Raw genomic sequence first — 56,467 nt, forward strand, 5'->3', positions numbered from 1 at the left:
TCGAACAGCTCGATGTTGCAGGCACGTCCGCCGCCAAGACGCGGATAGTCGCTGATGACGAGGCCCGGCGTCGTCGCCTGCACGAGGAACAGGCCGATCCGCCCCGACGGCCCTCGGTGATCATGGATGTGCGCGGAGACGATGATCTGGTCGGCGGCATGTCCGTCGAGCACGGCGACCTTGCTGCCGGCAAGGCGCCAGCCTTGCGCTGTCTTGTTGGCGCTGGTCGTGACCTTGGCAAGATCGAACCGGGCCGCGCGCTCGGAATGCGCAAAGGCAAGCTTCAGTGATCCGTCCGCCACCTTGGGCAGGCTTGCCTGCCTCTGCTCGATGGTGCCGCATCTGGCGATCAGCGCCGCGCCTAGCACCGCGGTTGCGACATAAGGCTCCGACACCAGCCCGCGACCGAAGGCTTCCATCAAGATGCCGATCTCGACCGCGCCGCCGCCGAGCCCGCCGAACTCCTCGGGAAGCGGCAGCGCCAGCCAGCCGAGCTCGGCGAATTGCTTCCACACCGACGGGCTGAAGCCGAGCGGGTCGTTCGCCATCTTGCGGCGGTGATCGGCATCGTAGCTCTCGGCCACGAAGCGGTCCGCGCTTTCGCGCAGCAATCTTTGCTCGTCACTCAGATTGAGGTCCATCGCGTCTACTCCGCGGCCGCCGGCGGCTTGCGCACGGAGGGATGCAGTCCGGAGGGATCGACGATCATGCCGAACTCCTGGAGATTATGGGCGTGGCAGAGCTGGTGCAGTGCGAAAGCCTGGTCGATCGCGGCCGGCTGGCCCATCACGTCGACCGAACGGTTCACCGCTTCCTTGGTCAGCTTCAACGCGAAGGACGGTTTTGCCGCGATCCGGCGCGCCAGCTCCAGCACGCGCGAAGACAATTCCGCGCGCGGCACGACCTGGTTGACCATGCCAAGCTGGTGCGCCTCCTGCGCGCTCCAGCTGTCGGCCGTGAACAGGAACTCCTTGGCCTTGCGCGGGCCGAGTTCCCAGGGGTGCACGAACCATTCGACGCCGCAGACGCCCATGGTGACGACGGGGTCGCAGAACTGCGCATCGTCGCTGGCGACGATGAGGTCGCAGGCCCAGGCCAGCATCAGCCCGCCGGCGATGCACTTGCCATGCACCTCGGCGATGACAGGCTTGGCGAGGTTGCGCCAGCGCCGCGTGATCTGGAGATATATTTCCTGCTCGCGCGCGAAGCGGCCGTGGGCGCCGGCTTCGGCGAAACCGCCCCAATGTCCGATCGGCGGAAAATCGACGCCTGCGGCATTCTTGCCGCCCGCGCGCAGGTCATGGCCGGATGAGAAGTGCGGCCCATTGCCGGCGAGGATGATCACCTTGACCGCATCGTCCTGCACCGCCGCGTCGAAAGCGGCATTGAGGTCGTAGGTCATTTGCAGGTTCTGCGCGTTGCGCGCCTCGGGCCGGTTCATCACGACCCGGGTGATCGCCGGATCCGGCCTCTCCACGAGGATGGTCTCGAACGAGGACATGGCGTCTCCTCCGGCGTTTCCGCTTTTGTTTTGCCGGAGTTGACTATGTCGGCCTCGGATAGGCAAGAGGCTTGCGTCAGCCGGCTGCTTTTCGAGCGCTCTGGCGTCTCGCGTGCTCGATCTGGTAGTTTGCGCCGGATTCCACCGGGAGAAATTTGATGCGCAAGATCCTGACCGTGCTGGCGGCGCTGGCCTCGCTGAGCCTGACCAATTGCGGCTACAACGCGATCCAGAGTGAGGACGAGCAGATCAAGGCCGCCTGGTCCGAGGTCGTGAACCAGTATCAGCGCCGCGCCGATCTCGTGCCCAATCTCGTCAACTCGGTGAAGGGTTTTGCCCAGCAAGAAAAGGACGTGCTGCTCGGTGTCACCAACGCCCGGGCCAAGGTCGGCAGCATCCAGGCGACCCCCGAGGTGCTGAACGATCCCGCCGCCTTCCAGAAATTCCAGGCCGCCCAGGGCGAGCTCTCCAGCGCATTGTCGCGGCTGCTGGTCGTCACCGAGAACTATCCGCAGCTGAAGTCCGATGCCTTGTTCAAGGACCTGATGTCGCAGCTCGAAGGCACCGAGAACCGCATCACCGTGGCGCGCAACCGCTACATCAAGTCGGTGCAGGACTATAACGTCACCATCCGCTCGTTCCCGAGCAACCTCACCGCCATGATGTTCGGCTACAAGGAGAAGCCGAACTTCTCGGTCGAGAACGAGAAGGCGATCTCGACCGCGCCGAAGGTGGACTTCAACCCGGCCCCGGCGCCATCGAAGTAAGCGCGTTCGCCTCTCATGCGCGCCCCACACACTGCTGTCATTCCCCGCGAAGGCGGGGAATCCAGTACGCCGCGGCTTCTCGGTTCAGGCACGGCTGCCTCTGGAGTACTGGATCGCCCGCTTTCGCGGGCGATGACGGCAGGTTTGTTGCGGGCGATAGCGGTCATCGCACTCTTCCTTGCCTTCGCGCTCCCCACCCACGCCGACGTCGCCGTCCCCCAGCTCACCGGCCGCGTGGTCGATCAAACCGGCACGCTCTCCAGCAGCGACGTCGCCACGCTGTCGCAGAAGCTGCAGGACTTCGAGAGCCGCAAGGGCAGCCAGATCGCGGTCCTGATCGTGCCGACCACCCAGCCGGAGACGATCGAGCAGTTCTCGATCCGTGTCGCGGAGGCCTGGAAGATCGGCCGCAAGAAGGTCGACGACGGCGCGATCCTCGTCGTCGCCAAGAACGACCGGCGCTTGCGTATCGAGGTCGGCTATGGCCTCGAAGGTGCGCTGACCGACGTCACGTCAAGGCGCATCATCGACGAGGTCATCACACCGAAATTCAGGACAGGCGATTTTGCCGGCGGCATCTCCGACGGCGTCGATCGGATGATCCGGGTGGTTGACGGCGAGCCGCTGCCGGTTCCCTCGCCGACCGTCCATTTCGGCAATCTGGACGACCTTGCGCCTCTTTTCATCGTGACGCTGTTCGTCTCGATCGGTGTCGGCGGGTTCTTCCGGGCCGTGCTGGGCCGGCTGCTCGGATCATTGACGACCGGAGGCATCATTGCCGCGCTGACCTGGCTCATTCTCGGCTCCGCCGCGCTCGCCGCGGCCCTCGGAGTCCTCGGCTTCATCATCGGATTTGTCGCCGATCTGTTTTCGGCGATGACGCCGGGCACGGGCCGCTCGCGCGGCAGCTCGTGGTCGAGCGGCTCTTCGGGCGGATGGAGCAGCGGATCGTCGAGTAGCGGCGGCTTCAGCGGCGGCGGGGGCAGTTTCGGCGGCGGCGGCGCCTCGGGGAGCTGGTAGCGATCATGGGCATCAAGCGCATTGCCAGGCATCTCGTGCAGCATCATTGGCGGGCGAAGCAGATTTTCCCGCAAGCCGTGCTCGATCGCATCGAGCAGGCGGTCAAGCGCGGCGAGGCCACCCATTCCGGTCAGGTCCGCTTCGTCGTCGAAGGCGCGCTTGACGGAGCGCCGCTGTTCCGTAACCAGCCGGCGCGCGAGCGCGCACTCGACGTGTTCTCGCACTTGCGTATCTGGGATACCGCGCACAACAACGGTGTCCTGATCTATCTGCTGCTCGCCGACCGTGACGTCGAGATCGTCGCCGATCGCGGCATCGATGCGAAGGTCGGTGCTGAAGGGTGGGAGAGCATCTGCCGCGCAATGGAGGCCGAGTTCAGGTCGGGCCGGTTCGAGCGCGGCGTGATCGGCGGCATCGAGGCGGTGTCGCGCGAGCTGGCCCGGCATTTCCCGCCGCAGGGCCCGCCATCGAACGAGCTGCCGGATGCGCCGGTGGTGATGTGACGGATAGTGATGTGAACAGAGCGGGCGCCGCTCACTCCGTCATTGCGAGGAGCCCTTGCGACGAAGCAATCCAGACTGCTGCTGCGGAAAGACTCTGGATTGCTTCGCTCCGCTCGCAATGACGATGTGGATGCGACGTGCTCAACTCTCTGACCGTCACCCTGAGGCGCTCGCCTCTTCCGCGAGGCTCGAAGGGCGACGGCCCGGCTGCGGCAGCTGGGCCGTTCATCCTTCGAGGCTCCGCGCGCACTGCTTCGCAGCACACGCCTCGCGCCTCCAGCGACAACGGCTTCGCCGTTGCGCGGGCATGACGGGTTGGGAGTTGCGCCGTGCTTCGTACATTCCGCCGCCGTTCATCTTCCCCCGGTTACAAATTGTTTCACACCCGCCACGCCGGTTCCATTTTCCCGGCCCAATTCGGCCCCGGATCAATTCCTAAAGTTTCGGTAAGCGGGTCCGAAGGTAAGGATTTCGCAAGCAATGAAAGTTACCAAAAGGTCAATCCAGACTGGAGTATTTGAGCCGTGAGCGAACCAATGCCCGACCAGGCTGCCCAGGATTCCGGTGCTGCCGACGCAGCGCCGCCGGCCCTCGCGGTTGCCGCCGGTATCGACGCCCCCTCGATCGCCCCCGACCACGAGGCGCCGCCCAAGCCGGATCCGGTCAAGGCGGATGCTCCCAAAGTCGAGCCGCCGCGGATCGACGTGCCGAAACTCGAAGCGAAAGCCGAACCCAAAGCCGAACCCGAGCCAAAGCCGGGCAAGCTGATCGTCATGGCGCCCTCGGACCGGTCCTGGGACCGCGAGGACTTCGCCCCCCATGTGAAGGCGGACGAGCCGCGCGAGACCGGAGGCAAGCGCCGCTTGTCTGCGATGGCCGCGGTGGTGGCGATCGCCGCCAGCGTCGGCGCGATCAGCGGGGCGCTTGCGACCGCCGGCATGATGCGTTTCGCCGCCCCGGCCCAGGCGCCGGTGCAGGTCGCCGACACCAGCGCGCTGGATGCTTCGGTCGCCCGGATCGATGCCGACCTTGTCGCGCTGAAGGCCAATGTCGAGCAGAGCTCGAAAACCGGCGTCAGCCAGTTCAACCGGACCAACGACCGCCTCGACAAGCTCGAGAAGGCGCAGGCCGAGCCGCTGGCCAAGATCGCAAAACTGTCCGAGACCGTCGATAAGCTCCGCGCCACGCCGGCCGCAGCGTCCGCGCAGGCTGCAGCAGCTCCCGCCAGGGAGACCACCGGCTCGATCGCGCCGACCCAGGTTGCGACCGCCGCAGCGGCACCGGCGCCTGCCGCGCCCAAGACCGAGGTCGGGCGTCTGCCGACGATCGAAGGCTGGAGGCTGCGCAATGCCGGCAATGGCGGCGCGCTGATCGAGGGCCGCGACGGGCTGTACGAGGTCTACCCCGGCGATCCCATCCCCGGCGTCGGCCGCGTCGATGCGATCCGTCGTCAGGACGGCCGCTGGGTGGTCGTCACCAGCAGGGGCCTGATCGTGTCGCGCTGAGCGCCCGCTATCGACTTTTAAAGAGGCGCTTCACCACCATGTGAGGCGCCTTTTTACTTGAATAGGCGTCCCTGCGCGGTGTTACCTGAGGCATGAGCCGCGCGTTGCGAATTCTCGTTGCTGCCGCCGCATTGTTGGGCGGCGTCGCTTCGCTATTCGCGGCGGAGACCACAGCGCTGACGCGCGGCACTGCGATCACCGATCCCGATCTCCTGCGCAAGCTCGACCAGAACAATACGCTGACGATCTCGCGTCTGCTCTCGCCGGAGCGGAGCGCGGACGCCCCGCTCACGACCGACCTGATGTTCGCGTCGCTGCCACAGCTGAAAGAGATTCCGCCCGCGATCGATGCGGAATTCGACCGCTATATCGCTCGGTACAAGGCGGCATATCCGACCGAAGCCATCGGCGTCGGCGAGGGCTTCGACGTGCAATTGTTCGACCGCGCCAATCTGAAATCGCGCGACACGCGTTTCGTGCTGGCCGGGATCGTGAACCGAATGGACCGCGCCTATGTGTCGGAAGAGTCCTGCGGCGAGATCCGGCTGATCTACCGTCTTGCCCGTTTCGACAGCAGGCCCGATGGCGGCAAGACCGCAACGCGCCTGCCGATGACGCTCAACCTCGTGATGAAGGCACGCGATCCGCGTCAGACCGATGCGAACGGCAGGCCGGTCACCTGCGCCGAGGTTGCCCGGCGCTGGCTCGACAATGGCGATTGGCAAGGGTTGATCGGCAGTCGTATCCAATCTTACGACGCCATGCTCGACCGCATCGAGACCAACATCCAGGTCTCGGTGGCGCCGAAATCGGCGCTGCACGATTTCCGCTCCGACTATCTGCTCAAGGTGTTCAAGTACGACGCTGCCACCAAGACGTTCGAGGAATCGCCGCTGGAGAACCAGATCGACCGCGACAGGATCCTCGCCGACGATGCGCTCCGGCGCGACTTCAAGGCCTGGCTGCTCGCGCCCGATCATCTGCGCGAGTTCGATCGCGGCACCGTGCTGATCCCGGAGAAATTCCTCGCCAGGGCCGCGGTGGTGCCGACTCCCGCCGGCCTCGATGCCTCGGCGCTGCAGCCCGAGTTCGGCATGATGCAAGGAGAGGGACAAGCGGAAGGCAAAGGCGATCCCGTTTTCACTGACAATGACGTGGTTAGCGCGTTGAAGCAGGCGGCGGCACGCGGCGCCGACATGCAGAATGTCCGCTCGGTCGCCGGTTTCCAGCGCCGTCTCAACGACGTCACCTGCGCCGGCTGCCACCAGACCCGCGGCATCGGCGGCTTTCATTTCCCTGGCGTCGATTGGCTTGCGGACAACCCGTCCAATTCCGCCATCGTGCCGGCCTCGCCGCATTTCTTCGGCGACCAGCTCCGCCGCCGCGACATTCTGACCGCGTTTGCCTCCGGCAAACGACCTGATTTCTCACGCGGATTTGCCAGCCGGCCGCAGACCCGCGGAGGTAAGGAACTCGCCGGCACCGAATATCAGGACGGCTGGGGCGCGCATTGTTCCCTGCAGGATGCGGGATCGGGAACGCCGGACAGGAGTTTTACGTCATGGAGCTGTGCTAACGGTCTTACCTGTCAGGCTGCCGCGGCCTCGCGCCGCATCGGCATGTGCTTCATCAAGACGCGTTAGCGCGCAAGATAAAGCCAACAAGCGATTTGGATGATCCATGACGAATACCGGCGAAGCCAACAAGGAGCGCAATCGCGAGATTGCGCGCAATGAGGAAGCCAAGCAGGTCGCCGGCAGCACCCGCGTCAGCATCTGGGCCATCGCGACGGCCGTCATCATCGGCGGGATTTTGTTTACGCTTGGCTGGCTGGCGCTTCGCTAGGTGGCGCCTCACTTCGCGTAGTTCGTCATCCGCTTGCCCGGCAGCAGCTCATAGGCCGGCTTCCAGCCGGGCAGCGCGGCCATGCGGCCGAGCCAGGCGTGGATGGCGGGATGGCTCGCCGCGAAATCGAAGCCGTGCTCGTCGCTCGGATAGTGCAGATAGGCCATCATCGAGATGTCGGCGACCGTCGGCCTCGCCCCGATCGCGAAGTCATTGTGCTGGAGATGCCCGTCGAGGATGCCGAGGAAGTCCTCGAGCCGCCGGCGAAAATACTTCAGCACCTGCAGATCGTTCTTCTCGGTGAAGGCGCGCATGAAGCGGTAGGTCGCCATGTAGCCGGTGAGCTTGTGGTTGTCCCAGAACAGCCAGCGCAGCAGCTCGAACCTCTCGTCCTCCGTCTCGGCGCCGAAACGGCCGTATTGCTCGGCCAGTTTCAGCAGCAGCGGTGCGGTCTGTGTCATCTTTACGCCGTCGATCTCGAGCACCGGGATCTCGCCCATTTCGTTCACGGCCTGGCGCCATTCCGCCGTGCGCGTGACGCCGCCGGCGAAATCGGTCCACACGGGCTCGAACGTCTCGCCGCAGAGCGTCAGCATCAGCGCCAGCTTGTAGCTGTTGCCTGACTCGGGGAAATAGTGAAGGCGATAGCTGGGCATTGAATACTCCTTGCCTTCGGGGGCTCGAACAACGAGAGTACGTATGATCCGGATAGCAGAACATTTGTTCTGCCGTGCGTCAAGAGCTGGATGCTGGGGGCCGCATGAGCAAGGAATCAAAGACAGGGTCGGGCGAGCGCGAGCGGTCCCTGATGCAGGCGACGCTGCGCATCATTGGGCGACATGGGCTTGACGGCGTGACCCACCGGGCGGTCGCCGCCGAGGCCAAGGTCTCGCTCGGCGCGGTCACGCATCATTTCGGAACCCGTGATGCGCTGGTCGAGGCGGCCCTGCAGTTCGCTTTGGCGCGCGAAATCGGCAGGCTGCGTGCGTTGGCTCTCAGCCTTCAGGACAAGGCGTTCGAGGTGGAGGCCTGGATCGAGGCGCTGGTCGATTTCTACGTCCGCGAGATCAGCACAGAAGCCGAGACGCATATCGCCTGCTATGAGGCCTTCCTGGCCGCCGCGAGGCAAGAGCACTATCGGCCCGTGGTCGCCGAGTGGTTCGACACGTGGCGGCAGAGTGCGGAGCTTGCGCTGAAAGCTGCGAAGTCACGAAACCCACGCCGCCACGCCGAGTTGTTCGTCTCGGCGCTGATTGGCTTGCTCTTTCGCCAGCTCGCCGCGCCCAGAGCCGGCTTCCGCCGTGAGGCGAAGGCGGAGCTGTTGGAGCTGGTGGGCGGCTTGATCGCGCGGAACTAACGCCGGCGCGCCGGCCTATCCCACCGCCCCGTTCGACCGCAGCTGCTTGATCGCCGCCTCGTCGTATCCCGCTCCGCGCAAAATTTCGTCACTGTGCTCGCCGACGGCGGGCGGCTTGCGCGGCTGCACCTTCTTCGCGCCGTCGATCCAGATCGGGCTGTTGATGGTGAGCATGGTGTCGTTCTCGAACGGCACCAGCACCTCGTTGTCGAGCATCTGCTTGTCGTTCGGGATGTCGTCGAGAATGGCAACGACGCCGAACACGAGGCCGTTTCCGTCGAGGATCTCCCGCCATTCGGCGAGATTCCTGGTCGCGAAAGTGTCGTCCAGAATCCTGATCAGTTCGACCGAGCGGGCGTGACGGTCGGCCTTGGTGGCGAAGCGGGGATCGTTGATCAAATCCTCGCGTCCGAGGCAGCGGGCCAGCGTCGGAAACTGCTTCTCCTCGTTGAGCAGCGACAGGATCAGCCAGCGACCGTCCTTGCACTGATAGTGGTTGGCGACCGCGTTCAGCGCGCGCTCGCGTGGCCGTCGCTCGCCGAACTTGGAGCCGCAGAGCTTTGCCTGCGCCAGCACGCTCGCCGCCCACACCCCGTTCGCCATCAAATTGGAGGCGACGTGCGAGCCCTTGCCGGTCTTCTCGCGCTGGTAGAGCGCGGTGACGATGGCGCCGTAGAACGCCATGGCGCAGGGATGGTCGCCCATGCCGGCGACCGAGCGCGCCGGCGTGGTGTCGGTGTCGGCGCGGACGAGGTCCATCAGGCCGGAGCGGGCCCAATAGGCGTTGCTGTCGAAACCGGGCTTGTTGGCTTCCTCGCCCTTCTCGCCATAGCCGGTGAAGGACGCATAGATCAGCCGGTCGTTGAGATGGGCGAGATGGTCGTAGGTGATGCCGAGCTTGGCGCGCACCGGCGGCGGCATGTTGGTGATGAAGACGTCGGCCTCTTCCACCAGCTTGTAAAGCACGGCCTGCGCTTCGGGCTTGGATAGATCGAGTGCGATGCTCTTCTTGTTGCGGGCCTCCAGCAGCCAGGCGAAATTGTGTTCGCCGGTCGGATAGCCCGGCAAATTGGGCAGGTTGCGGTAGGGGTCGCCGGCGCCGGGCGGCTCGATCTTGATCACGTCTGCGCCGAAATCCGACAGCACGGTCGCCGCCGCCGGTGCTGCGATGAAGCTGGCGCAGTCCAGAACCTTCAGCCCCGCAAAAATGCCCTTGTCCATCGCGGCGTTGCTCCCTCGCTCTTGTCGTTTCCCGCGCGCTGGAATTGGCGCGGGCCGGTGATGGGAGCATTAGACCGATGTTTCCGCGGGATGCAACGGCGCCGGGCGCAGGGCCTCACTCCTCCCCCGCAAGCAATGCAGCATTGCCGCCGGCTGCTGCGGTGTTGATTGTCACCGTCTGCTCGGTTGCAAAGCGCGCGAGGTAGTTCGGGCCACCGGCCTTCGGGCCGGTTCCGGACAGGCCGTTGCCGCCGAACGGCTGCACGCCAACCACGGCGCCGATCATGTTGCGGTTGACGTAGATGTTGCCGACCTGGGTGCGGTCGATGATCGCCTCGATGGTGTCGTCGATGCGGGAATGGACGCCGAGGGTGAGCCCGTAGCCGGTGCGCTCGATCGCATGCAGGACGCGTTCGAGGTTCTCGGCGCGATAGCGTACGACATGAAGGATCGGGCCAAACACCTCCTCGGTGAGCTGACCGGGCTCCCTGAGCTCGAAGATGTGCGGCGCGACGAAGCAGCCGCCCGGCGCCTGGCCTGCAAAGTGCAGCCGCGCCTCGCGCTTCATCCGCGCGATGTGCGCGTCGAGGCGCTGCTTGGCCTCCTCGTCGATCACCGGCCCGACATGGGTCGCAACGTCGGAGGGATCGCCGATCTTCAACTCGCGCGCGGCGCCCGCGATCATCTCGATCATGCGGTCGGCGACGTCCTCCTGCACGAACAGCAGCCGGAGCGCCGAGCAGCGTTGGCCGGCTGAACGGAAGGCCGAGGTCACGACGTCGTCGGCGACCTGCTCGGGCAGCGCGGTGGCATCCGCGATCATTGCGTTGATGCCGCCGGTCTCCGCGATCAGCGGCACGATCGGCCCGTCCTTGGCGGCGAGAGTCCGGTTGATCAAGCGTGCCACCTCGGTCGAGCCGGTGAAGACCACACCCGCAATGTCAGCGTGCGCGGTCAGCACGGCCCCGATGCGGCCATCGCCGGTGACGAGGTGCAGCGCGCTCTTGGGGACGCCCGCCTCGTGCAGCAGGGCCACGGCCTCGCGCGCGATGCGCGGCGTCTGCTCGGCGGGCTTTGCGACGACGCTGTTGCCGGCCATCAGCGCGGCCGTGACCTGTCCCAGGAAAATCGCCAGCGGAAAATTCCAGGGCGAGATCGCGACGAACACGCCGCGGCCGCGCAAGGTGAGCGCGTTGCTCTCGCCGGTCGGGCCCGGCATGGCAGCCTCGCCCCCGAACAGCTTGCGGCCCTGCGCGGCATAGTAGCGGCAGAAGTCGGCAGCCTCGCGCAGTTCCGACAGCGCGTCGTCAAGCGTCTTGCCGCCCTCGGCTTGCAGCAGCGCGATGAAGTGAGCGCCGCGGCTCTCCAGCAGGTGCGCGGCCTGCTCCAACGCCGCCGCGCGCGCACCCGCCGGCGTGCGGCTCCAGGCGGCAAAGCCGGCGCGTGCCGCGGCGACCGCCGCATTGGCCTGATCCGGCGAGGCATCGGCGATTGCCTCGAGGCGGGCCGTCTCGGCCCTGACGTCGGTCAGCAACCGGTCGAGCGCGGCGCGTTCGCCGAATTCGATGCCGCGCGAATTGCGCCGGTCCGGCGCGAAGAGATCGCAGGGCAATGGGATTTTTGGATGAGCCGCCGCCTGCGGCCGGACGACGGCGTCTGCCGGACGCTGCAACAGCGCAGACACCGGCACGCGATAGTCGGCGGCCTGCGCCACGAAGGACGAGTTCGCGCCGTTCTCGAGCAGCCGCCGCACCAGATAAGCGAGCAGATCACGATGGCTGCCGACCGGCGCATAGGTGCGGTAGGCGATGTCCGGGTGATCTTTTGCCAGCTGCTCGTACAGCGCTTCGCCCATGCCATGCAGGCGCTGGAATTCGAAGCCGCCGCTGCCGGCGGCAAGCTCCAGCACGGTCGCGACCGTCAGCGCGTTGTGGGTGGCGAATTGCGGGAAGATGCGGGGGCGCAAGGCCAGCAGCTTCGTCGCGCAGGCGACGTAGTTCAGATCCGTCATCGCCTTGCGCGTGAACACGGGATAGCCGCCGAGCCCGCGCTCCTGCGCGCGCTTGATCTCCGTGTCCCAATAGGCCCCCTTGACCAGCCGCACCATCAGCTTGCGATCGTGTGCGCGGGCAAGCGCATCGACATAATCGATCACCGCGCCGGCGCGCTTCTGATAGGCCTGGATGGCCAGGCCAAATCCGTCCCAACCCGCTAGCGAGGCATCGGCCAACGTGGCCGCGATCACGTCGAGCGATAGCTCCAGCCGATCGGCCTCTTCCGCGTCGACGGTGAAGTTGAGGTCATGGGCCTTGGCGCGCTGGGCGAGGTCGAGCAGCAGCGGCACCAATTCGGCCATCACGCGGCCGCGGCTGATCGCCTCGAAGCGCGGATGCAGCGCCGAGAGCTTGACCGAGATGCCGGGCCGGTCGGGCAGCGGATGGTTGCCTGCCGCCTTGCCGATCGTTTCAATGGCGCTGGCATAGGCGTCGAAGTAGCGCTTCGCATCCGCGGCCGTGCGCGCGCCTTCGCCGAGCATGTCGAAGGAATAACGCGTCTTCTGGCCGGAGCGCGGCCGGCCCCGCTCCAGCGCCTGCTCGATGGTCTCGCCCAGCACGAAATGATTGCCCATCAATCGCATCGCCTGGCGCGTGGCGGTACGGACGGCCGGTGCGCCGAGCCGCTTCACGAGTCGGCCGATGGTGCCGTCGGGCGTCTCGCCGGGCTGGATCACGCGCGCGGAGAGGCCAAGCGCCCAGGCCGAGGCGTTGACCAGGAACGCGGTGGACTTGGTCTCGTGATGGATGAAGTCGCCTTCGCCGAGCTTGTCCTCGATGAACTGGTCGGCGGTGCGCGCGTCCGGCACGCGCAGCAGCGCCTCGGCCAGCACCATCAGCGCGAGCCCCTCTTTGGTCGAGAGTGCGAACTCCCGCAGCATGTCCTCGACCCCGCCGAGCCGGTCGTCGCGCTTGCGGATCGCCTCGATCAGCCGCGTCGCGGTGCGGTCGATCCGCGCCTCCTGCGGCGGGGACAGCTGCGACGCCGGCAACAGGCGCGCGGCGATCTCGGTGTCGTCGGAGGCGTAAGGAGCGGAGAAGGGAGGCGGGGAGTTCGGCATAACGTGTCCTGTGGCTGAATGACAGGATAAGGCCAACGTTACCGTAGTTCGATAGACAAATTAGCCGGATTGCCTTAGAAAGTGAAGATAATTTCCAGTTTTGTCGGATATAATATGGAACTTGATCGAGTCGACCGCAGAATCCTCTCGATTCTTCAGGAAGATGGGCGCATCGCCAATGTCGAGCTCGCCGAGCGCATCGGGCTGTCGCCAACGTCGATCGGCGAACGGCTGAAGCGCTTGCAGCGCGAGGGTTTTGTCGAAGGCTATGGTGCGCGGCTCAACCCGCACCGGCTCGGACTTGGCCTGTTGGTGTTCGTGGAGGTGCTGCTCGACAAGACCACGCCCGACAATTTCGAGCGCTTTGCACGCGCGGTGAAGCTCGCGCCCGAGGTGCTGGAGTGTCACATGGTTGCCGGCGGCTTCGACTATCTTGTGAAGGCGCGGCTTGCGGACATGGCCGCCTATCGACGCTTTCTCGGCGAGACCCTGCTGTCGATGCCGGGCGTGCGCGAGACGCGGACCTATGCGGTGATGGAGGAGATCAAGCGCGACGCACCGTTGCCGGTAGGCTGACGACATGCCGTCGCGATTGTCATTGCTGTGGCGTGGACAAGCGGTCATCCAAGGAAAAATAACTATCCCCGTGCAATCGCAACGCCTGTCGTCGACTGCACTGGCCGTCCTTCAAAATTTTCTTGGCCCGGCTCCCGGATTGGTCCAGGAGGCAGCAAATGCTGGCGGGCTTATACTTTGAGGTTTTCTGCGGAGGTCTTGCCCCGGTTTGCGATCTCTTCGTATTCCACCGTCTGTCCCTCGTTGAGGGTCGACAGACCGGCTTTCTGCACTGCCGAGATATGCACGAACACATCCTTGCCCCCCGACGCAGGCTGGATAAATCCATAACCCTTCGTCGGGTTGAACCACTTGACCGTACCTTTAGCCATCACGACTTCTCCGCGGGTCTTCCTCCAAGATCGCGAACCGCCAGTCCCCGCCAACCGGCCGGTTCGGTCCTACAGGATACGCGGAATGTGGCAGGCTTGGTAGCTCAAACCACATCGGCATTTCGCTGAATTCCGCTCAACTTCGCGGCGTTTTTGCCGGTTTTGCCCGTTTCGCGGTCAAATGTCCGTACGCATTTCCCCATCCGTCAATACGTCGCAGCCAGATAGTCGACGATCTTGCCGACATCGGCATCGTCGATCGGCGCGCCATAGACCTTGATCATCTTCGTCACCTCGGCCTGCCAGAAGCCCTTCTTGTCCTTCATCGGCGGCTGCGTGGCGATGTAGTCGGACGAGTGGCAGGCGCTGCAATTGCCCTGCACGACCTCGAGATTGGGACCGGGCTTGAAGGCGGCGACCTCGTCGGGAGTCTTGTAATTGACCGGCGCGGCAAGTGCCGAGCCCGCCACGGCGGCAAGGGCGAGCGTGATGGCGAGGAGAACGGTGCGCTGCATGATCATTCTCCTTCAGGCGACCGTCACGCGGACGGTTTCGACGACGTTGCGCAGATAGCCCGCCGGATTCCAGCGCGGCGTGTCCGGCTGGGTCTCGCCGCCATTGCCGGTGGCACGGACCTTGAGCTCGTGGCTGCCGGCGGCGAGCTTCACCGGCAGCTTCCATTCGCGGAAGGCGTATTTGCCGAGGTCCTTGCCGAGCTTTGCGCGGGTCCAGGTCTTGCCGCCGTCGGTGGAGACCTGGACTTCCTTGATGCCCTTGCCGCCGTCGAAGGCGATGCCGCGCAGGGTCGTGGCGCCTGCCTTCAGCTTCGCGCCGTCGGGCACGCTGGTGATGAAGGAGCGGATGGTGAAGCGGTTGATCGGGATGGTCGCCTTCGGCGCGGTGCCCGGTTCGACCGCGTTGTTCGGCGTATCGGGAATGCGATAGGCCGACTTCATCCAGAAGCCGTCATAGACGTTGTCGATGACGGTGATCTCGTTGAGGTGTTTGACCCAGTAGGTGCCGAAATAGCCGGGCACGATCAGGCGCAGCGGGAAGCCGTTGAGGAACGGCAGGTCCTCGCCGTTCATGCCATAGGCCAGCATCACCTCGCCGTCGGTGGCGTGATCGAGATCGAGCGCCTTGACGAAATCGGGCGTCTTGTCGCTGACCGGTCCGTCCATCCCGCCAAACGTCACCTGCTTGGCGCCGCTCTGAACGCCGGCCATCGCCAGCACGGACTTCAGCGGCACGCCGCGCCAGCGCGCACAGCCCATCGCGCCGTTGGCGAGCTGGCCGCCGGCGACGCGCGGCTCGAAGAAACCGCGGCTGTTGCCGGAGCACTGGTTGACGGCGACGAGCTCGGTCGCCTTCATCTTCCTGATGTCCTTCAGCGAAAGTTTCAGCGGCTTGTCGACCTTGCCCTTGACCTCGAGCGTGAACTTGTCGGGGTCGAGATCGTAAGGCAGGTCGGCGAGGTGATAGCGCACGAAGAACGCGTTGTTCGGCGTGATCGGGCCGTCGTTGAACACGGCAAACGGCGTCTCGAGCTGCGGCGGCCGGCTGGTCAGGCCGATCATCGGTCGCTTCTGCGGATATTTCACCAGCGGTCGTTCGCCATTGGCGAAGGGCAGGGTGACGGTGTCGAGCGCCAGCGCCTTGGTGGAGTTCAGTGTAGCCGCAACGGCGGCAAGGCCCGCTCCTTTGAGCAGGTCGCGTCGGTCGAACATTCTGGTCTCCTCCCGGAGCTTTTCGTTGGATCGCGGTCATCACCGCGATCCTGCGCTCATCTGTCGCAACGATTTGAACGAAGTCAATTCGTGCTTTCGCAGCAGGCCCATGCCGCTGCGTTGCAGCAGCCCGGTGTTACGCGGTGCGAGGAGAGAGGGAGCGCACCTTCCGTGTGGCTGCCTTAAGCCGCCACCCGTTCGCCGCGATCCACCAGCGCCGCCAGCTCCCGCGCATCTGCAATCACCCGCACCGCCATCGGCTCGTCGCGGCCGCGGATTGCGGCCTCCTGCTGCGGCAGGGCGTCGTCGGCGAGGTCCGCGGTGCGGAGGATTTCCTCCGAGACGATCGCCTCGCAGGCCAGGGTCTTGGTCATGTCCTGCAGGCGGGCGGCGACGTTGACGGCATCGCCCAGCGCCGTGAAGACGATGTGGTCGCGATAGCCGATGTCGCCGATGATGACCTCGCCGCCGTGGATGCCGATGCCGAAGCGGATCGGCTGGCGAAGATCGTGGCTCAGGAGCTCGTTGAGCTCGTCGATATGCGTGGCGATTCCGGCGGCGGCCTTCAGCGCCTGCCGGCACGCGGTTCGCGGCTCGGCCGACAGCCCGAACAGCGCCAGCATGCCGTCGCCGACGAACTGGTTCGGCAGGCCGCCATTCTCGATGACGGCCTGCGAGACGGCACCGAGGAAGCGGTTGACGATGAAGACCGTGTCGAATGGCAGCCGCTTCTCGGCAAGCTGCGTTGAGCCGCGCATGTCCACGAACAGGCTGACGAGATAGCGCTCCTGGCCGATGCTGGCGGGCGTCGAAGCCTGCGCATTCGCGGAGACTGTGTGCGGTGTGAAGAGCTGGAAGAAGGAGAGGTCGGAGGTCGGCCGCAGCTGGCAGGCGAGCCTGATCGAGGGATCGGAGGTGCCGACGCGGGTGAGCACGAAGGCTTCGCGCGGCGATGGCTCGGGCAGGGCGCCGTGGTCGCCGATGATCCGGATGCGGCAGGTCGAGCAGCGGGCGCGGCCGCCGCAGACGCTGGCATGCGGCACGTTGTGGCGCAGGCTCGCTTCCAGCACGGAGAGGCCTTTTGGCACGCGCACCGTCTTGCCGTTGCCGTAGGACAGCGCGATCATGCCGCCGCGCCGCTCGCGCAAGGCCCGCGCGCCGCGTGCCGCCAGCGCCAAGGCGAGCAATCCGAAATAGCCGATGGTGAGGCCGCCCGCGATGCGGTCGAGTGTGTTGCCTTCAGCGACCGTGCCGACCTGATCGCGGGTGAGGTTCTGGCTACGCCATTCTCCATCCTCGCTCTCGACGGCGACGCTGCGGCCGCCCTGATAGATGCCGAGCAGCGCCAGCGTCGGGATCAGCACGGCGGCCGCGAGCAGATAGGGCGCCGCGCGCGTGAAGAACGGCTTCAGGCGAAGCCAGAAGAAAATGCCGATGCAGCCGTGCACCCATGCAATGAGGAGCAGGATCGTCATCTGCCAAAGCCGGCCCGGCGCTGCGACGAAGAACAGATAGAGCTCCTGCGGATAGAGCTTCTGATGATCGTACAGCGTGTAACCGAGCCGCACCCCGACCACGTGCCCCATGACCAGAGCGGGGATGCTCAGGCCCAGCACCAGCTGGAGCGGCTCGATCGTCCGCCAGCGGAACTGCCGGCGCTGATACAGGGCGTAGATGCCGAGTCCCATATGGGTGAGCGCAGCCGTGTAGAATACGATCGCGACGGGGAGGAACTGCCAGAACAGGGTATGATAGTAGACCCCGGCCTCCATGGCATCCACCGAGATGTTGCCGAGCGCATGGTTGAGGAAATGGCTGACCACATAGGCGAACAGGATGACGCCGCAGATGAGCCGCAGTTGCCGGACGCCGGTGGCGCGGACGAACTCGGGCATGTGTACGGGAGCGGTGGCCATGATTCGCTTGTATCAGTTCACCAAGGAGAACAGCCAGCGTAGCGTTTAATTCCTGATGTGGACAGGCTGCGGGATCACTTGCGCGGCAAGGAGCCACACACACCGCCGTCGTCCCGGACAAGCGCGCCCGCAAGTGCGTGCAGATCCGGGACCATAATCCCAGGGAGCGGTTCAGGGCCGGTTGGTAACTACGAGCCATCGCCAAACTCCGTCCTGTTGCCCTGGGTCCCGGGTCTGCGCTGACGCTTGCCCGGGACGATAGCGGGGGTTTGCGGCGCTACCCCCTGCATTGACTCCCCCTCTCAGGTTGGCGAAAAGCGCGGCCGTGACGACAGCCCCTGACATCTCCGTGCCCCTCCGCGGCGCCGCGCGCCGGCCTCTCGTCTGGGCCGTGCTGATCATCGCCGCGATGACGGTGATGCGCATCGTCTACGCTTCCGCCATCGAGCTGCGCACGGACGAGGCCTATTACTGGACCTGGTCGAAGGAAACGGCGCTCAGCTTTCTCGATCATCCCCCCGGCATCGCCTGGATGATCCGCCTCAGTACCGCGATCTTCGGCGACACCGCGCTCGGCGTCCGCTTCGGCGGCATCGTCGCCATGCTGGTGACACAGCTGCTGCTCGCCGACATCGTCCGCCGCCTCACCCATGATGCGCGCGCGATCATGTTCGCGGTGCTGATGCCGGAGGCCGCGCTCTATTACGGCCTGCTGATGGCCAAGGTCGCGCCCGATGTCGCGATGATTCCGTGTGCGATGGCGATGGTGTGGTCGCTGGTGCGGCTCGCACAGGGCGGCGACGGCCGCTGGTGGCTCGCGGCGGGCCTGTTCGCAGGCCTCTCGATGCTGTCGAAATTCACCGCGATCATGTTCGCGCCGGCGGTTGCCGCCTTCCTGCTGGTGCCGGATTGGCGCTGGCGCTGGCTGCGGAGCCCTTACCCTTACCTCGCCGTGCTGGTTGCGGTCGCCGTGTTCTCGCCGGTGCTGATCTGGAATGCGCAGCACGACTGGGCCTCGTTCCGCTTCCAGGGCGTGCGCGCCACCGCCAACTATGGCATCTCGCTGCGGACGATCGGCGATTACATCGGCCTGCAATTCGGCCTGGTCGGCTTCGTCATGCTGCCGGTGGTTCTGACGGGCCTGGTGCTGACGGCATGGCGCGGCTATCGCACGCGCGAGCCGGTCGCGATCCTGCTGTCGACCGCCGTGCTGGTGCCGTTTCTTTATTTCCTTGCGAAGTCGATGACGCTCCGGGTCGGCGACACCTGGCCGATGTTCATGTGGCCGGTCGGCTTCGCGGCCACCGCGGTGAACCTCGCAACGATGACGAAAGAGGGATGGTCGGCCCGAATGCTCAAATCGTCACTGTTCTGGGCCAGGACTGCAATTGTCTCGGGCGTCGCCTTCGTCGTCATCGTGTTTCTCTATTACGTCGCCGCGCCCTGGAATTTCCTCGGCAAGAGCGATCCGATCGGCGCCGAGGCCGGTTACGAGCAGGTCGCCGCGCGCGCGCAGGCCGCGCTCGACGAGACCGGCGCGACCTGGATCGCGACGACGGACTACCGCACCTACGCCATGATGCGCTGGCTGTTCAGGGGCCGCGTACCCGTGATCGAGATCAACGAGCGCGGCCGCTTCCAGGATTTTCGTGATCCCGGCATGGACAGGATCAGGGGACACGCGGGCATCTATGTCGGACGCACGCCGGATAACCGCGCATCGCTGTGGCAGAACATCCCGGCGAAGCGAGAGCGGCTTGGCGAAGTCGAACGAAGCTGGCGCGGCGTTGTAACGGACACTTATGTGCTCGAAAAGCTCACCGGCTGGACCCCGGAGCTCGCCCCGCCGAAGGACTCGCCGCTGTTCCAGTGGAAAGTGCTGGCGGGCGTTTACCCTCCCCTGGAGGGGGAGGGTCGATCGCGCGCAGCGCGAGCGGGGTGGGGTGATCTCTCCGCTCGGGCACTGTTCGAGGCGGAGAGACTGTCACCCCACCCCGTCTCGCATCGCTGGCGCGCTGCGAGCCGACCCTCCCCCTCCAGGGGAGGGTAAGCCAGAGCCGCTACTCCTCCCCATCCTTCTTCCGCAACAGATCCGTCGCCAAATCCGACAGCTTCGGCGGCGGCAAGGCCGCGAACGGCAGCGGCCTCGTGACGTCGATGGCGGCAAGGCCCAATCGGGCCGTCAGCAATCCATTGAGCACGCCTTCACCCAGTCGCTGCGACAGCTTCGCCGCGATGCCGTGGCCGAGCATTTGCTGCACCAGGCTGTCGCTCGCGGCCATGCCGCCGGTGATGGCGAGATGAGCGATGACGTGGCGGAGCAGGCGGATCATGCCGAGCGCGCCCGGGCGGCCGCCATAGAGATAGGCAAGCTGGCGGATCAGGCGCAGTGCGGCGACGAACACGAACAGCACGTCGATCGCCGCGCGGGGCGAGACCGCTGTGACGATCGAGACTTTTTGCGCGGCCGATGACACCAGCCGCCGCGCTTCCGCATCCAGCGGGGACATCAGTTCGCGCTCGGCGAGCCGGATCATGTCGGCGCCGTCGATGATCTCGCCGGCATGGCTTTCCAGCGTGGCGCGGGCTCGCGCGAGCTGCGGGTTCTGGTGCGCGATCTTCAGCAGGTCCTGCACGATCACGCGGCTCTCGGCGCGATTGTCGCTGGCGAGCACGTCGGCGGCGCGCTGATGCAGCTTCTCGATTGTTGCGAGCCGCGCCAGTCCAAACGCCTCGCGTCCGATCACGACGGCAAGCGCCAGCGCCGTGACGAGCGCGAAGGCAAGCCCGATGAAGCCGAGACTCTCGCTGCGCGCGAACAAATCCTCGATCAGATGGACGACGCCGAGCCCTGCTCCGAGCAGCGTCAACCCGGCGAGGCCGGACCAGAACAGCGCGCCCCAGGGAAAGCGGCGCCGCACGGGAAGTGTGGCCTGAATCGGCACCGGCAGCGTCGATGGATCGCTCTCCGGCGTAATCTGGATCGTGCCGCGACCGAGCCGTCCCGTCTCGTCGGCCTCGGTGACGACGACGCCGGGATCGTCGAGCCGGAACGTCGCCGGCCGCCGCTGCTGGGATCGCTCGGTCATGACAGCTTGTCTCCGATCAGGAACTGCAGGGCACGGTCGAGGCGGATGTGTGGCAGTGCCGGCTCGCCGTCGCCATCGCGTTCGAGCTTGGGCGGGCGGAAGCGCAGGAAGCGGAAGTCGCTTGTCTCGGCCGCCTCCGTCGAGAGCCCGCGGAATGCATCCATGTCGTTGAACAGCGGCTCGGGATCGACGGGCAGATCCCCCGGAAAGGTCGCAACTTCCGTGTTTCCGTCGAAGAACTCGCCGCCGGCGCTTTCGCCCGCGGCCGGCGTTCCCAGGATCGACGGCAATTTGTCGCGTCCACGGGACACCTGCGCCTCGCGCGTGGCGCGGACGGCGGCGAGTGCAACGACGTCGATCGCCGCACCGGTATTTTCCGCGCGCGCGACGGCGCCGGCAACGGCGCGGCGCAACACGGCCTCGAGCCGGTCGTGGCTGGAATGATGCAGATGGTCCGCCTTGGTCGCCGCAAACAGGATGCGGTCGATGCGCGGCCGAAACAGGCTGGAGAGCAAGGTGCTGCGGCCGATGTTGAAGCAACCGAGAATGCCGGCAAGCGCGGCTTCGAGATCGTGCAGCGCCTCGGGGCCCGAGTTGAATGCGGCGAGTGCATCCGCCAGCACGATCTGGCGATCGAGCCGCGCAAAATGATCGCGGAAGAACGGCCGCACCACGACGTCCTTGTAGGCCTCGAAGCGGCGCACCATCATCGCCCACAGCGAGCCGTCGGGCGCCTGTCCGCCAGCGGGCAGATCGAGCGGCGCAAAGGTCAGCGCGGGGGAGCCTGCGAGATTGCCGGGCATCAGGAAGCGGCCGGGCGGCAACAGGCTCATCGCGAAGCGCTCCTCGCGGCACGCGCGCAGATAATCGGTGAAGAGCTTTGCTTCCGTCAGCGTCGCCTGCTCGTCTTCGCGCGCTTCGGGCTTGAGCGTTGCGAGATGCGCGTGCCAGTCCGCCGCGAGATGCGCCCGCGGTGCCTCGCGCGACAGCGCCAGGCTTTCCGCCGACCATTGCTCATAGCTTTTCTGCAGCAGCGGCAGATCGAGCAGCCATTCGCCGGGATAGTCGACGATGTCGAGCGTCAAATTGCGGTCCGCACCGTTCGGGCGCTGGTACTCGATGACGAGCCTGAGCTCGCTGATGTCGACCGTCGAGTTCGGCCAGCGCCGTTCCTCGATCAGCGCGCGCAGGTGGTTCTCATAGGCAAAGCGCGGCACGGCGTCGTCCGGCTGTGGCGCCAGATGCGCCCGCGCGATGCGGCCGGAGGCATAGGCTTCGAACACCGGAAAACGGCCGCCGCGCGTCAGGCCGTGGATCAGGGCGGTGATGAATACGGTCTTACCCGCCCGTGACAGCCCGGTGACACCGAGCCGCACCGTCGGGTTGAAGAAGTGCTCGCCATAGTCGATCAGCGCCCTTGCCGACAGCCGCGCTTCTTCGACCATATCCTGGAAACTGAATGCCATATGAACGTTAGAGGATCCGGGGCGGGAGGAATGTGCGGCCGTTCACAAAAGTGGCAATTGCGTGAGGAAAATCAAGCTCCATACTTCCACCGCCTTTGTCGGCCAGTCAGCCGTTTGAACGACGCGCCGATCCCGAAACACCCATACAAGAGGACGATTGCCTCACGTTAGCGGATTGCCCATGACCGTCTTCCAATTGAAAGAGTTCGCATCCAGCTCCGTCCACGCCGCCGCCGACATGGTCGGCTGGCATTACGACCGCGCCGAGCTGATCGCCGATGGTGTCATCCACGCGATCGGCGTCTTCGCCGGTATCGTCGCCGCGACCGTGCTGGTGGTGCTGACGGCGATCTATGCCGATGCCACCGACATCGTCGGCGTCTCGATCTACGTCGCCGGCCTGCTCTCGATGCTGGTGCTGTCGGCGACCTATAATCTCTGGCCGGTCTCGCCGGCCAAATGGCTGCTGCGCCGGTTCGACCATTCCGCGATCTATCTGCTGATCGCCGCGACCTACACGCCGTTCATCCTGGAGGTGAAGGACAGCGTGTTCGCGCTGGTGCTGCTCGCCGGGGTCTGGTGCGTGGCGATCCTGGGCATCGTGTTGAAGCTTCTCTATCCCGGCCGGTTCGACCGCGTCTCGGTCGGCATCTATCTCGCGATGGGCTGGAGCGGCATGATGCTCTACGACGCCGTGGTCAGGGCGTTGCCCGCGCTGGTGCTGGGCTTCATCGTTGCGGGCGGCCTGCTCTACAGCTTCGGCGTGATCTTCCACGCCTGGCGGCGTCTGCGATTCCAGAATGCGATCTGGCACGGCTTTGTCTTGGCCGGCGCGGCATGCCATTATACCGCGGTGCTCGACCTCGTGTTGAGCTGAACAAGTTTCCGCGAAGCGGTATAAGACGAGAGGAGACGTCGCATGCAGGTGACCGGCAAGGTCGTGGTCGTCACGGGCGGCGCAAATGGCATCGGCAAGGCGCTGTGCGAGGCCTTTCATCATGCGGGCGCAGCCAAGGTCGTGGTCGCGGACATGGACGCCGCCAATGCGCGGGCGGTCGCGGCCATGGTTGATGGCGCCGCCTTCAAATGCGACGTCGCTCAGGAAAAGGACATCGCCCACGTCATCGAGGAAACCGAACGTCAGTTCGGGCCGATCGCGCTGTTCTGCTCCAATGCCGGCATCGGCGGCGGTTTCGATCCGATGTCGGAAAATGCCGGCGGCGCCTCGGATGAACCCTGGCAGCGCAGCTGGGCGATCCACGTCATGGCGCACGTCTACGCGGCGCGGCATCTCGTCCCGCGCATGAGGGCGCGCGGCGGCGGCTATTTCCTCAACACCATCTCGGCCGCAGGCCTGCTGTCGCAGGTCGGCAGCCCCGCTTATTCGACGACCAAGCACGCTGCAGTCGGCTTTGCCGAGAATCTCGCGATCTCGCACAAGGCCCACAACATCAAGGTCTCGATCCTCTGCCCGCAGGGCGTCGACACCAACATGCTGCGCTCGATCCCCAAGGGCCCGCAATCCGGCGACGGCGACCTGACGCCGGAGCAAGTGGCGAAAGACGTGCTCGCCGGCCTCGAGCAGGAGACGTTCCTGATCCTGCCGCACCCGCAGGTGCTCGGCTACATGCGCAAGAAGACCGAGAATTACGACCGCTGGATTGGCGGCATGGCCAAGATCCAGGCCAGGATGCGGGAAGAGTTCGGGAAGTGACCACCGAACCTGATGCTGTCATGCTCCGCGAAAGCGGGGCATCCAGTACGCCGCGGCCTATCGATTGAACCACCGGCGTCTCGGCCCGGTCAAGCCGGGCGATGACACCGCGTGTGGTTACCCTACGACCTCCTCCATCCGGCTTGCCCGCAGCGCCCGCGCATAGAGCATCATGCCTTCGCGCACCTTGCGCTGCTCGGCTTCCGTCAACGCCGCCAGCGCGCCGCGGACCTGTTGTCGGCCGAATGCATGCAGGGCCTCCAGGGTGCGCCGGCCCTTCACCGTCAGCGACAACAGCTTGCTGCGGGCGTCCGTCTCATCCGGCGTCTCCCTGAGCTCGCCGCAGTCGATCAGCTTGCGCACCATGCGGCTGACGCTCGATTTCTCCAGACGCAGGAAATCACCGAGCTCGCCTGACGTCATCGGGCCGCGGATGCCGATCTCCAGGATGGTGTGGACCGCCGAGGGCGGATAGTCCGATGCCGCCACCGTCGCGTCCATGAAGCCGAGCTCGCGCACCATCAGGCGCGACGCGGCGCGGATGTCGTCGATCAGCGAAAGCTCGGCCATCTTGACTCCCGGCATATAGTTGTATCATACAACTATATGGGCGCAACGCCGCGCGCAAGCGTTTTGGAGTGGACGATGAGCGGAACTTTGCCAACCGGGATGCGGATGAGGGGCAAGGTCTGCCTCGTCACGGGCGGCGGCAGCGGCATCGGCCGCGCCACGGCGCTGAGGATGGCGGCCGAGGGAGCCGAAGCGATTTTCGTCGCCGGCCGGCGCGAAGCCGAGATCGACGCCGCCGCCTCGGCGTGCCGCGAGCTCGGTGCGGAGGCCGTCCCCGTCAAGACCGATATCACGAAGGAGGACGACGTCGCGCGGCTGGTGCGCACGGCGGTCGATCGCTGCGGAAGGCTCGACGTCGCCTTCAACAATGCCGGGTTCCAGGAGCGCCGCGCGCCGCTGGAGGAGCAGGGGACGGAGATCTACGACAGCGTGTTCGATACCAATGTCCGCGCGCTGTTCCTGTGCCTGCGCCACCAACTGCCGGCAATGCTGGCGCAGGGCCGCGGCAGCATCGTCGTCAACGCCTCCGTCAGCGGCGTGCGCAATCCCAATCCCGGCTTCTCCCTCTACTCGGCGTCGAAGGCCGCCGCGATCTCGCTGACGCGCTCGGCGGCGATGGAGAACGCCCCGCGCGGCATCCGCATCAACGCCATCGCGCCCGGCCGCGTCGTCACGGACATGATGCTGCGCGCCGGCGTCGGCGACATCGCAACCGTCAGCGCCGGCCTGCCGCTGCGGCGGATGGGAAGCCCGGAAGAGGTGGCGGAAGCCGTGGTGTGGCTGTCATCCGACGCCTCATCCTATGTCGTCGGGCATGTGCTGGCCGCGGACGGCGGATTTTTGGCGTCGTAGTTGTGTTGGTCGCTGGTGCCGCAAGCTCAGTGTCGTCCCCGCGAACGCGGGGACCCATAACCACAGAAAGAAATTTGGCGAAGATTGGTAGTGAATAGTTTTCCGCGGTACTAACGCCGGCGCCTTATCGATAGATCACGCGGTATGGGTCCCTGCGTTCGCAGGGACGACATCCTCAATGCTTCTGCCCGTACAACACCGGCACCGCTGAATCCACGATGACCTCGACGAGGCTCGTGCCTGCATGCGCCATGCCGCGCTTCAGCGCTTCGCCCAGCTCCGCCGCCTTGCTCACCCGCACCGCATGGCAGCCCATGCCTTCGGCGAGCCGCACGAAATCGATCCCCGGCAGCTCCAGCCCGGGCACGTTGCGCACCTGCATCACCTGGCTGAACGAGCGCATCGCGCCGTAGCCGGAATTGTTGATGACGACGACGGTGAGCGGCAGCTTGCGCTGTGCGGCCGTCCACAGCGCCTGGATCGAATACATCGCCGAGCCGTCGCCGATCAGGCAGACGGTGCGGCTGCTCGGCTTGCCGAGCGCCATGCCGACGGCGGCGGGCAGGGAGTAGCCGAGACCGCCGCTCGACATCGTGAAGAAACTGTCCTGGCCGCGCATCGGCATGAACTTCTGCATCGCCGGCCGGTGCGAGGGCACTTCCTCGACCAGTGAGGCGCTGTCGGGCATCGCCTGCGACAGCGCGTGCAGCAGGAATTCGACCGGCAGCGGATCGGCGGCCTGCGGTGCCGGCGGCAGGGTGCGGCCCTTCGGCGCTGCGCGCTTGCTCTCCGGCAGCAACCCGAGCAGCATGGTCAGCGCCGGCTTCATCGTCGCGATGATGCTGGTGCCGACCGGCGTCACCGCGGCGGCATCCGGATCATCGGTGATCTGAAAAATGGTCGCCCCGCCATCGAAGATCGCGGCATGGCCCTCGACATGGAAGGTGAATACCGGCGCGCCGACGACCACGACGAGATCGTGCGCGCGCAGCGCATCGGAGAGCTGCGCCGGCGATGCATGCAGGAAGCCCGCGAATTGCGGATGCCGCTCCGGAAACGAACAGCGCGCAGAGAACGGGCTGACCCAGACGCTGGCTTTCGCTTTCTCGGCGACGCGCACCATCAGGTCGACCGCGCCGGCGCGGTCGACGCCGGGGCCGACGACGAGGGCAGGGTGTTTTGCGGAGCCGAGTGCGGCAACCAGCGCCTTCATCGCGTCAGCCTCCGGACCGATCTCCCGGCTGACCTTGCGCGCTTCGATCGGAGCAGCCGCATGCGCCCAGTCGTCGATCGGGATCGACACGAATGTGGGACCGCACGGCGGCTGCATCGCGGTGTAATAGGCCCGCGCGATCGCGGCCGGCACGTCCTCGGGCCGCGCCGGCTCGACGCTGTATTTGACGTAAGGCCGCGGAAATTCGGAAGCGCGCTCGGCATAGAGGAATGCCTGCAGCGGGAGGATCGAGCGCGCCTGCTGGCCCGCGGTGATCACCAGCGGCGTCTGGTTGCGATGCGCGGTGTAGATGTTGCCGAGCGCGTTGCCGACGCCGGCAGCCGAATGCAGATTGACGAAGCCGGCATTGCGCGTCGCCTGCGCATAGCCGTCGGCCATGCCGACCGCGGAGGCCTCCTGCAGCGCCAGCACGTAGTCGATGTCGTCGGGCCAGTCGGAGAGGAACGGCAGCTCGGTCGAGCCGGGATTGCCGAACACTTTTGTGATGCCGAAGGCCCGCAGCAGGTCGAGCGTTGCCTGTTTCACGGTGACGGACTTGCTGCCGGTCTTGCCGTTCTTGGCCATGGTTTCCGTCCCCTCTTCATTCCTCATCCTGAGGAGCGCGTCTTCGCGCGTCTCGAAGGATGAAGGCCCGGCTGGTGGCCTCGCCCTTCGAGACGCCGCTGCGCGGCTCCTCAGGGTGAGGGTCTAACAACGGTGGCTCACCACACCGCCGTGCCCTTCATCGTCGGCTGCCCCTCTGCGTTCGCGGTCCACAGCTCCATGCCCGCCTCGATCTCGTTGGCATTGACCGAGAACTCGCTGCCCTCGAACAGCGGCTGCAGGCCGCGATAGGTGAACTTCTTCGGCGCCTTGCCGCTGCGAAGCTTCGCCGCCATCTCGACGATCAGCGCCGCCTGCAGCGGGCCGTGGAAGATCAGGCCCGGATAACCCTCGACCTTGGTGACGTAGTCGCGGTCGTAATGGATGCGGTGGCCGTTGAAAGTGAGCGCGGAGTAGCGGAACAGCAGCACGGGATCGGACACACGGATCTCGCGGTGCTGTGCCTTCGGCGGCGGGGGTGGTGCCTTGCCACCAGCAGGCGGGCTGCCGGTCATCTCGCGATAGACGATGTCCTGCCGCTCGCGGATGGCGGTGCCGCGCGGCGAGGAGATGCTGTGCTCGACCGAGACGAAGCACAGCGTGCCGGTCGAGCCTGATTTCACTTGCACGTGGGCGATGCGCGAGGTTCGCGTCGATTCATCGCCGACGCGAAGCGGCTGCAGGAATTCGATCTCGCCGCCGGCCCACATTCGGCGCGGGAGCGGCACCGGCGGCAGGAAGCCGCCGCGGGTCGGGTGCCCGTCGGGCCCGAGCATCGACATCGGGAACACCGGCTGCGCCAGGCACCAATGCACCGTGAATGGCGCAGCGTCGCCCTTCCTGGGCTCGCCGACCTCCTGGAATAGCGTCGCGCGCAGCCCCATCACGAGCTGCGCGGTGACGATGTCGGTCGCCTCCGTGCTGCGGCCGATCCATTGCCTGAGATGGTCGATGTCGAGCTTCTCGGTCATGACGCCTCGCTCTTGTTATGTCCGGGAGTTTGGTTTTTCGCCGATCGCGGGCACCGCGCCATAAGAGCGCGTCTCGCCGACGATGATCGGCGCCGGCGCGGGATAGCTGACGCGGCCGTTCGGCGTGTCGACCTCGATGCGGCGCAGATGCGGATGGCTGGTGAGGTCGGCCATGGTGTTGACCTCGGCAAAGGCGATGTCGGCATCCGACAGCCGCTTCAACAGCTCGTCGCGCGTCATCTTGCCGAAGGCATCCGCCACCGTCGTGTCGGTGAAGTCACGGTTGCGCACGCGCTCGACCATGTTGGCGACGCGCGGATCGGCGGGCAGGTCGGGCTGGTCCAGCACCTTCGCGCAGAGCGTCTTCCACTCGCGCTCGCTCTGGATCGAGATCAGGATGTCCTTGCCGTCCTTCGAGGTGAACACGCCGTAGGGCGCGATCGAGGGATGGCGCAGGCCCATGCGCTTGGGCGGATTGCCGGCCTCGGAATTGAGCAGCGGCACGGTGCACCAGTCCGCCATCACGTCGAACATGGAGATGCGGATATCGGCGCCCTTGCCGGTGCGCCCGCGCGCGATCAGCGCCTCGAGGATCGCCGCATGCGCGGTGGCGCCGGTCGCGACGTCGACGATCGACATGCCGACGCGCGAGGCGCCGTCGGGATTGCCGGTGATCGAAGCAAGCCCGCTCTCGGCCTGGATCAGCAGATCATAGGCCTTGCGGTGCGCATAGGGGCCCTCGTCGCCGTAGCCGGTGATCGTGCACGAGATCAGCTTCGGATAGTCCCTGAGCAAGCGCTCGCGCGAGAAGCCGAGCTTGTCCATCGAGCCGGGCTTGAGGTTCTGGATCAGCACGTCGGCGCTGGCGATCAGCTTCTCCAGCTCGGCGCGGCCTTCGCCGGTCGTGAGATCGACCACCGCCGATTGCTTGCCGCGGTTGAGCCAGACGAAATAGCTGCTCTGGCCCTTGGCGGCCGCGTCATAGCCGCGGGCGAAATCGCCCTCGGGCCGCTCGATCTTGATCACCTCCGCGCCGGCATCCGCCAGCCGCGAGGAGCAGAACGGCGCCGCGACCGCCTGCTCGACCGCAATCACCCTGATCCCGTCAAGTGCTCCCATGCTGGCCGCCTCAGTACGAGCGCGGCATGCCGAGCACGTGCTCGGCGACGAAGGACAGCACGAGATTGGTCGAGATCGGCGCCACCTGATAGAGCCGCGTCTCGCGGAACTTGCGCTCGACGTCGTATTCCTCGGCGAAGCCGAAGCCGCCATGGGTCTGGATGCAGGCATTGGCCGCTTCCCAGGATGCATCCGCCGCAAGCATCTTGGCCATGTTGGCCTCGGCGCCGCAGTCGAGGCCGGCCTCGTATTTGCGCGTGGCTTCCTTCACCATCAGCTCGGCCGCGCGCATCGAGGCGTAAGCCTTGGCGATCGGGAACTGGATGCCCTGGTTCTGGCCGATCGGCCGGCCGAAAACGCTGCGCTCCTTGGCGTAGTTCGTCGCCTTGGCGATGAACCACTTTGCGTCGCCGACGCATTCGGCCGCGATCAGGATGCGCTCGGCATTCATGCCGGAGAGGATGTAGCGGAAGCCCTTGCCTTCCTCGCCGATCAGGTTCTCCGCCGGCACCTTCATGTCGGTGAAGAACACTTCCGTGGTGGCGTGGTTCATCATGGTGCGGATCGGGCGGATCTCGAGACCGTTGTTCTTGGCCTCGCGCATGTCGACGATGAACACCGAAAGGCCGTCCGTGCGCTTCTTGACCTGATCCTTCGGCGTGGTCCGCGCCAGCAAGATCATCAGGTCGGAATGCTCGGCGCGGCTGGTCCAGATCTTCTGGCCGTTGACGATATAGCTGTCGTTGCCGTCTTTGCGCGCGAAGGTCTTCAGCGAGGAGGTGTCGGTGCCGCTGGTCGGCTCGGTGACGCCGAAGGCCTGCAGCCGCAATTCGCCGCTCGCGATCTTCGGCAGATATTTTGCCTTCTGCTCCGCATTGCCATGCCTGAGCACCGTGCCCATCGTGTACATCTGGGCGTGGCAGCCGCCGCCGTTGCAGCCCGCGCGCTGGATCTCCTCGAGGATCGCGGCGGCCGCCGAAAGCTTCAGGCCCGCGCCGCCATATTCCTCGGGGATCAGGACCGAGAGATAGCCGGCCTCAGTCAACGCATCCACGAACGCCTTGGGATAGGCCATCTCGCGATCGAGCTTGCGCCAATATTCGCCGGGAAACTGCGCGCACAGCTTGGCGACGGCCTCGCGAATGTCGGCGTGATCTTCGGTGTGGTGTTCTTGACTCATGGCGTTTCCTGTTCGTAGCGGCAGTTAAGATAACGCCGGCCAATCCCCTGGCGTTGTGAAAACAACGCCAGCCCCCTATGCTCATTTGCTATAGCGTATGGAGTAGCCTTCCAGGATTGGCAAGCATGGATTTCCGGCAGCTCAGGACCTTCAGTTGCGTGGCGGAGCTCGGCAGCCTGTCCAAGGCGTCCGACACGCTGCGCGTGGCGCAGCCGGCGCTCAGCCGGCAGATCAAGCTCCTGGAACACGAGCTGCGCACCGATCTGTTCACCCGCAACGGCCGCGGCATGGTGCTGACCGAGGCCGGCCGCCTCCTGCTGGCGCGCACCTCCGGCATCGTGCGGCAGATCGACCAGATCCGCGACGACATCCAGTCGGCCAAGGGGCCGCCCTCCGGGCAGGTGGTGCTTGGTCTCGTTCCGACCGTCAGCTGCGTGCTGTCGGCGCGCTTTGCACGGCGCTGCGTCGAAAAATTTCCCGGCATCTCGCTGCGCATCGTCGAGAGCTACAGTGGTCATCTCGTCGAATGGCTGCATCGCGGCGAGATGGATCTCGCCATCCTCTATGGCCGCTCGGCCGATCTGCATCTCAATGTGCAGAGCCTGGGGCGCGACAACATCGTCGCGGTCGGCCCGCGCGGCTGTGGGCTGGCGCGCAAGAAGAGCGTCGACATCGGCTGGCTGCTGCGCCAGCGCCTGGTGCTGCCCTCTCATTCCCACGGCCTCCGCGCGCTGATCGAGCATGCGGCGGCCCAGCGCAAGATCAAGCTCAACGTCCAGCTCGAGGCGGATTCCTTCCGCGTGCTGACCAGCCTCGTCGAGGAGGGCCTCGGCTTCGCGCTGCTGCCGCCCTCGTCGGTCCACGGCGAGGTCGCGGACGGGCGGCTTGAAACCGCGCCCGTATCCAGGCCGATGACGCGTGAGCTCATCTTTGCCTCTCCGATCGATCGCCCGGCCTCGACGGCCTCGCTCGCCATCACCGCTCTCCTGCGCGAGGAAGTCGCCGCCTGCCGCAAGGAAGGCGTGTGGGACATCAAATTGAGTTAGATGGCGTGTGGTAGAACAGTCAGGCGCCGTCTTGCCTTCGCATCTGGCGCGACCTGTCATGCCGGAATTTTATAGCCGGGCCAGGGGTACTGCGAATGAGACTCGCATCTGCATCCCGGAACTCGTCATTGCGAGCGCAGCGAAGCAATCCAGAAATCCCTCCGCGGTGACAGCCTGGATTGCTTCGTCGCAAGAGCTCCTCGCAATGACGGAGAAGAGAGCTCAGCCGGGAATCCTCACCGGCAGGGACTCGTATCCCTTGATGAAGCTGGAATAGATCCGCTTGGGCTCGCCGACCACCTCGATGCGGTCGAACCGCTTCAGCATCTCCTCCCAGACGATCCGCAGCTGCAGTTCGGCAAGCCGCATGCCGACGCAGCGGTGGATGCCGAAGCCGAAGGAGAGGTGGGTGCGCGGCCGGGGTCGGTCGATGATGAACTCGTTCGGCTTCTCGAACATCTCGTCGTCGCGGTTGCCCGAGACGTACCACATCACGACGCGGTCGCCCTTCCTGATGTGCTTGCCGCCGATCTCGGTGTCCTGCAACGCGGTGCGCCGCATATGCGCCAGCGGCGTCTGCCAGCGGATCACTTCCGGCACCATGGAATCGATCAGCTCCGGATTGGCGCGGAGCTTGTCGTACTGCTCCGGGTTCTCGTTCAGCGCCAGCACCGAGCCGGTCATGGTGTTGCGCGTGGTGTCGTTGCCGCCGACGATGAGCAGGATGATGTTGCCCATGAGGTTGTCGGGGTCCATGTGGCGCGTGGCCTCGTTGTGCGCCATCAGCGACAGCAGGTCGTTGCGCGGCGCGGAGTTGACGCGCTCGTTCCACAGCTTCGACATGTAGGCGTAGCACTCGTCCATCTCGCGGCGGCGCTCCTCGGCGGAGGCGACGATGCCGCTCTTGGGCAGCGCGGTCGAGACGTCGGACCAGCGCGTCAGCTTGCGCCGCTCTTCCCAGGGGAAGTCGAACAGCGTCGCCAGCATCTGCGTCGTCAGCTCGATCGAGACGCGCTCGACGAAGTTGAAGGTCTCGTTGCGCGGCAGATTGTCCAGTACGGTCTGCGAGCGCTGGCGGATCAATCTCGCCAGCTCGTCCAGATGCTGAGGGGTGAACATCGGCGACACCGTCTTGCGCTGCGCCGAATGCCGGGGCTGGTCCATCGCGATGAAGCTTGGATAGTCGTAGCCTTCCGGCACGTCGCGGATCGAGATGCCGCCGAGCTTCGAATCCGAAGAGAAGATGCCGTGATTGGTGTCGACATGCATGATGTCGTTGTACTTCACCACCGACCAGTACGGCTCGATCGGCGCGTTGGTGCAGTAGTGCACCGGCTCTTCCTTGCGTAGCCGCTCGAACCACGGCCACAGCGTGTCGTCCTGGAACAGCCTGGGCGCGCCGGGGTGGAATTGCGAAAGCGGCGTCGCATAGGCCTCCTCGCGCGCCCTGCGCATGCGTTCGGCCTTGTCCACTTTAACCGGCGCTTGGATGTTCATGGTCGTGACTCCAGTTGGTGTTCCATCCTCTCCCGCAAGCGAGAGCTTTGCTTAATTGGACGCGGGGGAGTGATTGCCGCTGTTGGGCGTTTTTTGCGTAGCGTTGGACGTCGGCGGCATCGAAGGTTTGCGCTTTCGTGGTCGACTGATTGGGTTGGGCGGTCATGCGGCAACTCCCGCAGGAGACAACGCCACCCATCGTTTGAGATTCATTGCCAGGCAGATCAGGCGCAGATGCGTCTGGTTGCGCGCCCAGCCCAGATAGCGGGCGCGCGCCCAGCGGTAGCTGCCCTTGAGGCGCGCGAAGACCTGCTCGACCGGTGCGCGGCGCTTTCCCACGGCACCGTTGAAGCGCTTCTGCCGCGCGGTCAGCGGATGATGCTTGTTGGGCCGGAACATCAGCCGCGGCTTGATGCCTCGCGCGCGCAGGCCGCTACGGCGCTCGTGCTTGTCATAGGCCTGGTCGGCATAGACCGCCTTCTCATCACCACAGACCAACTCGTCGGCGGGCACCGTATCGTTGACCGCAGCATCGGTCAGCTTGCTGCGGCGGATGATTGCCGAGCCCTGGTCGATGCCAACATGGGCCTTGTAGCCGAAGTATCGTTTGCCGCCCTTCTTGGTCCATCGCGCATCCGGATCGCGCTTGCTGTTGACCAGTTTGCTCGGCGCCCGACCGTCCGGGCCGGGGGGCTGCGGCTCCTCTGGTGGCTTCGGCGGCTTCACCGCCGCCGGGATCAGGCTCGCGTCGATTAGTGTACCCCGCCGCACCACCAGCCCATGCGCATCGATCTGGCGCAGGATCTCACCGAACAGCCTCTCGTCCAGGCCGGCCCGCTGCAAACTGTCGCGGAAGCGCCAGATCGTGGCGTGATCGGGTGTCTCATCGCCGAGCACAAAGCCGCAGAAATCGCGGAATGAGGCGCGGTCATCAAGCGCCTCTTCAAGCTCCGGATCGGACAGCCCGTACCATTGCTGCAGCAACAGCGCCTTGAACATCACCAGCCGCGGATAGGCCGGCGCCCCACGCTCCGGTTCCGGCAGACCGCCTAGCACGCCCCCTACCGCTGCCCAATCGACCAAGTCCCCAATCCGTCTCAGCACCGGATTGCCTTTTCCCCGTCGCGACACCAGCGCGTCCGCAAAGCTCGGTTGTCCAACCTGTCGATAGGCCATTCCCGTCCTCCCTCAGCGGTCTAGGGAATCGCAGATTCGCGAATATGCAAAGCTCTCGCAAGCGGGAGAGGATGCGCAGCTTTCTCGCGGACGTCGTTCGAACTCATCTTACTGCGAATTTACGCCGCAATCTTCACCGGCAACGTCTCCAGCCCCTTCACGAAGCTGGAATAGACCCGCCTGGGCTCGCCGACCACATCAATATGGTCGAACCGCTTGAGAATTTCTTCCCAAATAATCTTGAGCTGGAGTTCGGCGAGCCTGAGGCCCACGCAGCGGTGGATGCCGAAGCCGAAGGAGAGGTGCGTGCGCGGGCGGGCGCGGTCGATGATGAAATCGTAGGGCTTTTCGATCACCTCCTCGTCGCGGTTGCCCGAGACGTACCACATCACGACCTTGTCACCCTTCTTGATCTGCTTGCCGCGGAATTCGAAGTCGGAGAGCGCCGTGCGCCGCATATGCGCGAGCGGAGTCTGCCAGCGGATCACCTCGGGCACGAAGCTGTCGAGCAGATCCGGGTTCTCGCGCAGCTTGCGATACTGCTCCGGATGCTGGCTCAGCGCGTAGATCGAGCCCGACATGGTGTTGCGGGTGGTGTCGTTGCCGCCGACGATCAAAAGGATGAGATTGCCGAGGAAGTTCCTGGCGTCCATGTCGCGCGTGGCGGCACTGTGCGCCATCATCGACAAGAGGTCGCTCTTCGGCGGCTGTTCGATGCGCTCCTTCCAGAGGCGGGAGAAATAGGCCGCGCATTCCGTCAGCTCGGCCATCCGCTCGTCCTCGGTGGCGACGAGGCCGTCGGGGCCGGGAATGGTAGTGGCGATGTCCGACCAGCGCGTCAGCTTGCGGCGGTCCTCCCAGGGGAAGTCGAACAGCACCGCCAGCATCTGCGTCGTCAGCTCGATCGAGACGCGGTCGACCCAGTCGAACACCTCGCCGCGGGGAAGGTTGTCCAGGCACTCGGCCGAGCGCTCGCGGATGTTGATCGCGAGATTGTCCAGGTGCGTCGGCGTGAACATCGGCGCCACGGTCTTGCGCTGGGCCGCATGGCGCGGCGGGTCCATCGAGATGAAGCTCTCGCGGCGCAAATCCGGATCGATGTCGCGGATGGTGATGCCGCCGAGCGCGGAGGCCGAGGAGAACACCGCATGGTTGGTCTCGATCTCCATGATGTCGTTGTAGCGCGTCACCGACCAATACGGCCCGAACATCGAGTCCTTGCAGTAGTGCACGGGATCGTCCCGGCGCAGGCGATCGAAATAGGGCCAGAACGTATCCGTCCTGAACAACTCCGGGTCGCCCGGATCGAACTGCTCCAGCGGCAGTGACGTGGCGCGCGCGCGAAGTGCGTCGAGCTTGGTCGCGCTCTCGATGGTCCCGTGCATGACCGTTCTCCCCTGACCTGAACCGCGCGTTCTCGTTGAATTCTGCGCTGCGGTATTTGATTTGCAATTACAGCCGGTTGTCTGCGTCGGAGCAAGGGAGAGTTTTGCCACATCCAACCTTCACGAGAGCGTCGGATGGCCGTCACGCCGCCACGCGAACGTGACCTCCCGCACGCTGCGCGGTGGAGAATCGTGCAAGAACCCTATCGGAATCGAGGTAAATCGAACCGGCCCAGCTTGGGGATTGACTAACCTCTGATCTATAGTTTGACCGCAACAGATCCGCATCCCGAGGTTGCTGCCGTGAACGACATGCAATGGACCCCCATTGGGGCCGAACCCTTACCGCCGCCGCTGCCGCCCACGCGGGTCGATTTCTCCGGCAACCGCTCCGAGTTCCGCAGAATGGTCACCAGGGGTGCCATGCTGGAGCTCGTCACCTTCGGCTTCTACCGGTTCTGGCTGGTCACCGACATTCGCCGCCATCTGTGGGCCAACACTGCGATCGACGGCGATGCGGCCGAATATACCGGGCGGGCCAAGGAGCTTTTGATCGGCTTCCTGGTCGCGCTCGCGATCCTGGTGCCGATCTACCTCGCCTACTTTCTGATCGGCATCGAGTTCGAGCGCTGGCAAGGCTTCGCCTCGTTGCCGCTGTTTATCGGCTTCTACGCCTTCGGCCAGTTCGCGATTTTTCGCGCGCGGCGCTACCGCCTGACGCGCACGGTCTGGCGCGGCGTGCGGTTCTGGATGGACGGCTCGGGCTGGGCCTATTCGCTCCGCGCCATGCTGTGGGGCTTGCTCGTGTTCCTGACGCTCGGCCTGGCGCTGCCATGGCGCGCAGCTGCGCTCGAGCGCTACAAGATGCAGCACACCCATTATGGCGATCTCTCCGGCGACTTCGAAGGCGACGGCTGGACCTTCTTCAAGCGCGGCTGGTGGCTCTGGCTGCTCAGCCCGGTCGCGCTCGTGATCTTCCCGCTGGCGCCATTCCTCTACGCCGAGTTTAGGGCGCGCGAGTGGCGCTGGTGGCTCGACGGCATTCGCATCGGCGGCGTCAGCCTGTCCTCGGATCTGCCTCATGACGCCTTCTACGGCCTGTACTGGAAAGTGGTCGGCTGGTGGACGCTGCTCTCGGCCGCGTTCGGTGCTTACATGATCGGCGGTACCTTGCTCGTCGTCCAGCTCACCGGCGTGCCGGTCGATCAGGTATTCGAGCCCGGCGACGGCGCGAACAGCATCCCGGTGGTGGCAATGATGGTGATCGGCTATTTCGCCGTAGCGCTGGCCATCAACATCGTCATGCGCGTCTATCTCCAGCGCGATCTCTGGGCGAAGGTGCTGGAGACGGTCGAGGTGCACAAGATCGCGGCCGCGGCGAATGTGCAGGGGCGCGGCGAACTCGCCGGCGCGCTCGGCGAAGGGTTTGCCGATGGACTGGATGTTGCAGGATTCTGAACCGTGAGTGACGTGTCCACCGGGGTCCCGCCCGGGTCCTCAAAGCCGACCATCTTCTTCGACGGCGTCTCGAGCCGCAGGCGTCAGGTGATGCTGACGCTCGGTGATGCGCTCGAAATCGCTGAGGACGGCGAAGCACCCGTTCGCTGGGCCTATGCCGATATCCGCCGCGCCGACGGCCCGGCCGGCGTTTTGCGTCTGGCCTGCACGTCGGCCCCGCCCCTGGCGCGACTCGAGATCCGCGACGCGGCAGTGGCGGCAGATGTGACCGCGCGCTGCCTGCATCTCGACAAGCACCAGGCCACGCGCCGCGGCACTGCAAAGATCGTGGGCTGGTCGGTGGCTGCGGCCGTCTCCATCGTCTGCGTCGTCTTGTTCGGCGTGCCGCTCGCCGCCGATCGTCTCGCACCGCTGGTGCCGAAGCCGGTCGAACGGCGCATCGGCGACGCCGCCGAAGTGCAGATGAAAACCATCTTCGGCCGCCGCGTCTGCGAAGACCCCGCGGGCAAGGCCGCCTTCACCAAGCTCGTCAACCGCTTGCGCGATGCCTCCGGCCTCGACGACACCATGACGGCGGGCGTGCTGCCGACCTCGGTGCCGAATGCCTTCGCGCTGCCCGGCGGCAAGGTGTTCGTGCTCAAGGGCCTGCTCGACAAGGCCGAGAGTCCCGACGAGCTCGCCGGCATCCTCGCCCACGAGCTCGGCCATCTCAAGCATTACGACAACATGCGCGGCCTGATCTACAATGGCGGCACCTCGTTCCTGATCGGCCTTTTGTTCGGCGACGTCACCGGCTCCTCGGCCGTGATCTTCGCGTCGCGCAGCCTGGTCGAGGCCTCCTATTCGCGCGAAGCCGAGACCGGCGCCGACACCTTTGCGATCGAGATCATGCACAAGCTCGGCCGCTCGCCAAAACCCGCGGCCGAATTGATGTTCCGGATCACCGGCAAGGAGGGCGGTTCCGGCCTCACCACGATCCTCGCCAGCCACCCGCTGACCGAGGACCGCCTCGCGCGCATGACGAAAGAGGATCGTCCCGCGAGCGGCCCGCCGCTACTGACCGACAGGGAGTGGCAGGCGCTGAAGGGCATTTGCGTCAGCGGGAAGGTGTGAGCTGCCGCAGCCAGCGCTCACTTCGCCGGCGTGGCGGCTGCGGCTTTCCGAAAGATCATGCTCGAACAATACAGGTGCGTGCAGCGCCTACCGCGTCCCGTAGGCGCGGTCGCCGGCATCGCCGAGGCCTGGCAGGATAAAGCCATTCTCATCGAGGCCTTCGTCCACCGCCGCCGTCCAGATCGGCACGTCCGGGTGCAGTCCACGCAGCCGTTCGAGGCCTTCCGGCGCGGCGATCAGGCAGGCGAGGCGGATGTCCCTGGCACCGCGCTCCTTCAGCCGGTCGATGGCGGCGACGGCGGTGTTGGCGGTGGCGACCACCGGCGTCACCACGATCGCGAGGCGCTCGCTGAGATCGGACGGCGATTTGAAGAAATACTCGACCGCGGCAAAGCTGTGCGGCTCGCGGTAGAGCCCGATATGCGCGACACGCGCGGTCGGCACCAGATCCATCATGCCGTCGACGAAGGTGGTGCCGGCGCGCAGCATCGGCACGAACACGAGCTTCTTGCCTGCGATCTTGGCCGAGTGCATCGTCGCCAGCGGCGTCTCGATCACGGTGTCGGTGAGCGGCAGGTCACGCGTCACCTCGTAGCACAGGAGCATGCCGATCTCCTTGATCAGCTCCCGAAACGATTTGGTCGAGATGGATTTGTCCCGCACCAGCGTCAGCTTGTGCTGCACCAGCGGATGATCGACGATCGTGACGCCTTCCATGTAATGCTCCCGGCGAAATGCACTTCATTGAACTATGCGAGCCGGTGCTTCTTCCCTTCTCCCCTTGTGGGAGAAGGTGGCGCGAAGCGCCGGATGAGGGGTCTCTATCCGCGAACTCCAACTGAGAGGTGTGTCCGCGGAGACAACCCCTCACCCGCCTCGCTTCGCGAGGCACCCTCTCCCACAAGGGGAGAGGGTTAGAACACCGTACCGTCGCTGATCACCTTGAGCGGCGGTGAACCATCGGGACGGCGGGCGAATGCGATGGCGCGGCCGGCCGCCCAGGTGCCGCCTTCGAGGATGCTCGCAAGCGGCAAGGTCTCGGGGGTGCGGCCGAGCTTGGCGCGAATGCGCTCCGCCAAGCTGTCGAGCAGCGCAACCGTCAGCGCGCGCCACTCGACGACGAGCAGCGAATCCACTTCATGCGCGCGCGCGGCGTCCGCGGAATCGCGCAGGCGCAGCACCTCATGGTCGACGAACAGGCCGCCATTGCGATATTCGGCAAGCCCGGTCAGGCCGTCGATATCGGTCACTTTGATGCCGGCGCGCTGGAGCGGCTCGATCAGCGAATAGCTCAGCCATTGCGACAGCTTGTGCAGGGGCACAAGGCCCGCGGTCGCGTCGTCGGTCTTGAGTGCCGGATGGCGCCAGCAATCGCCGAGCGGGACGCCCGCGAGTTCGAGCCGCGACGGCCAGATCGGCCCGAGCTGGTTCAGCACCGCCGACAGAATTGCGGGCGCTGCGACGGCGCCGCCGACGGCCTGCGCCGCGATGTGATCGAACAGCCCGCCCGGCCGCGGCGAATCGTGCAGGCCGAAGATTTCGGGTCGCGCTGCGGCTTGCTTGCCCAGGCGACGCAGCAGGTCGGCGCGTCCCTCCAGGCCGAGCAGCGGATTGGCGTCGCTGACCTGAAAGGTGGAAGTGAGTGCGGCAAGAGGCAGCTTTGCAAGCACCTCCGCATCGGCCCTGAACGGCGCCCGCGGATCGCGCGAAAACAGCCCGCTCGCAAACATGTCGAGGCTCGCGATCGCAAGGCCCTCCGATCGCCCTACGTCCGCTCCCGTCGCGGTATCGCGATAGCGCCACGCTGCGCCGGCGCCGGCATCGAGCAGCACGCTGACGATGGCGAGATCGAATTCGGCGCGCGCCCGCGCCGCGCGATCCGGCCAAGACGCGGCATCAGCAAGCCGGGCCCAGCGGTCGATGCCGCCGAGCACGAAGTGCCGCCAGCGCGCATGAAAGGGAATGTCGAGCGTCGGATAGGCTTTGCGCGTCACCGCGAGCACGGCCTCGGCAACGCCATCCATGCGGTCGAGATCGACGGTGAAATGGGTGAGCCCGCCGGCAAGGCCAAGCTCGAGCATCTGCCCGGCGCGCGTCCGCACCGCCTTGGCGGTGAGCAGCGCGCGCGCCTGCGATTCCAAAGCGTGCCCCATCGCGATCAGTATTTTTCCAGCGAACGCCCGACGACGCCGTCCACGGATTGCTCCGGCGCGATGTCGGTCGAGTAGTAGCCGGCGGCCTTCTTCGCGGCGATCTCGACATGGGCGTCGGCGGGAATCAGCTCCAGCGGGATCGGCACGCGCTCGACGATGTGGATGCCTTGCGAGGTCAGCGCGTCGTATTTCATGTCGCTCATCGACAGGAAGCGGTCGATGCGCTTAAGGCCGAGCCAATGGATCGTATCCGGCATCAATTGCTGGAAGCGCGCGTCCTGGACGCCGGCGACGCATTCAGTGCGCTCGAAATAGGCGGCGGCCGCATCGCCGTCCTCCTGCCGCTTGCGGGCGTTGTAGACCAGGAACTTTGTCACTTCGCCGAGCGCGCGGCCTTCCTTGCGGTTGTAGACGACGAGCCCGAGCCCGCCCTCCTGTGCGCCGCGCGCGGATTCCTCGATGCCGTGGATCAGGTAGGGACGGCAGGTGCAGATGTCGGAGCCGAACACGTCGGAGCCGTTGCACTCGTCGTGCACGCGGCAGGTGATCCTGGTGCGATGGTCGGGCAGTTTTGTCACATCGCCGAACAGGTAGACGGTGGTGCCGCCGATTGGGGGAAGGAACACTTTCATGTCCGAACGCGTGACGAGCTCGGGAAACATGCCGGCGGTCTGCTCGAACAGCGTACGCCGCAGCTCGGTCTCGCCGGTGCCGAAGCGGGCGGCGAGGCCGGGCAGGTACCAGACCGGATCGATCGCGATCTTCACCACGGAGACGCTGCCATTGGCATGCACGACCTCGCCGTCGGCGCGCAGCCGCTTTGCGGCCAGCGCCTCGCGGATCTCCGGCAGGTCGAGCCGCGCCCGCGTCACCGCGATGCTCGGGCGGATGTCGGCGCCTTCGGCGATCTCCTGGCGGAAGTTCTCGGCGACGAGATGCCCCCAGGGATCGAGCGCGACGATTTTTGTGGGATCGCTCCATTGCGGGAACGGCCCGATGGTCGCGGCGGGAAACGTGTTGGTGAGATCGGGCCTGCGAATCGGATCGAGCGCGCCGGCGGAGACGGCGAGCGCGCGGTACATCGCGTAGGACCCGCCATGGCTGCCGATCACGTTGCGATCCCCGGCGCGCGACACCGTGCCGATGACCGGCCCGCGGGCGCGCGCGTCGGTGGCGCCCCAGTAGATCGGAAAGGCGGCCTTCCTGCCCGGCTCCGGATGGGAGGTCAGGCGGATGTGGTCGGTACGGTTGGCACGGCTCATGTCCAGGCTCCCAAAAAGCCAACGGCCCGCCGCTCGGACGGGCCTGGCTCGCTTGCGTTGCCTGCCGAAGAACAGCGGTGGCGCAAGCTCAATCCAACATATTGTAGCGGCCGGCGACGACAGACAAGTTAATCGTGCCGGACGGGCAGGGCCGTTTGCGGCCACATTCCCGTCATTGGCGGGCTTGCAGGGGCCGCCTTCAGCGCCGGGTCCTCGCGCGGGCCGATCGCGCCGCCCTGCCGGCGTGCCCGACTTAAAGAATTGAAATATTTGTATTTTTCATGTTTTCAAGGGGGTGAGCATCCTTCCGCTCGGCCCGCGCCGAATCCCGGACTAAACGTGTCATCCGTCCGATCGCAGATCGTCCTTGACTTGGAGACCCCCAATGCCCGCCGCCAGCTACATCGACCCCCGCAACGGACAGCTCTATCCGCTCGACCAGCCGCGCTGGTGCTCGGACGAGCGCACGCCGCTGCTGGTGACGCCGGGTGCCGGCATCTCGCGCGAGGACATCGATGGCCGGACGCGGTCGCTGTGGCGCTACCGGGCGGCATTGCCGGTCGAGATCGCTGATCCGATCTCGCTCGGCGAGGGCTGTACGCCGCTGATCCCGCAAGGTTGGGGTGACCTGCGGCCCTTCTTCAAGCTCGAATGGTTCAACCCGACCGGCAGCTTCAAGGATCGCGGCTCTTCCGTGATGCTGTCCTTCCTGCGGCAGATCGGTGTCGATGCCATTCTGGAGGACTCGTCGGGCAATGGCGGCTCGTCGATGGCAGGGCTTGGCGCCGCCGGCGGCATGCGCGTGAAGATCCTCGCGCCCGCGTCCACGTCGCCGGCCAAGATCGCGCAGGTGAGGGCCTATGGCGCCGAGGTGCAACTCGTCGAAGGGCCACGCGAGGAGTCGGAAGCCGAGGCCATCCGCCAGTCGAGCCAGACCTTCTACGCCAGCCACAATTGGCAGCCGTTCTTCCTCGAAGGCACCAAGTCGCTCGCCTACGAGATCTGGGAGGATCTCGGCTTTCGCGCACCCGACAACGTCATCGTTCCCGTGGGCGCCGGCAGCAGCCTGCTCGGCTGCGCCTTCGGCTTCCGCGAGCTCTTGAGGGCCGGGCAGATATCGAAGCTGCCGCGCCTGTTCGCTGCGCAGCCGCTGAATTGCTCGCCGATCGATGCGAGCTTTCAGGCCGGCGTCGACACGCCTGTCGCGCGCGAGGTGCACAAGACCATCGCGGAGGGCACCGCGATCAAGAATCCCTTGCGTCTGCGCGAGATTATCGGCGCCTTGCGCGAGAGCGGTGGCAGCACCGTTGCGCTCACCGAAAACGAGATCGTCGCAGCCTTGCGGCGTCTCGCGCGACAGGGCCTGTTCGCCGAGCCGACCAGCGCCAGCGCGGCGGCGGCACTGGACAAGCTCGCAGCCGCTGGTGCGATCAAGGCGACCGAGACCACGGTCGCGGTCCTCACCGGCACCGGGCTGAAGGCCGCGACGACTGTGGCTGATCTGGTGCAGTAGGGTCGGAGCGGGCGCCGTGCTGACCCTCCCCTGGAGGGGGAGGGTCGATCGCGCGCAGCGCGAGCGGGGTGGGGTGATCTCTCCACTCGGGCAGTCCACGTGAGGATAGATCATGCCACCCCGTCTCACATTTCGCTGCGCTCAATGCGAGCCCTCCAGAGGAGGGTAAGACCTCACTCCTTCAGGTCATTCACCCGCTTCACCCACGCCCGCACATCCTTGAGCACGTCGGGCAGCACCGCCTTGACCTCGGCCACGGTCATGCCCGCCTTGATGCGGGGATCGTAGAGCAGGTTGAGGATGTACTGGTCGTAGACGTCGAAATAGCCCATCGAGACGTTGTCGTTGAACATGGTCCACGGCACGCTCGCGGTGTCGTTGATCGGCCCGAGCGATTGCAGGAGTTCCTCATAGGCGCAGTCGAGGAAGACGAAATCGCCGTTGTCGACGGTGAGGATGACGTCGGAATGCTCTATCTCGAAATCGTCGTTCTTGCGAAAGCCGGACAGGCATTGCGGGTCCAGCGAGGTGCGGATTTCGCGCGCCTTCTCCGCGCCGTAGAAGCTCGTGATGGTGCGGTAGAGATCGCGGTCGCGCACCAGCTTCACCCGCACATTCGCCGCTTCGTTGGTGTCGATCATGGCGATGTCGAGATGCCGCACGCGCCTGCCGATATCGGCCACGACTTTTGCGAGCTGCGTCTTGCGGTCGGCGCGGTCGCTCTCGGCGAACACGCGCACCGGCCCGTCGAACTTGCGGATGCGGTCGACGCGGCCGGCGAGATGATATTCGGCACCGAATGCCGTCTTCAGGAAGCCTTCGATGATCTCGCCGTCGGTGAAGCTCTTCTTCTCGGCGCGCTGGCGCGAGGAGACCGCGGGCAATTCGCCCGCGGCAGCCATGGCCGCGGTGTCAGGCAGACATGTGAGCACTGCGAGTGCAAGCAGAGTGATGCGAAGGGCAGGCGAGGACGGAACAAATGCGGTCATCGTTGCCCGACGCTGCCGTATTCACGCCGCGCACACAAGTCCACAAATTCACGCGCCTTGCGGGTTCCCGCTGCGTGCAAGCCCCCGGTCTCGCTTCAGTTGTTCAGCACCACCACGGTGGTGCCGACGGCGACACGGCTGTAGAGGTCGGTGACATCGTCATTGGTCATGCGGAAGCAGCCTGAGGAGACGGCCTGGCCGATCGTCTCCGGCTCGTTGGAGCCGTGGATGCGGTACAGCGTCGAGCCCAGATACATCGCGCGGGCGCCGAGCGGATTGTCGACGCCGCCCTTCATGTGGCGCGGCAGGTCGGGCCGGCGGGCCAGCATCTGCGACGGCGGCGTCCAGTCCGGCCATTCCCTCTTGGCGGTGATCTTGTGCACCCCGCCCCAGCGGAAGCCGTCGCGGCCGACGCCGATGCCGTAGCGCAGGGCCTGGCCATTGGGGAGAACCAGGTAGAGCCGGCGCTCGCTGGTGTTCACGACGATGGTGCCGGGGGCGTAGTTGCCGTTGTACATGACGGTGGTGCGGGGAACGGGATTTGCGCCGGAACGGAAGAAGTTCGGGCCGCCGCCCATGATGTCGCGCGTGTCGAACTCTTCGGCGAACGCGCCACCTGCCGTGGCCGACAGCAGTGCGATGGCGGCAATCGGCGCGGCAAAAAACCGGATCATTGTCTCCCCCAGAAAGAAATCGATTCAATGAATGCCACAGGCCATATTTGCAGGCATTCCGCAACCCACGGGCCCGTGAGGGATGCCATGTTCGACGATCGGCGTTACCAAATCGGCAACCACAATTTGCCGAAATCCATTAGCCAAACCGGCGCATGGTCGCGCGGGGCAGGGCGGCGATGCCGGCTATTGCTTTGACGGGACGCGCGAACAATGATTGATCGGACGGATATCTGGACATGGCCGGTTGCGGGAGCTTTGGGATGAACGGTGCGGAAAGCCTGGTGCGGACGATGGTTAAGGGTGGGGTGGATGTCTGCTTCACCAACCCCGGTACCTCCGAGATGCATTTTGTCGCAGCGCTCGACCGCGTGCCGGGCATGCGTTGCGTGCTCGGCCTGTTCGAGGGCGTGGTGACGGGCGCCGCCGATGGCTATTTCCGCATGAAGGGAACGCCGGCCTCGACGCTGCTGCATCTCGGCCCCGGCCTCGCCAACGGCCTTGCCAATCTGCACAATGCCAAGAAGGCGAACTCCGGCATCGTCAACATCGTCGGCCAGCATGCCGTCTACCACATCGGCTACAACGCGCCTCTGACCTCCGATATCGAGGGCCTGGCCCGGCCGATGTCGTCCTGGGTCCGCACCTCGCCGGACGCCAAATCGGTCGCCGCCGACGGTGCCGCGGCGATTGCCGCCGCCAAGAGCGCGCCGCCGCAGATCGCGACCTTGATCCTGCCCGCCGACACCGCCTGGAACGAGGCCGACGGCATCGCCGAGGTTCCGGCCGAGCAGCAACGCGCGAGCTATTCGCCGCAGGCGGTCGAGCACGCCGCAAGAATCCTGCATGGCGACGGCGAGGGCACGCTGCTCCTCATGACCGGGAGCGCCCTGAGCGAGCAGGGCCTGGCGCTGGCCGAGCGCATCGCCGGCAAGACCGGCTGCACCGTGATGGGCCCGACCTTCCGGCCCAAGATGGCGCGCGGCCGCGGCCGTTTCTCGATCGATCGCATCCACTACGTGATCGATCAGGCCCTGCCGATGCTGGCGAAGTTCCGTCACATCGTGCTGGTCGAGTCCGACGATCCCGTGGCCTTCTTCGCCTATCCGAACAAGCCGAGCATGCTCAAGCCGCAAGGCTGCGAGGTCCATCGCATGACCTCCTGGGGCGAGAATTCGGTCGCCGCGCTGGAGGCGCTCGCGGGCGCCGTGAAGGCCAGCGCCAGGGACGTCAAGCCGCAGGCCTTGGCCGAACTGGTGAAGCCGACCGGCGCGCTCACCTTCGCCTCGATCGCGCAGGCGATCGCCTGTGCGATCCCCGAGAACGCGATCATGGTCGACGAATCCCTGACCACCGGCCGCGGCTTCTTCCCGCCGACGGCGGCCGCCGCCCCGCATGACTGGCTCCAGAACATGGGCGGCTCGATCGGCTTCTCCACGCCGCTGTCGATCGGCGCTGCGATCGCCTGCCCGGATCGCAAGGTGATCACCATGGTCGGCGACGGCAGCGCGATGTACACGATCCAGTCGCTGTGGACGCAGGCGCGCGAGAACCTCGACATCGTCACCATCGTGTTCGCCAACCGCATCTACCAGATCCTGCGCGGCGAGTTCGACAATGTCGGCGCGGGCGAGCCCGGCCAGCGCGCCAACGACATGCTCAGGCTCGACCGTCCGACGCTCGATTTCGTCGCGCTGGCCAAGGGCATGGGCGTGCCGGGCCGCGCCGTCACCAATGCCGAGGAGTTCAACAAGGCGCTGGCCGAAGCGGTCGCCGAGCCCGGACCGCGGCTGATCGAAGTCCAGATGTAGGAGCGTTGGTTGGCCAGGCTCTCTCCCCACGTCGTCCCGGCGAACGCCGGGACCCATAACCCCAGGGAGGGGTTTGGCGAAGACTTGGGGTCCGGTACGCGCACCGCGCGCACTCGATAGACCTCGCGGTATGGGTCCCGGCGTTCGCCGGGACGACACCGAGGATGTGGCGTGCACGCGCGTTGGTCGGGAGGCATGATGCAGACCGAGCTGAACAAGGTGATCGCGGCGCTCCAGGACTTCTACGCCCACGAGGATTTCCTGTTCGAGAAGGACATCGGCGAGCGGGCGGTCACGCACCGCTTCGCCGTATATCTGGAAAAGCAGTTTTCGGGCTGGTCAGTCGATTGCAACTACGACCGGCTCGGCGAGCGCACGCTGCACCTGCCGCACGGCACCATCATCTCGACCGACGATCATCTCGGCAAGTCGATCTACCCCGATGTCGTCGTGCATCAGCGCGAGATCCCGAACAATCTGCTCGCGGTCGAGATCCGAAAGGCGAACAATCATACGCCGCTGGAGCATGATGAGCACAAGCTGCGGGCGCTCACCGATCCGAATGTCTGGTTCGCCTACACGATCGGCGTGCTGCTGGTGCTGGATAGAACCGGCGTCATGTTGTCGGACGTCTATTTCGGCGGCGGGCCCGACCGGGCATTGGCGGTGTGGTTCGCCAAGCGGCTGAATGACGCCGGTCTTGCCGGGACCTCGTGAGGGCGCCGGCGAACAGAACGCAGCCCGAATTTCCTCGCTCAGAACTTGAAGCTGCTCTGGACGAAAGTGCCGTATCGGTCGACCTGATAGGTCTGCGCCTGCCCCGCTGCTCCGCTCGCAGGCTCGGTGAAGTCGTTGATTCCGGTGTGCCAGTACCGGGCGCCAATTCCGATATTCGCGTTGGGCGTCACAGCGTAAGACAGGACCGTCTCGAGCTGGAAGCCATGGCCGTAGCCGCGCGAGGGCTCGGTGCCGAAGGTGAAGTAGTGCGTGTCGAAAGCTCTCACGTCGGAATAGGTGTAGGCGGCATCGACGGTGAGCTTGAGCGCCGGCGTAAACCAGAGATCGGCCACGGCGCCGGCGCGTACGGCGTGCAGGATGTCTCGCTCGGTGATGACTTTGACGTTGCCGGCGAGGACGCCAGCACCTTCGCAGATCTGACCGCCAGATACCGTCTGTCGGCATCCCCACGCATCAGCCAGTTCGCCGCGGTAATGGTAGCCGATGAAGCCACCCAGACGAAGGCGCGGCTCCGCATTGACCGGGTGGGACTCGTAAAAGGAATAGCCGATATCGAGGCTGGCGTAGCCCAGAAAGCCGCGGGTCTGGCTCTCCGTCTTTGTGTACGGCCCGTCGAAGAACGGCGGAAAATCCTCGTCGTTCATGGTGCCGCCGGTCATACCTCCATATCCGCCGTAGCCCTTGACGAAGAACTTCATGGGGCTGTCGATCCGGAAGAAAACCTCTCCCGAATGCGTGCTCATGTTGTGATAGTCGAGCCGTGAGATGACCGGGGAAGATCGCGAGCCGCTGGTGTGCAAGTCGTAGGCGGTGCGGCCGATGCTGTACCAGTACCGTGCGCCGACCTCGACCTGCCAAAGATTGAGCGGCTCGGGAGCCCTGACAGCCTTGATGGGCAGATCGGCGGCGCTTGCCGGAGCGACCAGCATGAAGAGGCCGGATGCGATGAATGCTGCCTTGTGCACGACGTCCTCAGCCTGCCTGTCTGGATATCCTGCGAATCGGAGTGAGACTTCGAGGCGGATTGTGGTGATTTGCTGCGAACGGAGCAATCCGCAACCTCGCCCGCGCAGCGGATTTAGGACGGTTGTGGCAACTTGGCACTACACGCGAGAGCCCGGCGACGATGTCGCTGCGCGCGCGACGGTCGAGCGGTGATCGCAGCTCGGGGCGCGCGGCGTGCGCTATCACGCACACCGCCATGTCTTCAGCCGCCGGCCCGTCAGTAATGATACGGCTGCGAGTAGGCGTAGCGCGGGTTGATGCCGCAATAGGCCGACGTTCCGGAAGCCGTGGCGGCACATTGCTGATAGCTGGCGAACTGGCAGTTGCCGGGGTAACCCCAGTTGCGGCCTTGCAGGCAATACCTGTCGTTTGCGGCCTGGGCCGGTGCCGCCGACAATGACGCGGCGATCAAGGTCGCGAACGATGCAAGGGTGAGGATGGTGCGGCGCATTTCAATCTCCTTCGAGGATGGAACGGCCGTGCCTGGCGTTCCCGCTGGACTGTCTGATGCACGGTCATGCCTATATTGGTGTCCGCGACGCCGGATGCGTTCGAGGTGAAATCATCGTGACCGCAGCCTGTGGCGGGCAATGTGATCTCCACCACAGTTCGCGCGTGGGTTCCGAGCTATTCGACGAACTTGCACGCCTCGATCCCGCGGGACTAGGCTTGCCTTCATTCGGATCAGGCATTTTGGAGGTTCTGATGCAGAATTCATATTTGCTGGCTGCAACGGCCGCGCTGCTGCTCGTGATGCAGACGCCGCTTGCGCTGGCGCAGAGTGCCCCGGCCGCCGGCGGAACCGCTACGCCTCCCGCGACAAGTGCTGCGCCGGCCGCGACGACGACGGCGCCAAGCGCAACCACCGACAGCTCCAGCCAGCCGACCGACGCCGGGAAGAGCGCATCGAAGAAGCCTGCGAAGAAGAAGATGACCCGGCGGCAGGAGATCGATCATTCGATCGACACCGGCACCGTGCCGGCGCGCTACCGCAGCTCAGTGCCGAAGCAGTACCAGCAGTATATTCCGTTCGACAAGCGGTAGTGGATCGCACAGCGGCGTGACGCGACCGAACGTCGTGCCGCCGGTGCCGTCGAGAGGCGCACTTGAAATACGGCGTTTGATGATCCGGTCTTGCTAATCCGGTCTTGGTGACGCGGTCTTGGTGATGAGGTCTTGGCCGGGAGGCTTCCGGCCCCACATCCGCCAGTGGCGGTCTGCGGGAGCGGTGCTAGAGTAGGCCGATGCCCCGGGGGGAGCAATGAATGACGAGGTGAAGGACGCTGGCCTTGTGGCGATGATCAGCGGCATCCTGGGAGGAAACAGGCGCGCAGACAGTTTTGCACCGCTGCCGATCGCCGATGTTCCGCCGACTGTGCCGGCGGATGGATCGGAGCCGGTCGAGACGTCCAGCTCCGATCTGGCAGCGGCCAACGCCGAGAACGCGGCCGATGACACGCCGGCTGCCACGAAGCCAGTCGAGCCGCCCGCGCAAATCGCAACCACGCCGGACGGCAAGCGCCTGCTGCCGGCGGAGGCGATCGCCGATCTCGTGCTCGGCGAGCTGCGCAAGCTGGAGGATTTCCCGAGCTCCGGCGTTTCGGTCACGGTCTATGGCTTCCGGAACTGGAACGCCATGCTCACCTTCGCGCCGTTCTCGACCACGTTCCAGAATGCAACGCGGTTCCGTCAGGCCATGCCGGACCTTGTCTTCAAGCTGCGCCGTTTCGTCGAACTTGAGATATAGTTCAGTGCAATCGGCGGCGCGCGGCGCCGCCATCCAAAACAGCTCGACAGGATCTTCAATTGAGCGTCGCCTTTACCAAGGAAGAGAGCGCCGAAACCGCGTCCGAGACGCTGTTGCCGGATCGCCCGATCTCGCCGCATCCGAACCTCGTGACCGAAGCGGGCCACAAGGCGTTGCAGACCGAGCTTGCCGAAGCGCGCGAGGCCTATGAAGCCGCGCAACGCATCGATGACGTCAACGAGAAGCGCCGGCAGTCGGCCGTGCCCTTGCGCGACGTCCGCTATCTCACCGAAAGGCTGCGCACGGCACAGGTCATGCCCGATCCAACCGCGACCGACGTGGTCGCCTTCGGCAGCACGGTAACGTTCAGCCGCAACGATGGCCGCGTGCAGACCTACCGCATCGTCGGCGAGGACGAAGCCGATCCGAAAGCGGGGTCGATCTCGTTCGTCTCGCCGGTCGCGAGGTCGCTGATGGGAAAGGCGGTCGGCGACGTCGTGGGGGCCGGCGCGCAGGAGATCGAGATTCTGTCGATTGCGTAGCGGCGCTCAGGGTGAGGCGAGGATTGCATGAGCAAACGGCACTCGACAGGAGCAATCTCATTCGCCTAAAGCATGATCCGGACCCGAAGGTCCGCGTTGGCGCAAGGCGCGAAGCGGTTCTCCGGAAATATCGTGCGCCAACAGGAAGCTGAGGCGCGAAGTCGATCCACCAAGATGTCCATCGCGCCAGAGCTGTCCGGAACGGAGACCATGATACCTGAAGCACGAAGGAAGCAGAGCCCCGGCAGCCGTGCCGGAATTCGGCCTGCGAGACGTTTCGGTTGTCTTCTGTTGATGCCGATGGTCTCCGCTGTGCCCGCCAAACAGGGCGCGATGATTGGATGAGAGGATTTCTGGCGGGAGCGGTACCGTTTTACGCGCTGGCTGGACTGGCCATGTGCATGTACCTCGTCCTGTACAGGACGAACCTCTTCGACTTGAACGCCATCGTCCAGGGTGCGACCGGCTCGTCATGGTTTCTGGTCTTCATGTTCGTCTGCGTGCTCCTGGAGTCGGTCTTTCCGTATTTCGGCTATTTTCCCGGGACCGCGCTCATCCTGATGTCGGTGGCTCTCAATCCGAAATCCGCGGATGTCTCCGTTTTTTTCGTGGCGTGGCTGGCCATCATCGTCGGTGCCGTTCTGAGCTACGGCCAAGCTCGTTTTTTCAGGCCGCTCCTGCAGCGGGTTGCCTCGAAAGCGGCGCTGCGTCGATGTGAATCCCTTCTGCACGCCTACGGTCCCTACGCGCGCGTCGCCTTGTTCGTTCATCCCAACGCCTGCTCGATGTATTTCACGGCACTCGGGCTTCTCGGCGGGAACCTGACGCGAGAGCTCGCCCATCTTTGCCTGGGTGCTGCAGCCTCTGTTGGCGTGCTGTTCGTCATCGTGACCCGACTTGTGTCGTCGGTAGGCCCCACCGATGACGGGCGGCTGCAGGTCTTGCTGGCGGCAGGGCTGGTCGCCATCGGCACCCTCGTCGGTCTCTACACCGCCTGGCGGGCGGAGCGGGCCGCCTGAGGCTTGCTCCGGCATTGCAAGCGGCCTGTCCGCCATAGCTCGGAGAGCGACGGCGGAAGCGACGCAATCCAGCCCTTGCAGGGTGTGCCGTGCCGACGATCGCGTGCGGGTAGGTCATAGAGCCGAGTGCATCGGTTTCGGCCTCGGGATCGTCCTGAGCAGAACCCGTGCCCTGGCGTGTCGCCGAATAATCAATTCGAGCCAGAATAATCAACTCGAGCCAAACGCAGGCATGGCGCATTCATATCGATGTCGTGTCAACGTCACAGCCGTTGGTTAACGGAGCGTTCGTGCCAGTACCAAGCCAAACAGCCAGGGAGCAAGCATGTCGCACAATCACCACGACGATCATCACCACGTCGGTCCGTTCAAAAAGATCAAGTTCGGGACCAACGGAGACGACGCCATTCCAGGGTCGAACCACAGCGACATCATCCTCGGCTTCGGCGGCAATGATACGATCGACGCCGGTCTCGGCAATGACATCGTTCTCGGTGGCCGCGGCAATGACTGGATCGACGGAGGCAAGGGAAACGATACGCTGTTCGGCGAAACCGGCAATGACGCCCTGATCGGCGGCAATGGCAATGACGACCTGCATGGCGGCCGCGGACGGGATCTGCTCCTTGGCGACGCAGGCAGGGATCATCTCAGCGGCGATGAGGGCAACGATAAGTTCCTGCTCCGCAAGGGCATGGGCGTGGACACGATCGAGCGGCTCGAAGCGGGCGATCGCATCGACGTCCGCGACTTCAACATTCCATCCTTTCAGACGCTCATCAATTCCGCGCGCCAGGTCGGTCATCACGTGCAGATCAATCTCGGCCATGGCGATACGTTGATCGTCGAGCATGCCCGCATTTCCGATCTTCACGCCGAGCAGTTCATTCTTTCCAATGAGGCGACGGGCACCTCGAGCTCACAGACGCCCTACCTGCTCAGCAGCAATTCGCACGTCTATACCGAGTCGCTGCTGACGACCGGCGACAGCGTGAACGGCTACAAGATGGCCGGCATTCCGGACGGCCTCGGCGCGTTCGACAATGGCGACGGCACCTTCACCGTCCTGATGAACCATGAGCTTCCCGGAACGGCCGGAATTGCCCGAGCGCATGGCGGCACCGGCTCGTTCGTGTCGGAGTGGGTCATTGACAAGACGACGCTGCAGGTCGTCTCGGGCAAGGACCTTGTCCATGACGTCTGGATGTACGAGGGCGGCACCTATGTCGACCACAACGCCGGCAACAGCCCGGTGACGTTCAACCGGTTCTGTTCGGCAGACCTTGCCGATTCCGGCGCGTTCTACAACGCGCAGACGGGGCTCGGCTTCGACGGCAGGCTGTATCTCACCGGTGAAGAGGGAGGCGTCGAGGGACGGGCCTTCGCTCACGTCGTCGGCGGTCCCCAGGACGGCAACAGCTACGAGCTGGCCTGGCTCGGCAACATGGCCTACGAGAACGTGGTCGCCAATGCGCATACCGGGGACAAGACCGTCGTCGCCATGATGGATGACGGCCAGAACGGGCAAGTCTACTTCTATTCCGGCACCAAGCAGGCGACCGGAAATGTCGTCGAAAAGGCCGGTCTGACCGGAGGCCATCTGCTCGGAATTCACGTCAGCGAGTTCGAGGGTTCCGCGAACAATGCGCCGAGCAGCACCGATCCGCTGGGTACCGACGGGAAGTCCGCCTTCACCATGATCGATCTCGGCGACGTCAGCGGCAAGACCGGTGCGCAAATCGACGCGGACAGCGAGACTGCGGGCGTGACGAGCTTCCTGCGGCCGGAGGACGGCGCATGGGATACGCTCAACCCGAACCGCTTCTACTTCGTGTCGACGAACGCGTTCAACGCACCGAGCCAGCTCTGGGCGCTGGACTTCACCGACGCGTCGCACCCCGAGCTCGGCGGCACCATCAAGCTGCTCCTCAACGGCAGCGAAGGTCAGAAGATGCTCGACAACATTGCCGTCGATTCGCACGGCAAGCTCATTCTGTCCGAGGACGTCGGCAACAACGCCCATCTCGGCAAGGTCTGGCAATATGATCCTGCGACCGACGCGCTCACACAGCTTGCCGAGCACGATCCGAGCCGCTTCGTTACGGGAGCTGCGAACTTCCAGACCCAGGACGAAGAGGCATCGGGCGTCATCGACGTCTCGCACATCCTCGGTAACGCGGGGGAAAACGTCTACCTGATCGACACCCAGTCTCACCTCAATGTGGGAGGAGAGCTTGTCGAAGGCGGCCAGCTGCAACTGATCCACCAATATCTCGTCTGACCCCAGTCGCCTGACGAGGATATTGCTCAATGTGGAGGTGCCGGGCTCCCCGGCCGGCACCTCCTTTACTGTCAAACGGCTGTCATCAATCATCGACAGTTAGGAGCAGTTGCATCGCTTCTTCGGTGAAGGGCGGTCGGTTCGGGACAATCACCTCATCGTAAGCCGCGGAGTAGTTGCGTGTGATGTTGGCTACGCAAGCAGGCTCTTCCATGGATGCAGGATCGGAGCTGCGCGCCGCCCTTCGATCGTGCCGCACGGCCCTTGTGGGCATTGCGGCGTTCAGCGGATTGATCAATATTCTCAGCCTGACCGGCTCCCTCTACATGCTGGAGGTCTATGATCGCGTGCTGCCTGGCCGCAGCGTATCCACGCTGGTGGGCCTGACGATCATTGCGGCCTTGCTGTTCGTCTTTCAGGGCACATTGGAAGTGGTTCGCGGCCGTATGCTGGTTCGCATCGGGAACCAGATCGACTGGCGCATCAGTGACCGCATCTACGATCTGGTGGTTCGCCTTCCGCTTCGGACACGCGGCGGTGGAGACGGACTGCAGCCGGTTCGCGACGTCGACACCGTTCGATCGGTGATGTCGGGCTCCGGTCTGCCTGCGTTGTTCGATTTGCCTTGGCTGCCGTTCTACCTCGCCATCTGCTTTGCTTTCCATCCGCTGATCGGCATGACGGCGCTCGGCGGTGCCCTCGTGCTGGTGGTGCTGACGTTGGTCACCGATCGGCTGTCGCGGCAATCCGTCCGAAAGGCGTCGAGCTATGCCGCCGCACGCAATCGCCTGGCGGAAGCCAGTCGTCGCAACGCGGAAGTCCTGATCGCAATGTCGATGTCGTCCCGGTTTCTGGAGCGGTGGCGCAAGCTGGGCGATGCGCATCGCAGGCAGCAAAGAATCGCCAACGATATCTCGGGAGGTTTCGGGGTCACGGGACGGATGCTGCGCATGATGCTGCAATCGGCCGTGCTCGGCGTCGGGGCCTATCTCGTCATCCGACAGGAAGCATCCGGCGGAATCATCATTGCCAGCTCCATCCTGACGGGTCGGGCACTTGCACCCGTGGATGTCACGATCGGCAACTGGAAGAACTTCATCGCCGCTGCCCAAAGCTGGCAGCGCCTCACCGGGCTGATGTCGGCGTTGCCGGCCTCCGCCGACAAGCTGCCTTTGCGGCCGCCGGAACGGCTCCTCGTCGTGGACAAGCTGTCGGTCACGGCTCCTGGATCGGAAAAGCTCCTGGTTGCCGATGTCAGCTTTCACCTGAAGGCAGGCAGCGGGCTCGGCATTGTCGGCGCCAGCGGCTCGGGAAAATCCTCGCTGGTGCGCGCCCTCGTCGGCGCATGGCGGCCGTCACGCGGCGTGATCCGGCTCGACGGTGCATCGCTCGAGCAATGGTCGCCTGACGCACTGGGAAATCATGTCGGATACCTGCCTCAGGACGTCGAATTGTTCGAGGGTACCATCGCCGAGAACATTGCACGGTTTGCGCCTGATGCTTCCATGGAGCAGATCCTTGCCGCTGCCAATGCGGCCGGCATCCACCAGCTTATCGTCAGCCTGCCCGATGGATACAACACCCAGATCGGCGAACAGGGCGCACTCTTGTCGGCGGGCCAGAGACAGCGCGTGGCGCTCGCGCGGGCACTCTATGGAAATCCCTTCCTGGTCGTGCTCGACGAGCCCAATTCCAACCTGGATATCGAGGGCGAAGAGGCGCTGACTCGCGCAATTCTCGCCGTTCGGGCCCGAGGCGGTGTTGTCGTCATCGTCGCTCATCGTTCCAGCGCGCTGGTTGCCGTGGACTTCGTGATGACGATGTTCCATGGCCGGCAGCAGGCCTTCGGGCCCAAGGAAGAGGTGCAGTCGCTGCTGGCGAGGCGGGAAGCCGGGCCGCCTGCCGCGCCATTCAAGGTCGTCGTCCCTCAACCGGCCGCATCCACATGACCACCGCGATATACGGCGAAGATCGCAGCATGCGCCATCATCTGCTTGCCGGAGTCATTCTGGCGGCAGCGCTGACCGGCGGGATCGGCGGCTGGGCCGCGACGACCGAGCTGTCGGGAGCGGTCACCGCCGCTGGATCCGTGGTCGTCGACTCCAATGTCAAGAAAGTCCAGCATCTCACCGGTGGTGTCGTTGGCGAGCTGATGGTTCGCGAGGGCGACCATGTCCGTGCCGGCGAGACATTGGTGCGGCTCGACGAAACCGCCCTGCGTGCCGGCCTCGCCATCTATACGAAGGGATTGGACGAGATGCGCGCCCGCAAGGCTCGTCTTGCCAGCGAGCGAGACGGTGCCGACCATCTCGTCGTTCCGCAGGAACTGCTGGATAACGCTTCTGCGGAATTCGCTGTTGCGCTCGGCAGCGAACGCAAGCTGTTCGAGTTGCGCGCCACCGCGCGTCGCGGCCAGAAATCCCAGCTTCGCCAGCGCATCGCGCAGCTCGAGGACGAGATCCGCGGCTATGCGGCCTTGCAGCAGGCCAAGGCGGAAGAGATCGAATTGATTCAGCGCGAGCTGACCGGAGTGCGCGGCCTCTGGGAGAAGAATCTCGTCCAGATAAACCGTCTCACCCTCCTGGAGCGCGAAGCCGCGCGTCTCAAGGGCGAACTGGCGCAATCGATCGCCTCCACGGCTCAAGTCCGGGGCAAGGTCACCGAAATCGAGCTGCAGATCCTGCAGATCGACCAGGACCTCAGCAGCGAGGTTGCCAAGGAATTGCGCGAGATCGACGGCAAGATTGGCGAGTTCATCGAGCGGAAGGTGACGGCCGAAGATCAACTGAAGCGGGTCGACATACGCGCTCCCCAAGCCGGCGTGGTTCATCAGCTCAACGTCCATACGGTCGGCGGC

The 56,467-nt window shown here is 65.2% G+C and carries 51 protein-coding genes and 1 pseudogene (2 of these 52 running past the window's edge); 26 read left to right on the plus strand and 26 right to left on the minus strand.

Features of this window, described 5'->3' with window-relative positions; translation table 11 throughout:
- Positions 1–641, minus strand: the 5' portion of a protein-coding gene (locus XH96_RS07290) for an acyl-CoA dehydrogenase family protein (protein WP_194391797.1). 499 nt of this gene lie to the left of the window's left edge; the window shows 641 of its 1,140 coding nt (coding positions 1–641); it begins with the start codon at positions 639–641; the stop codon falls past the left edge of the window.
- A 5-nt stretch (positions 642–646) separates the two neighbouring features.
- Entirely contained in the window at positions 647–1,501 is an 855-nt protein-coding gene (locus XH96_RS07295; RefSeq protein ID WP_194391798.1) for an enoyl-CoA hydratase, read from the minus strand.
- A 158-nt stretch (positions 1,502–1,659) separates the two neighbouring features.
- Here XH96_RS07295 and XH96_RS07300 point away from each other — a divergent pair, with 158 nt between their 5' ends.
- From XH96_RS07300 to XH96_RS07325, 6 genes are all read left to right on the plus strand, one after another.
- The gene (locus XH96_RS07300; RefSeq protein ID WP_024342221.1) at positions 1,660–2,268 is read left to right on the plus strand and encodes a LemA family protein; all 609 of its coding nucleotides are present in this window, start codon (positions 1,660–1,662) and stop codon (positions 2,266–2,268) included.
- A gap of 132 nt (positions 2,269–2,400) precedes the next feature.
- A complete protein-coding gene (locus tag XH96_RS07305) occupies positions 2,401–3,288 on the plus strand; it encodes a YgcG family protein (protein ID WP_194391800.1) in 888 nt (295 codons plus the stop codon).
- A 5-nt stretch (positions 3,289–3,293) separates the two neighbouring features.
- Positions 3,294–3,791 (plus strand): TPM domain-containing protein, encoded by a 498-nt coding sequence (locus tag XH96_RS07310; protein ID WP_194391802.1) that lies wholly within the window; start codon positions 3,294–3,296, stop codon positions 3,789–3,791.
- 536 nt (positions 3,792–4,327) lie between these two features.
- Positions 4,328–5,296 carry a hypothetical protein gene (locus XH96_RS07315; protein WP_194394062.1) on the plus strand — a complete coding sequence of 323 codons (969 nt, stop codon included), beginning with the start codon at positions 4,328–4,330 and terminating at the stop codon, positions 5,294–5,296.
- Between the two features lie 92 nt (positions 5,297–5,388).
- Complete coding sequence (locus XH96_RS07320; RefSeq protein WP_194391804.1) at positions 5,389–6,939, plus strand: hypothetical protein; 1,551 nt, start codon at positions 5,389–5,391, stop codon at positions 6,937–6,939.
- Between the two features lie 37 nt (positions 6,940–6,976).
- Positions 6,977–7,141: a hypothetical protein gene (locus XH96_RS07325; protein WP_194391806.1), complete on the plus strand. Its 165-nt coding sequence runs from the start codon at positions 6,977–6,979 to the stop codon at positions 7,139–7,141.
- Positions 7,142–7,149: 8 nt separating this feature from the next.
- On the opposite strand, the gene XH96_RS07330 is transcribed toward XH96_RS07325, so the two are convergent.
- Positions 7,150–7,797: a glutathione S-transferase family protein gene (locus XH96_RS07330; protein ID WP_194391808.1), complete on the minus strand. Its 648-nt coding sequence runs from the start codon at positions 7,795–7,797 to the stop codon at positions 7,150–7,152.
- A 152-nt stretch (positions 7,798–7,949) separates the two neighbouring features.
- Between XH96_RS07330 and XH96_RS07335 the strand changes: the two genes are divergently transcribed.
- Entirely contained in the window at positions 7,950–8,498 is a 549-nt protein-coding gene (locus tag XH96_RS07335; RefSeq protein ID WP_194391810.1) for a TetR/AcrR family transcriptional regulator, read from the plus strand.
- A gap of 15 nt (positions 8,499–8,513) precedes the next feature.
- On the opposite strand, the gene XH96_RS07340 is transcribed toward XH96_RS07335, so the two are convergent.
- Together XH96_RS07340 and putA are read right to left on the minus strand one after the other, a co-directional pair.
- Positions 8,514–9,719 (minus strand): CaiB/BaiF CoA-transferase family protein, encoded by a 1,206-nt coding sequence (locus XH96_RS07340; RefSeq protein WP_194391812.1) that lies wholly within the window; start codon positions 9,717–9,719, stop codon positions 8,514–8,516.
- A gap of 115 nt (positions 9,720–9,834) precedes the next feature.
- Positions 9,835–12,834: a bifunctional proline dehydrogenase/L-glutamate gamma-semialdehyde dehydrogenase PutA gene (putA, locus tag XH96_RS07345; RefSeq protein WP_194391814.1), complete on the minus strand. Its 3,000-nt coding sequence runs from the start codon at positions 12,832–12,834 to the stop codon at positions 9,835–9,837.
- Positions 12,835–12,948: 114 nt separating this feature from the next.
- On the opposite strand from putA, the gene XH96_RS07350 reads away from it, so the two are divergent.
- Positions 12,949–13,410 (plus strand): Lrp/AsnC ligand binding domain-containing protein, encoded by a 462-nt coding sequence (locus tag XH96_RS07350; protein WP_194391816.1) that lies wholly within the window; start codon positions 12,949–12,951, stop codon positions 13,408–13,410.
- Between the two features lie 170 nt (positions 13,411–13,580).
- Here the strand turns inward: XH96_RS07350 and XH96_RS07355 are convergent, their stop codons facing one another.
- The 4 genes from XH96_RS07355 to XH96_RS07370 all read right to left on the minus strand — a co-directional run bounded on the left by XH96_RS07355 (position 13,581) and on the right by XH96_RS07370 (position 17,424).
- Entirely contained in the window at positions 13,581–13,781 is a 201-nt protein-coding gene (locus XH96_RS07355; RefSeq protein ID WP_008563500.1) for a cold-shock protein, read from the minus strand.
- A 206-nt stretch (positions 13,782–13,987) separates the two neighbouring features.
- On the minus strand, positions 13,988–14,296 hold the full coding sequence (locus tag XH96_RS07360; RefSeq protein ID WP_194391817.1) for a cytochrome c: 309 nt from the start codon (positions 14,294–14,296) through the stop codon (positions 13,988–13,990).
- A gap of 12 nt (positions 14,297–14,308) precedes the next feature.
- The gene (locus XH96_RS07365; protein WP_194391819.1) at positions 14,309–15,508 is read right to left on the minus strand and encodes a molybdopterin-dependent oxidoreductase; all 1,200 of its coding nucleotides are present in this window, start codon (positions 15,506–15,508) and stop codon (positions 14,309–14,311) included.
- 182 nt (positions 15,509–15,690) lie between these two features.
- Positions 15,691–17,424, minus strand: coding sequence for an adenylate/guanylate cyclase domain-containing protein (locus XH96_RS07370; protein WP_194391821.1), 1,734 nt, complete (start codon positions 17,422–17,424; stop codon positions 15,691–15,693).
- A 409-nt stretch (positions 17,425–17,833) separates the two neighbouring features.
- Here XH96_RS07370 and XH96_RS07375 point away from each other — a divergent pair, with 409 nt between their 5' ends.
- The gene (locus tag XH96_RS07375) at positions 17,834–19,474 is read left to right on the plus strand and encodes a glycosyltransferase family 39 protein (protein ID WP_194394063.1); all 1,641 of its coding nucleotides are present in this window, start codon (positions 17,834–17,836) and stop codon (positions 19,472–19,474) included.
- A gap of 10 nt (positions 19,475–19,484) precedes the next feature.
- Here the strand turns inward: XH96_RS07375 and XH96_RS07380 are convergent, their stop codons facing one another.
- Together XH96_RS07380 and XH96_RS07385 are read right to left on the minus strand one after the other, a co-directional pair.
- Entirely contained in the window at positions 19,485–20,513 is a 1,029-nt protein-coding gene (locus tag XH96_RS07380) for a YcjF family protein (RefSeq protein ID WP_194391822.1), read from the minus strand.
- Positions 20,510–21,979: a YcjX family protein gene (locus tag XH96_RS07385; RefSeq protein ID WP_194391824.1), complete on the minus strand. Its 1,470-nt coding sequence runs from the start codon at positions 21,977–21,979 to the stop codon at positions 20,510–20,512. Before XH96_RS07385 ends, XH96_RS07380 begins: the two co-directional genes overlap by 4 nt.
- A gap of 181 nt (positions 21,980–22,160) precedes the next feature.
- Here XH96_RS07385 and XH96_RS07390 point away from each other — a divergent pair, with 181 nt between their 5' ends.
- Together XH96_RS07390 and XH96_RS07395 are read left to right on the plus strand one after the other, a co-directional pair.
- The gene (locus XH96_RS07390; protein ID WP_028179152.1) at positions 22,161–22,856 is read left to right on the plus strand and encodes a hemolysin III family protein; all 696 of its coding nucleotides are present in this window, start codon (positions 22,161–22,163) and stop codon (positions 22,854–22,856) included.
- A 42-nt stretch (positions 22,857–22,898) separates the two neighbouring features.
- On the plus strand, positions 22,899–23,693 hold the full coding sequence (locus tag XH96_RS07395; protein ID WP_194391826.1) for an SDR family oxidoreductase: 795 nt from the start codon (positions 22,899–22,901) through the stop codon (positions 23,691–23,693).
- Between the two features lie 117 nt (positions 23,694–23,810).
- On the opposite strand, the gene XH96_RS07400 is transcribed toward XH96_RS07395, so the two are convergent.
- Positions 23,811–24,263, minus strand: coding sequence for a MarR family winged helix-turn-helix transcriptional regulator (locus XH96_RS07400; RefSeq protein WP_194391828.1), 453 nt, complete (start codon positions 24,261–24,263; stop codon positions 23,811–23,813).
- A gap of 75 nt (positions 24,264–24,338) precedes the next feature.
- Here XH96_RS07400 and XH96_RS07405 point away from each other — a divergent pair, with 75 nt between their 5' ends.
- Positions 24,339–25,115, plus strand: coding sequence for an SDR family NAD(P)-dependent oxidoreductase (locus tag XH96_RS07405; RefSeq protein ID WP_194391830.1), 777 nt, complete (start codon positions 24,339–24,341; stop codon positions 25,113–25,115).
- Positions 25,116–25,290: 175 nt separating this feature from the next.
- On the opposite strand, the gene mdlC is transcribed toward XH96_RS07405, so the two are convergent.
- The 4 genes from mdlC to XH96_RS07425 form a co-directional block, all read right to left on the minus strand.
- Positions 25,291–26,913: a benzoylformate decarboxylase gene (gene mdlC, locus XH96_RS07410; protein WP_194391831.1), complete on the minus strand. Its 1,623-nt coding sequence runs from the start codon at positions 26,911–26,913 to the stop codon at positions 25,291–25,293.
- A gap of 137 nt (positions 26,914–27,050) precedes the next feature.
- Positions 27,051–27,902, minus strand: coding sequence for a MaoC family dehydratase N-terminal domain-containing protein (locus XH96_RS07415; RefSeq protein WP_194391833.1), 852 nt, complete (start codon positions 27,900–27,902; stop codon positions 27,051–27,053).
- 15 nt (positions 27,903–27,917) lie between these two features.
- Positions 27,918–29,021: a CaiB/BaiF CoA-transferase family protein gene (locus XH96_RS07420; protein WP_194391835.1), complete on the minus strand. Its 1,104-nt coding sequence runs from the start codon at positions 29,019–29,021 to the stop codon at positions 27,918–27,920.
- A 10-nt stretch (positions 29,022–29,031) separates the two neighbouring features.
- The gene (locus XH96_RS07425; protein ID WP_194391837.1) at positions 29,032–30,201 is read right to left on the minus strand and encodes an acyl-CoA dehydrogenase family protein; all 1,170 of its coding nucleotides are present in this window, start codon (positions 30,199–30,201) and stop codon (positions 29,032–29,034) included.
- 125 nt (positions 30,202–30,326) lie between these two features.
- Between XH96_RS07425 and XH96_RS07430 the strand changes: the two genes are divergently transcribed.
- Positions 30,327–31,247, plus strand: a complete 921-nt coding sequence (locus tag XH96_RS07430; protein ID WP_028179159.1) for a LysR substrate-binding domain-containing protein — start codon at positions 30,327–30,329, stop codon at positions 31,245–31,247.
- 222 nt (positions 31,248–31,469) lie between these two features.
- Here the strand turns inward: XH96_RS07430 and XH96_RS07435 are convergent, their stop codons facing one another.
- The 3 genes from XH96_RS07435 to XH96_RS07445 all read right to left on the minus strand — a co-directional run bounded on the left by XH96_RS07435 (position 31,470) and on the right by XH96_RS07445 (position 35,305).
- On the minus strand, positions 31,470–32,744 hold the full coding sequence (locus XH96_RS07435) for a cytochrome P450 (protein ID WP_194391839.1): 1,275 nt from the start codon (positions 32,742–32,744) through the stop codon (positions 31,470–31,472).
- Positions 32,745–32,906: 162 nt separating this feature from the next.
- Positions 32,907–33,920, minus strand: coding sequence for an IS5 family transposase (locus tag XH96_RS07440; protein WP_194389004.1), 1,014 nt, complete (start codon positions 33,918–33,920; stop codon positions 32,907–32,909).
- Between the two features lie 119 nt (positions 33,921–34,039).
- Positions 34,040–35,305, minus strand: coding sequence for a cytochrome P450 (locus XH96_RS07445; protein ID WP_194391841.1), 1,266 nt, complete (start codon positions 35,303–35,305; stop codon positions 34,040–34,042).
- Positions 35,306–35,617: 312 nt separating this feature from the next.
- Between XH96_RS07445 and XH96_RS07450 the strand changes: the two genes are divergently transcribed.
- Both XH96_RS07450 and XH96_RS07455 read left to right on the plus strand, forming a co-directional pair.
- Entirely contained in the window at positions 35,618–36,763 is a 1,146-nt protein-coding gene (locus tag XH96_RS07450) for a YjgN family protein (protein ID WP_194394064.1), read from the plus strand.
- Between the two features lie 3 nt (positions 36,764–36,766).
- Positions 36,767–37,876: a M48 family metallopeptidase gene (locus XH96_RS07455; protein WP_194391843.1), complete on the plus strand. Its 1,110-nt coding sequence runs from the start codon at positions 36,767–36,769 to the stop codon at positions 37,874–37,876.
- Positions 37,877–37,963: 87 nt separating this feature from the next.
- Here XH96_RS07455 and upp read toward each other — a convergent pair whose 3' ends face one another.
- The 3 genes from upp to XH96_RS07470 form a co-directional block, all read right to left on the minus strand.
- Positions 37,964–38,593 (minus strand): uracil phosphoribosyltransferase, encoded by a 630-nt coding sequence (gene upp / locus XH96_RS07460; RefSeq protein ID WP_028134563.1) that lies wholly within the window; start codon positions 38,591–38,593, stop codon positions 37,964–37,966.
- A gap of 197 nt (positions 38,594–38,790) precedes the next feature.
- Entirely contained in the window at positions 38,791–40,029 is a 1,239-nt protein-coding gene (locus XH96_RS07465) for a URC4/urg3 family protein (RefSeq protein ID WP_194391845.1), read from the minus strand.
- A 5-nt stretch (positions 40,030–40,034) separates the two neighbouring features.
- A complete protein-coding gene (locus XH96_RS07470; protein ID WP_194391847.1) occupies positions 40,035–41,291 on the minus strand; it encodes a GTP cyclohydrolase II in 1,257 nt (418 codons plus the stop codon).
- Positions 41,292–41,676: 385 nt separating this feature from the next.
- Between XH96_RS07470 and XH96_RS07475 the strand changes: the two genes are divergently transcribed.
- Entirely contained in the window at positions 41,677–42,804 is a 1,128-nt protein-coding gene (locus XH96_RS07475; RefSeq protein ID WP_194391848.1) for a threonine synthase, read from the plus strand.
- A 173-nt stretch (positions 42,805–42,977) separates the two neighbouring features.
- Here XH96_RS07475 and XH96_RS07480 read toward each other — a convergent pair whose 3' ends face one another.
- Both XH96_RS07480 and XH96_RS07485 read right to left on the minus strand, forming a co-directional pair.
- The gene (locus tag XH96_RS07480) at positions 42,978–43,793 is read right to left on the minus strand and encodes a DUF2927 domain-containing protein (protein WP_194391850.1); all 816 of its coding nucleotides are present in this window, start codon (positions 43,791–43,793) and stop codon (positions 42,978–42,980) included.
- Positions 43,794–43,888: 95 nt separating this feature from the next.
- A complete protein-coding gene (locus XH96_RS07485) occupies positions 43,889–44,467 on the minus strand; it encodes a L,D-transpeptidase (RefSeq protein ID WP_131869356.1) in 579 nt (192 codons plus the stop codon).
- A 263-nt stretch (positions 44,468–44,730) separates the two neighbouring features.
- Here XH96_RS07485 and XH96_RS07490 point away from each other — a divergent pair, with 263 nt between their 5' ends.
- Together XH96_RS07490 and XH96_RS07495 are read left to right on the plus strand one after the other, a co-directional pair.
- On the plus strand, positions 44,731–46,278 hold the full coding sequence (locus XH96_RS07490) for an acetolactate synthase large subunit (protein WP_194391852.1): 1,548 nt from the start codon (positions 44,731–44,733) through the stop codon (positions 46,276–46,278).
- 198 nt (positions 46,279–46,476) lie between these two features.
- The gene (locus tag XH96_RS07495; RefSeq protein ID WP_194394065.1) at positions 46,477–46,995 is read left to right on the plus strand and encodes a hypothetical protein; all 519 of its coding nucleotides are present in this window, start codon (positions 46,477–46,479) and stop codon (positions 46,993–46,995) included.
- A 38-nt stretch (positions 46,996–47,033) separates the two neighbouring features.
- Here the strand turns inward: XH96_RS07495 and XH96_RS07500 are convergent, their stop codons facing one another.
- On the minus strand, positions 47,034–47,981 hold the full coding sequence (locus tag XH96_RS07500) for a hypothetical protein (protein ID WP_194391854.1): 948 nt from the start codon (positions 47,979–47,981) through the stop codon (positions 47,034–47,036).
- A 257-nt stretch (positions 47,982–48,238) separates the two neighbouring features.
- Positions 48,239–48,472 carry a DUF3551 domain-containing protein gene (locus tag XH96_RS07505; RefSeq protein ID WP_194391855.1) on the minus strand — a complete coding sequence of 78 codons (234 nt, stop codon included), beginning with the start codon at positions 48,470–48,472 and terminating at the stop codon, positions 48,239–48,241.
- A gap of 254 nt (positions 48,473–48,726) precedes the next feature.
- On the opposite strand from XH96_RS07505, the gene XH96_RS07510 reads away from it, so the two are divergent.
- The 8 genes and pseudogenes from XH96_RS07510 to XH96_RS07540 all read left to right on the plus strand — a co-directional run.
- Complete coding sequence (locus tag XH96_RS07510) at positions 48,727–49,065, plus strand: hypothetical protein (protein WP_194394066.1); 339 nt, start codon at positions 48,727–48,729, stop codon at positions 49,063–49,065.
- Positions 49,066–49,282: 217 nt separating this feature from the next.
- Positions 49,283–49,768 carry a hypothetical protein gene (locus XH96_RS07515; protein WP_194391857.1) on the plus strand — a complete coding sequence of 162 codons (486 nt, stop codon included), beginning with the start codon at positions 49,283–49,285 and terminating at the stop codon, positions 49,766–49,768.
- A 59-nt stretch (positions 49,769–49,827) separates the two neighbouring features.
- The gene (gene greA, locus XH96_RS07520; RefSeq protein ID WP_194391859.1) at positions 49,828–50,310 is read left to right on the plus strand and encodes a transcription elongation factor GreA; all 483 of its coding nucleotides are present in this window, start codon (positions 49,828–49,830) and stop codon (positions 50,308–50,310) included.
- A gap of 341 nt (positions 50,311–50,651) precedes the next feature.
- Entirely contained in the window at positions 50,652–51,329 is a 678-nt protein-coding gene (locus tag XH96_RS07525; protein WP_194391861.1) for a hypothetical protein, read from the plus strand.
- A 325-nt stretch (positions 51,330–51,654) separates the two neighbouring features.
- Positions 51,655–51,954, plus strand: a pseudogene (locus XH96_RS39785) (calcium-binding protein); the annotation flags it as partial.
- Between the two features lie 183 nt (positions 51,955–52,137).
- Positions 52,138–53,610: a DUF839 domain-containing protein gene (locus XH96_RS07530; protein ID WP_246789994.1), complete on the plus strand. Its 1,473-nt coding sequence runs from the start codon at positions 52,138–52,140 to the stop codon at positions 53,608–53,610.
- 212 nt (positions 53,611–53,822) lie between these two features.
- Positions 53,823–55,559, plus strand: coding sequence for a type I secretion system permease/ATPase (locus XH96_RS07535; RefSeq protein ID WP_194391865.1), 1,737 nt, complete (start codon positions 53,823–53,825; stop codon positions 55,557–55,559).
- On the plus strand, positions 55,556–56,467 hold the 5' portion of the coding sequence (locus tag XH96_RS07540; RefSeq protein ID WP_194391866.1) for an HlyD family type I secretion periplasmic adaptor subunit. Its footprint extends 393 nt past the window's final position; only the first 912 of its 1,305 coding nucleotides appear in the window; it begins with the start codon at positions 55,556–55,558; its stop codon lies beyond the right edge, outside the window. The genes XH96_RS07535 and XH96_RS07540 overlap by 4 nt, the downstream gene beginning before the upstream one ends.

It is taken from the genome of Bradyrhizobium sp. CCBAU 51765 (genome assembly GCF_015291725.1).
GTDB classification, from domain to species: domain Bacteria; phylum Pseudomonadota; class Alphaproteobacteria; order Rhizobiales; family Xanthobacteraceae; genus Bradyrhizobium; species Bradyrhizobium liaoningense.

Excerpts from the sequence above, each read along its gene's own strand:
- XH96_RS07295 (WP_194391798.1), bottom strand. The coding sequence starts at position 1,501 with ATGTCCTCGTTCGAGACCATCCTCGTGGAGAGGCCGGATCCGGCGATC.
- XH96_RS07300 (WP_024342221.1), top strand. The coding sequence starts at position 1,660 with ATGCGCAAGATCCTGACCGTGCTGGCGGCGCTGGCCTCGCTGAGCCTG.
- XH96_RS07305 (WP_194391800.1), top strand. The coding sequence starts at position 2,401 with ATGACGGCAGGTTTGTTGCGGGCGATAGCGGTCATCGCACTCTTCCTT.
- XH96_RS07310 (WP_194391802.1), top strand. The coding sequence starts at position 3,294 with ATGGGCATCAAGCGCATTGCCAGGCATCTCGTGCAGCATCATTGGCGG.
- XH96_RS07315 (WP_194394062.1), top strand. The coding sequence starts at position 4,328 with ATGCCCGACCAGGCTGCCCAGGATTCCGGTGCTGCCGACGCAGCGCCG.
- XH96_RS07320 (WP_194391804.1), top strand. The coding sequence starts at position 5,389 with ATGAGCCGCGCGTTGCGAATTCTCGTTGCTGCCGCCGCATTGTTGGGC.
- XH96_RS07325 (WP_194391806.1), top strand. The coding sequence starts at position 6,977 with ATGACGAATACCGGCGAAGCCAACAAGGAGCGCAATCGCGAGATTGCG.
- XH96_RS07330 (WP_194391808.1), bottom strand. The coding sequence starts at position 7,797 with ATGCCCAGCTATCGCCTTCACTATTTCCCCGAGTCAGGCAACAGCTAC.
- XH96_RS07335 (WP_194391810.1), top strand. The coding sequence starts at position 7,950 with ATGCAGGCGACGCTGCGCATCATTGGGCGACATGGGCTTGACGGCGTG.
- XH96_RS07340 (WP_194391812.1), bottom strand. The coding sequence starts at position 9,719 with ATGGACAAGGGCATTTTTGCGGGGCTGAAGGTTCTGGACTGCGCCAGC.
- putA (WP_194391814.1), bottom strand. The coding sequence starts at position 12,834 with ATGCCGAACTCCCCGCCTCCCTTCTCCGCTCCTTACGCCTCCGACGAC.
- XH96_RS07350 (WP_194391816.1), top strand. The coding sequence starts at position 12,949 with ATGGAACTTGATCGAGTCGACCGCAGAATCCTCTCGATTCTTCAGGAA.
- XH96_RS07355 (WP_008563500.1), bottom strand. The coding sequence starts at position 13,781 with ATGGCTAAAGGTACGGTCAAGTGGTTCAACCCGACGAAGGGTTATGGA.
- XH96_RS07360 (WP_194391817.1), bottom strand. The coding sequence starts at position 14,296 with ATGCAGCGCACCGTTCTCCTCGCCATCACGCTCGCCCTTGCCGCCGTG.
- XH96_RS07365 (WP_194391819.1), bottom strand. The coding sequence starts at position 15,508 with ATGTTCGACCGACGCGACCTGCTCAAAGGAGCGGGCCTTGCCGCCGTT.
- XH96_RS07370 (WP_194391821.1), bottom strand. The coding sequence starts at position 17,424 with ATGGCCACCGCTCCCGTACACATGCCCGAGTTCGTCCGCGCCACCGGC.
- XH96_RS07375 (WP_194394063.1), top strand. The coding sequence starts at position 17,834 with ATGACGGTGATGCGCATCGTCTACGCTTCCGCCATCGAGCTGCGCACG.
- XH96_RS07380 (WP_194391822.1), bottom strand. The coding sequence starts at position 20,513 with ATGACCGAGCGATCCCAGCAGCGGCGGCCGGCGACGTTCCGGCTCGAC.
- XH96_RS07385 (WP_194391824.1), bottom strand. The coding sequence starts at position 21,979 with ATGGCATTCAGTTTCCAGGATATGGTCGAAGAAGCGCGGCTGTCGGCA.
- XH96_RS07390 (WP_028179152.1), top strand. The coding sequence starts at position 22,161 with ATGACCGTCTTCCAATTGAAAGAGTTCGCATCCAGCTCCGTCCACGCC.
- XH96_RS07395 (WP_194391826.1), top strand. The coding sequence starts at position 22,899 with ATGCAGGTGACCGGCAAGGTCGTGGTCGTCACGGGCGGCGCAAATGGC.
- XH96_RS07400 (WP_194391828.1), bottom strand. The coding sequence starts at position 24,263 with ATGGCCGAGCTTTCGCTGATCGACGACATCCGCGCCGCGTCGCGCCTG.
- XH96_RS07405 (WP_194391830.1), top strand. The coding sequence starts at position 24,339 with ATGAGCGGAACTTTGCCAACCGGGATGCGGATGAGGGGCAAGGTCTGC.
- mdlC (WP_194391831.1), bottom strand. The coding sequence starts at position 26,913 with ATGGCCAAGAACGGCAAGACCGGCAGCAAGTCCGTCACCGTGAAACAG.
- XH96_RS07415 (WP_194391833.1), bottom strand. The coding sequence starts at position 27,902 with ATGACCGAGAAGCTCGACATCGACCATCTCAGGCAATGGATCGGCCGC.
- XH96_RS07420 (WP_194391835.1), bottom strand. The coding sequence starts at position 29,021 with ATGGGAGCACTTGACGGGATCAGGGTGATTGCGGTCGAGCAGGCGGTC.
- XH96_RS07425 (WP_194391837.1), bottom strand. The coding sequence starts at position 30,201 with ATGAGTCAAGAACACCACACCGAAGATCACGCCGACATTCGCGAGGCC.
- XH96_RS07430 (WP_028179159.1), top strand. The coding sequence starts at position 30,327 with ATGGATTTCCGGCAGCTCAGGACCTTCAGTTGCGTGGCGGAGCTCGGC.
- XH96_RS07435 (WP_194391839.1), bottom strand. The coding sequence starts at position 32,744 with ATGAACATCCAAGCGCCGGTTAAAGTGGACAAGGCCGAACGCATGCGC.
- XH96_RS07440 (WP_194389004.1), bottom strand. The coding sequence starts at position 33,920 with ATGGCCTATCGACAGGTTGGACAACCGAGCTTTGCGGACGCGCTGGTG.
- XH96_RS07445 (WP_194391841.1), bottom strand. The coding sequence starts at position 35,305 with ATGCACGGGACCATCGAGAGCGCGACCAAGCTCGACGCACTTCGCGCG.
- XH96_RS07450 (WP_194394064.1), top strand. The coding sequence starts at position 35,618 with ATGCAATGGACCCCCATTGGGGCCGAACCCTTACCGCCGCCGCTGCCG.
- upp (WP_028134563.1), bottom strand. The coding sequence starts at position 38,593 with ATGGAAGGCGTCACGATCGTCGATCATCCGCTGGTGCAGCACAAGCTG.
- XH96_RS07465 (WP_194391845.1), bottom strand. The coding sequence starts at position 40,029 with ATGGGGCACGCTTTGGAATCGCAGGCGCGCGCGCTGCTCACCGCCAAG.
- XH96_RS07470 (WP_194391847.1), bottom strand. The coding sequence starts at position 41,291 with ATGAGCCGTGCCAACCGTACCGACCACATCCGCCTGACCTCCCATCCG.
- XH96_RS07475 (WP_194391848.1), top strand. The coding sequence starts at position 41,677 with ATGCCCGCCGCCAGCTACATCGACCCCCGCAACGGACAGCTCTATCCG.
- XH96_RS07480 (WP_194391850.1), bottom strand. The coding sequence starts at position 43,793 with ATGACCGCATTTGTTCCGTCCTCGCCTGCCCTTCGCATCACTCTGCTT.
- XH96_RS07485 (WP_131869356.1), bottom strand. The coding sequence starts at position 44,467 with ATGATCCGGTTTTTTGCCGCGCCGATTGCCGCCATCGCACTGCTGTCG.
- XH96_RS07490 (WP_194391852.1), top strand. The coding sequence starts at position 44,731 with ATGAACGGTGCGGAAAGCCTGGTGCGGACGATGGTTAAGGGTGGGGTG.
- XH96_RS07495 (WP_194394065.1), top strand. The coding sequence starts at position 46,477 with ATGCAGACCGAGCTGAACAAGGTGATCGCGGCGCTCCAGGACTTCTAC.
- XH96_RS07505 (WP_194391855.1), bottom strand. The coding sequence starts at position 48,472 with ATGCGCCGCACCATCCTCACCCTTGCATCGTTCGCGACCTTGATCGCC.
- XH96_RS07510 (WP_194394066.1), top strand. The coding sequence starts at position 48,727 with ATGCAGAATTCATATTTGCTGGCTGCAACGGCCGCGCTGCTGCTCGTG.
- XH96_RS07515 (WP_194391857.1), top strand. The coding sequence starts at position 49,283 with ATGAATGACGAGGTGAAGGACGCTGGCCTTGTGGCGATGATCAGCGGC.
- XH96_RS07525 (WP_194391861.1), top strand. The coding sequence starts at position 50,652 with ATGAGAGGATTTCTGGCGGGAGCGGTACCGTTTTACGCGCTGGCTGGA.
- XH96_RS07535 (WP_194391865.1), top strand. The coding sequence starts at position 53,823 with ATGGATGCAGGATCGGAGCTGCGCGCCGCCCTTCGATCGTGCCGCACG.